This is a genomic window from Elusimicrobium sp. An273 (genome assembly GCF_002159705.1).
GTDB lineage: Bacteria > Elusimicrobiota > Elusimicrobia > Elusimicrobiales > Elusimicrobiaceae > Avelusimicrobium > Avelusimicrobium gallicola.
Genome location: NZ_NFJD01000002.1, coordinates 227,363 through 283,968 on the forward strand (window position 1 = coordinate 227,363; position 56,606 = coordinate 283,968).

Here is a 56,606-nt window from a genome sequence, read left to right on the forward strand (position 1 = left end):
GAGGCCTTTTTGCAAACGCTCAATAATCAGTTTTGTCGTCATGGCAAACACAACGCCCAAGCGTTTTTGTTTGGTTGCGGCCGTTTCAAATTCGTACACGTGGTAAGCGTATTCGGCTTTTTCAAACGGGAAATGAATATATTTGCGCGCTTGAAGCGGAATGGAACTTTTCCACATTTTGCGTTCAATGGCGGCCGGAATCACGAAATGGCGCAGCAAACAAAACGCAGGAGCCAAGCTGACCACAACTTTATTGGTTTTCCATTTCTTTTTGGAAGTTACTTTTCCCAGTGCTTCCAACCAATTGTCCATGGAAAAAAACGCTTCATTCAAATCCAGCGGTTTAAGCAAAGTTTTATCTACAGAATTAATCGGCACGCGCACCAACGATTCCAAAACGGTTCCGCTGTCCTTTTTGGAACTTTGCGCAATATACATTTCATCAATGCCAATATAGATGCCCAGACAATCCGGATGGGCGTTCATGTTCTTGCCGATTAAAGTTTCAGAAAAGCTCATAAGTACCTCGGACTAATTGCCGTATTGTTCATACGGCATATCATAGGGATTATTCACAGGCAGTTCCGCCGGGGCAGAGGAGCCGGTGGCCGTGCTCTGCGGGGCGGCGTAGGGCTGTTGAGAATCCGCCATGGGGGCATACGCCGGGTTGGCGGCGGCAGTGCCCGTGCTGTAAGTTAGCGTGTCGGGAATATCCGAGGAAGCGGGCGCCAGCGTATCCGGCATGGCGTACGGATCCGTTTCCGAAGCGGCAGCTTCCGCGGCCGGGGCCGCTTGCTGCACGGCTTTCATCGTGCGGCCCGGTTTGACCCACAGGCGCGAAGCTTTGTAGTTGCATTTCGGGCACAGCTCATCGGCGGCCGCCGTTTGGCAGGAAGCCGTATTGCAAGTGGTGGACGAAGAAGAAGTTACTTTCTGCTCCGAGCATTTTACAATCACGCGGCGGCGCAAGGTTTGTTTTTGGCCTTTTAAATCCGTGGCGGTTAACACCAACGTATATTTACCGCACGGCAGTTCCGGCCCGATAATGCCTTTTCTGCCGTTCCACAAAATCTGATGATAGACGGGCGTAAAGCCTTCCAGCTGGCGCACGACGTAATACTTTCCGTCCCGCCCATGCTGGACGACCTGCAGCACCCAATTGTCCACCGGGTTGACCGTTTCCAAGACGGAGAAATCAATCGCATACGCTTCCCCTAACGCACGGTCAATGGCATGGCACTGCGGCACAATGGCCATGCTCAAAAGCGGCGCTTTTTGGTTATTTTCATTCTTTTCCAAGCGGGTAGGCAGTTTGGCGGCATAGTCAAACACGATGGCAAGGCCGTTTAAATTGGCAAACCGGGCAGGCGGTTCCTGATCCACCAACCCCATATTATAATGGAGTTTTCCTTGCGAAATACCGCGGTTTACAAAATAGGAATTCAGCGCCATCGCCTGGCGGATGCCGGAAAGCGTCACGTCATCCGTATACGACCCGGGGGGCAGAATCACGTACGCGGCCCCTTGGGTAAGCGCCATTAAATCGTAGATGTTATCCAGCAAGGCCAAGCCTTCGGGGCGGAATTTGTTGCCTTGGAAAATCACGTCCGCCTCCATGTCCAACGCATCGGGCATGCCGTCGCGGAAATAAAGGTTTACGCCTTTGGCGGCGGTAATTTTATCCGCAGCGGCGGCGGACATGCTTTCTATTTTTTGGCGGGTATAGATTTCGCGCGCTTCCAAAGCTTCCGGAGAAGTCAAATCGGCAAAGGTGGAAGAGGCCGTTTCTTCCGCCGGAACAGATTCTGCCGGAGCGGTTTCCGTGACGGGCGCAGGCTGTGTGGTGGTAGAGCTGAGAACTTGTTCCTGACGGGGAGCGGGCTGCTGTACGGGCGCCGGTTCATTTTCTTCGGCGGCGTTCAGCACGGCATCCGTCTGGCTGTCAATTGCTTCCTGGTCGGCCTGATCCGTAGCGGAAAGCCCCAACGAGCCGGCCGTTGCATTGACGGTAGCGGCCTCTAAAGCGGCTTCATTTACGTCGGCCGCTTGGGCCAAAGCTTCTTGGCGGGCCTGGTCGGCACGCTGTTGGGCGGCCATCCGGTTGGCTTCAATGCGTTCGGTCAAGGCTTGCTGTTGGGCATTCACTTCGGCCAGCGCGTTATCTTTGGCGGCTTGCGCCTGTGCGGCGGCTTGGGCTTTGGCGGCTTCGGCTTGGGCCGCGGCTTGCGCGGCGGCGGCCTGCGCCTGCTCTTGGGCGGCGCGCACGGAAGCATCCGTCACGTCTTCCAAGCTTTTTACTTCGCCTTCTTTAAAATTGATGTCCACCTCTACCGGGGTTTGAATGCCCCCCATGCGGTTATGGATCAATTCCACATATTTATTGGCTTCGGCCACTTGGTCTTTGTCGCCGGAGACCATAACGTCAATAAAATAATCCATGGCTTCGCTGTCTTTATTTTGTTCATAAAGATCAATGCCTCTGGCCAGCTGTTTGGCCGCCGAAGCCGCAAAAACATCGCTTCCGCTCGTCAGAGCGAAGCAAAAGAATGCAACAATCAGATAATTCCAGAATTTATTTATTTTTATCATTCGGTCATCCTGTCCCTTGCGAAACATCGTCTATACCCTGCAACACACAGATAATAGAATTATAGCAATTTCGCGCGGTTTGTAAAGACACTTTTTAAGTTTTTTGCAAAACACCCTTTTTGGAATTTATAGCGCAATCAATCCCGCCTGTTCCAGCGCTTTCAGCCGGGCCGTTGCCAGCGCGTTTTGCGGATAATAAAACAGCGCATCCTGCAGGCACTTCTCGGCTTTTTTTACGTCCTCCGCTTTATAATACAAAGTAGACAGCGCCAAATTGGCCCACAAATCATCCGGATATTTTTCCAGCACGCCCTCAAGCACTTCTTCGGCCTTAATGTCGTTGCCCGCCAGCGAAAGCACCCGCGCTAACAGAATGGGGCCGTTGGTATCGTCGGGGTAATCTTTTATGTAGGCCTCAATGTCTTTGCGCAGGCGCTGTTGGTAATAAGGCGACATTTTATTAAATTTGTTTGCCTTGTCCTGATAGCGCTGCAGGCGCTGGGCCTGCGCGATGACGGCCGGCCGATCCGTGGAACGGGCCGGATACAGGGCGCTTAAACGCTGGAGCAGTTCGTGATCCAGGGTATCCACCGTCAACCCGCGTTTATAGGTATTTTTGGCGTATTCGGTATCTCCCAACTTTTGATAGATTTCTCCCGCCAAGCGCCACAAATTGGTTTCGTACGGAAACAGCGTCAGCCCCCGCTCCATTAAGGCCAGGGCGGAAGCGTCCGCATAGATCACGTCCTCGTGCAGCAGCTGCGAAAGCATCAAATAGGCCTGCAAGTTATACGGGTGCAGGCGCAAATTATCCATCAGGTAATGCACCGCTTTTTTGGGCTCGTTGGCGCCCAAAGCCGCCAGCGCCGCATGGAAATACACTTCTTCATAATAAGACGCGGCCGACATCGTTTTTTCAAACGCTTCCAAGGCCTCTTTATATTTGCCTTGCGCCAACAGCACGTTGCCCAGCCGGAAACCGGCTTCCGTATTGGCCGGATAAAGCGCCAGCGCTTCGGAAAGGTTTTTGACGGCGGAATCGTATTTTTTGACGGCTACGTCTTTCTGCCCCAAGAAAGAGTGGTACTCACTCGTCAGCCACAAGCCCTGCCACACCAACACGGCCGCACTGGCCCCCAGCACCGCCAAGGCCACCGTTTTGGTAACCGGGTTTGCCGTAATGGAAATGCGGCGTTCTTCCTTCCCCACGCCGCTTACTTCCGCCCCGACCATCCACCAAAAGATAAACGCCGGCACCACCGCGTGCAGGGAGATGTTAAGCATATTGTCGGCCAGCATTCCCAAAATACCGCAGAACAACGCCTGCAAAAGCTGTTTTTTGTCTCCTTCCTTTTTGTGGGCGGCAAAATCGCGCATTTCCAAAAACAGCACCATAAACATAAACAAAAACAACCCCAGCCCGACGATGCCCCCTTGCCCCAACTGGAAGAAAAGCTCGTTGTGCGGGGCGTGGGTGATGGTTTTCAGTTCGCGCAAATTGGGATAGCGCAGCAGCGTTTTGGGTTGGTTCTGCTCAAACGCCATTTGAAAGTTGCCCAGGCCGCTGCCCAAAACGGGGCGTTCCAGAAAAATTTCTTTGGATACGTCCCACATAAACAAACGCTGGTGCAGGGATTGAAAAATCTTATCCCGGTCTACTTTTAACGTGATGTTGGAAGGGGTTACCTGCGCAAGCTCGGCCGCGCGTTTGGCCACGGGGCTGGGCATATCGGTTCCGTCCACATACACCGATCCCCATCCTACTCCCACCGCCAACAGCGCCAGCAAAAACACCCGTCCTTTGCGTTTCCAAATCAGTGCGCGCAGCGTGCCAAACATCCACATCATTACCAGCGCCACCGCCGCCCCTATCCAGCACGAGCGCGCCAGCCCAAAGCATAAAAACAAAATATACACCAACACCAACAGCCCGTAGACGACAAAATCTTTTTTGCTGTCCGTGCGCATAAAATACACCAGCAGCGCCGGCAGCAGCATAACCACCGCCGAGGACAAGAAGTTCGGATTGCCAAACGTGGAAAACGCTTTGCTGGCAAATTGGTTGATTTCAAACGGCCATAAAAATTCCAGTCCCAATGCCTGCAGCACGCCGTAGCAGCACGCCAAAAATACGGCAATAAACATCAGCACCAGGATATTTTCCTGCGTCAGTTTGCGCAGTACGCGCATGCCCAGCCACACGCCCACGCCCCACAACAGCAGGGCGTACCAGTCAAACAGCTGCGCGAGTATATTTTCCGAAGTCAAATGGGTTTTGAGCATCGGCAGAAAATACCACAGCGCCCCCCACCCCAAAAACAGCAAAATATAGTTGGTTTTGCTTTCAATGGTGCCGGAAAAAACGATATTTTTGCTGATGATATACGCCCCCAGCGATACGATAATAAGCAAACTGCCGTAATTCAGCAAATCGTAAAAAAGCGTCTGGCGCATGGCCTGCTGAGCCGAAGACACCGCCGACAGCCACCCCATCACACACGCGGTTACATACACAAAGAAGGCCAAATCAAAAAAAGTTTTGGTAAAATCTATGTCCTTGGAGCGCAAAAATTTAACGGCCAGCGTGCCGTAGATAAGTGCAATAAGCAAATAGAGCAACGTATTTTGCACAAAAAACGGATTGGCGGTTAAATCCGTAAAAAACACGAGCGGCACGACGAGAAAACACATCGCCAGCAACACCCGAACGATCTTCATATAGACGGTTTCTTTAGCAGATTTGGTTAAATTGAGCATATAGTTTCCACAATATAAATAGTTATTCTATATTGTAGTTTTTTCCTTCGTGTTAGGAAAGCAAAAAATAATTAGCCCGCTGTTGCGTTCGGGATACAGCAAAAGATTTCCGGGAAGGCTTTTGCAGATAGAAACAAAGCTAAAATTTGCTATTATATGTATATGCAAAAAACAATTAAAATCGGCAACTATAAAATTTCAAACAATCTGCCTTTGGTTTTTATGGCGGGCACCTGCGTCATTGAAAGCGAAAAGCATTATTTGGACACCGCCAAAAAACTAAAAGCCATTTTGGCCAAAACCAAACACCCTTTTATTTTAAAAGCTTCCTTTGACAAAGCCAACCGCACCTCGGTAGACGCCTACCGCGGCCCGGGCCTTGCCAAAGGGCTGGAAATTTTAACCAAAGCCAAAGCCCTTACCGGGCTGCCGCTGGTGGTGGACGTGCACGAACCGTGGCAGGCCGAAGAAGTGGCCCAAGTGGCCGACATTTTGCAAATTCCCGCTTTTCTGTGCCGCCAGACCGACCTGGTGCTGGCCTGCGCCGATACCGGACGCGCGGTAAACGTAAAAAAAGGCCAGTTCTTGGCGCCGGGAGCGATGGAACAAGTCATCAAAAAAATAGAATCGCGCGGCAACCATAAAATTTTACTCACGGAACGCGGCGCCAGCTTCGGCTACGGCGACTTGGTGGTGGATATGCGCTCGCTGGAAATTATGAAACAGTTTGGCTATCCCGTTATTTTTGACGCCACCCATTCCGTCCAAAAACCAGGCGCCTTGGGCTGCGCCACCGGCGGCAACCGCCAACTGGCGCCGGTACTGGCCAAAGCGGCCACGGCGTTGGGAATTGCCGGCGTATTTTTTGAAGCGCATCCGGATCCGGATCATGCCCTTTCCGACGGCCCAAACTCGTTGAATTTAGAGATGACCGCCCAAATGGTGCGCCAGTTGTGCGCCATTGACCAAGTAGTCAAAAAATTTAAATAATGACCTCATACCCCGCCTGGAAACCGACGATCGGCTGGCACCTCAAATTATTGGGGGCGCTGTTGTTGGTTTGCACGGCGGCGTATGCCGTGCTGGCCTATGCGGCGGGACGACTGCCCGCTCCCTACCAGCAGCGCCAACCCGCGCCGGAAACGACGCCGTGGCTAGATTCAAACAGGTAACTTATGGCTAAACTAGAGTACTCCCCGGCTGAAATTAAACGCATCGCCCGCCATGTGCTGGACGTGGAACACACGGCTTTGGAATTAAGCCGCAAAAGCATTGACGACAATTTTTTAAAAGCGGTGGACGTGATTGCCCATACCAAAGGACGCGTCGTTGTGCTGGGTATCGGCAAGAGCGGCATTATCGGGCGGAAAATCTCCGCCACGCTGGCTTCTACGGGCACGCCGTCTTTCTTTGTGCACCCGGTGGAAGCCCTGCACGGAGACTTGGGGATGATTACCCCCGGAGACGTTATTTTGGCCATTTCTTTTTCCGGCCAGACCGAAGAAATAAACAAAATTCTCCCCTCGCTGGAACGGCGCAAATTAACCGTCATTTCCATGACGGGGCACGACAAATCCAAGCTGGCGCTCATGTCGGATATTCATATTACCGTCTATATTGAACGCGAAGCCTGCCCCTATAACCTGGCGCCGACGGCTTCCACCACCGCCACCTTGGCGGTAGGTGACGCGCTGGCCATTTGCCTGATGAAAATTAAACACTTTGAAAAACGCGATTTTGCCGTCTTTCACCCCGGCGGCTCGCTGGGAAAACTGCTGACCCAGCAAGTAAAAGATTTAATGCGAAAAGGCAAGAATAACCCCACCGTGCGGGAAAGCGCCACCGTGCAGGATGCCTTGTTTGTAATGACGCAAACCGGCGCCGTGGGCGCCACCAGCGTGGTGGACAAAAAGGGCCGCCTGCTTGGCTACTTTACGGACGGGGATTTGCGCCGCCTGCTGCAAAAAGGCACGGACGTGCTGCATAAGAACATTACCGAAGTGATGACCAAAAACCCCTATCATCTGACGGATACCTTGCCGGCGATAGAAGCCGCCAAAATGATTCACGCCACGCACGTGGACAACCTGCCCGTGCTGGACAAAACGGGCAAAGTGGTGGGAATTATTGACGAAAAAGATTTAATTGAATTTTTGGCGTTACTGGATAAAAAATGAGAAAACTGTTTTTATTGTGCCTTGCACTGACTGCCTTGGCCGCCTGCGACACCAGCCAGGAATTTGCACCCGACGAAAACGCCGGTATGCAGGTCGCCAATAAAGTGTCCATTTTTGAATCGCAGGATAACCAAAAAAAGTGGGTCTTGCAGGCGCAAAGCGTGGACTTTTCCGACATGCAGACGGCTACCTTAAAAAACCCCGAGCTCTTGCTTAAAGAAAACGGGAAAGACAGCGCTTCCGTAACGGGCAAAACGGGCTCGTTTGATTACCTGAAAAAGAAAGTTTCCATTGAGGGAAACGCCAAAATTCAGTCGTTTGCCCAGCAGGTGGTCATTACGGCCGACCGCTTTTTTTACGACGTAAACAAAAACCGCATTTGGTCGGATGACAAAACGGTCATCACCCGCGGCGGCGTAAAAGTAACCGCGCGGGAAGGCGTGGTAACCGATTCCAAATTAAATAACATTGAAATCAAAAAACAAACCACCAAGCTTCCCACAAATACGCAGGAACTGAAAAACACTTCTTTATGAAACATTTTTCCGTCTTATTTGTTCTGCTGGCGGCCGCCGTATTGGCAAGCGGCTGCAAAACCGTGCGTATAGAAGGCCCGGCAGTGTCCGTTCCGGCGGCAAAACCCCGCTTGGAGCAAGCCAAAACCTCTTTAAAAAATAAAAAAGAAGCCGCCATCACCCTTCCCCCCACGCTGGGCGGGCTCATCTCCAGCGACCGCTGGCTGATCCACAACGCCAAACAGCAGGAAGAATTCATCGGCCATGTGTCCTATGCAAACGACGTCTATACCTTCCGCTCCGATTATGCCCTTTCCGATCGGCCCAAAAACCGCATTTTTGTCCGCGGAAACGTATATTTAAAGCAAGCCAAGCCCGGCGAACCCGTGTATGAGGCTTATGCGGATAGAGGCACTTACCTTTACCAGAAAAAAACAGGCGATTTGTTAGCCGATCCCGGCAAAGAAATCCGCCTGATTTACAGCGAAAAAGGCCAAGCTCCCGTTACGGCGCAGGCCCAGCTGGCATATTTTGACTTGGAACAGGGCCGTTTTGTGCTCAACAAAGATGTGCGCGTACAACGCCCCACGCCGCAAGGCATGCAAACGATGTCTGCCCAAAAGGTAACTTACCGCCAGCCGCAAAACTTGCTTACCTTGGAGGGCGGCGCCCAAGTGTCCGACGAGCAGCGCACCTTGGCGGCCCAAACCATTATTTACGACGGCACCAAAAACTATTCCTACGCCTACGGATCCCGCCCGCTGCTTACCGGCTCAAGCGAGCAGGGCACATTTGCTATAATAGCGGATAAGGTACAATCCGACAACGAAGGAAACAAAATTACCATGGACGGCAAAGTACAGGGGTGGCTGGTTTCCCCCGCGATTAACGAGGCGGCCGTCAACGACAAATTTTAGAGGTTTTCAAATATGCAGCTTCGCAGCGAACAAATTGTAAAAGTATATAAAGACAGAATGGTGGTAAAAGGGGTGGACATTCACGTCAAATCCGGCGAAATTGTAGGCCTCTTGGGCCCCAACGGTGCGGGAAAGACCACGTCTTTCTATATGATGGTGGGATTTATCAGCCCCACCAAAGGCCGTGTGTTTATCGACGGGGACGACGTTACCTCGCTGCCCATGTACGAACGCGCCCGCCACGGGCTGGGGTATCTGGCGCAGGAGCCGACCATTTTTAAAGGGCTTACCGTGGAAGAAAATTTGCTGGCCGTGCTGGAGCGCATTTTGGACGACAGACAAGAGCAAAAACGCCGGGTGGATGAATTATTAAACGAATTTGGGCTGACGAAACTGGCCAAACAAAAAGCCTGGACGCTTTCCGGCGGCGAAAAACGCCGTATGGAAATTGCGCGCTGCATGATCAGCAACCCCAAAATTATTTTGCTCGATGAGCCGTTTGTCGGCATTGACCCGATTACCGTGTCCGATTTGCGGCATATGATTTTTAAGCTCAAAGACAAAGGAATCGGCGTGCTGATTACCGACCACAACGTGCGCGAAACCCTGCCGCTTACGGAGCGCGCATATCTTATCTACGACGGAAAAATCTTGGTGGAAGGCGACCAAAACACCCTCTTAAACGACCCCAACGCAAGGCGCCTCTACCTGGGCGAAGACTTTAAAATGTGAGGCCCGCCGTGAGCGACTTATTTTCCAAAACCGCCGAAGAATTAAAACAGACGTTTGACAAAAAATTCTTTCAGCGAGCGAAATTCATTCCTTCCGCCAAAAAGACCATTGCCATTTTTTGCGCGCTTAAGGATTTTATTTATCAGTACCCGCTGGAATCCGGACGGGAAACCCTGCCCGTCGGCTTGGAAAGCCTGGCTTGCCGGCTGGAAGAGCAAATCAAAAATTCCCTCTGCTTTTTGTGCCAGGAAAAGGCCGACTGTGCCCGCTGCGAACAAAACGCCCGCCAAATCACGCAGGATTTTATTCTCGCGCTTCCGCAGATTCAGCGCCTGGTCATCAGCGACGTAAACGCCGCCTACGAAGGCGACCCCGCCGCCATCAGCCCCGTGGAACCTCTTTTGTGCTATCCGGGCGTTACCGCCGTCACCCTGCAGCGCATGGCGCATTTTCTGCATGCGCGCGGCGTACGGCTGATTCCGCGCATCGTTACCGAGTACGCCCACAGCCTGACCGGCATCGACATTCACCCCGGCGCGTCCATCGGCCCGGCCTTTTTTATAGACCACGGCACGGGCGTCGTCATCGGCGAGACCTGCGTCATCGGCGCCAACGTAAAGCTCTATCAGGGGGTAACCTTGGGCGCAAAAAGCTTTCCGCTCGATCCGAACGGCAACCCCGTAAAAGGCATCAAGCGCCACCCCAATATAGAGGACGACGTGATTATCTACGCCGAAACCACCGTCTTGGGAAATATCACCATCGGCCGCGGAAGCGTCATCGGCGCCAACAAGTGGATTACCCAAGACGTTCCCCCCCACACCAAACTGAATTAATTTTTAGGCAAACAAAAACCCGCCCGAAAGTTCGGACGGGTTTTTTATAATATCTTTTCGCCTACTCGGCCAGCCGCTTCCAAAACGGTTTTTTATCCGCAGCGGGCGGCAAGTTTTGCTTGGCCAAAAATCCCAGCAAAATGTTTTTCCCATCGGTTACGGGCAGGATATCCGTTTGCTCCTTTAAAAACGTTTCTCGGGCCGTTTGGGCGTCTTGTTCGGGGTGCAGTGCGGCCACAGGACTCATGACCGAGCCGCACACGCTGGCGGGCGTATAGAAAGCCAGTTCCGCCGTGCGGATGACGCCTTTTAACTCGCCGTCTTTGCCGGTTACAAAACACACCGCCGGCAATTTTTTGCGCGGCAGATTTTTAAGCCGCTCGATCAGCGCCGAAAGTTTGCTCTCCGTGCGCACGGCCACCACGTCGGTCGTCATCAACAGGCCCACGCTTCCGGGCGGATAAGAGGACGCTTTCTTCAAAAGTTCCGCAAAAGCCGGCTCCAGCACCGCGGCCATGCGTTCGCGGTACGGGGCGGAAAATTCGTTCATCAGGCGGGCGGCCTGCGGCACGTCTAAGTGCGCCAACACGTAAGACGCCTGCCGCATGGGCAGCCGGCGCAGCACGGCGGCGGCTTTGGCGGGATTCATCGGGTTGAGGCAGGCCACCAGCGTCTGCGCTTTGAGCGAAGACACCAACAACAACACTTCGTGCGTAGCCAGCGTTTCCAGCGCGCGGGCAGCGGCGGCCGGATCGGCCGCAATAAATTTTTCGGTAATGACGCCCGCCAGCGCGTGCATGGGTGAATTCATAAAATCGTCCTTGAAAGTTTGCCTTTAACCAACCATAATTTTATTATAATAATTTTATCAATTATACCGCCCCCAGGCCAAGACGAGGTAACGCTATGTTTTTTGATAAACCCTTTCACGATCTTACGTTTCACGACGTGGTACAGTTCTGCCGCCGCCAGCTGCCCGAAGGAAAACAGCTGGACTATAAATATATGCTGCCCAAGAACCACGAAAAATTCGCCAAAACCATCGCCTCGTTTGCCAATGCCATGGGCGGCACCATTATCGTGGGCGTGCAGGACGACAAAAACGACAAGCCCCGCCCGCCGTTTTTGGGCATTCCCTACCACGAAAAAATGCGCAATTCCATAGAGGACATCATTCAAGTATACATTGATCCCATTGTATTTGTGGACATCAACATTTGCGTAAACGACCGCGGCGACCGAATGTTTGTGCTCATCAACATTCCGCAAAGCAACCTTACCCCGCACCTGGTGGGCAAATCCAAACGCGCCTATATCCGCACCGGCCAAAGCAGCCGCCCGGAAGCGATCGTCCACCCGGAAAAACTGCCCTGGCTGCTGGATCACCGCCGGAAATCCGAACGCCTGCGCCACATTCTCTACGACAAGGCCGAAAGCCATTTTGACAATTATTTAAAAACCATGAACCTAAGCGCCGACGGGCAAACCGCCTGCACCATGTCCGTCATTCCCCTCTACCCCGAAGAACCGCTGACGGACTACAAACACCTGCCGGATATTATTAAAGCTTCGTCTGCAAAGGCCCCCTATGGCATTATGGCAGACCCCGCTTTTCCGCTCCAGCCCGTGCAAGACGGCGCCGCCGTTATTTCCAACAAGCGCGGCGTGTACAGAATGACGGAATTCAACTCCTACGGCCTGGTGATGCGCAAGCAAATCATTACGCAGGAAGAAATCGTCAACGGGCACGCCGCCAAAACGGTGCGCATCGAACACCTGGGCCAAACGCTGACGCTGTTTTTACTGACGGCACGCAAATTTCTGACGCACCTGTCGTTCGGCGGGCCGCTGTATTTCCGCTTGAAAATGAACAATACCCGCGCCCTGCGGGCGCTATTGGGCCCCAAACAAGCCACCGTGCTGGAAGATTACCTGCGTATGGACAGAAACCTGTCGCTGGCGGAGCTGGACACCAAACTGCCCGCCATCTTGGAAAACATCCTGCACGAAGCGGCGTGGTCGCTTGGCCTGCAGGCGGACGAAGCCCAAATCCGCACCTTATTACGCCAATACTTGAAGGAGGCCGAATAATGAGCGAAATTTTCTTTTCCACCGATCCCCGTTTCTGCTCGCACTGCAAACACATTCCGTGCATTTGCAACCGGCTGGGTGCGCCCAAAAAACAAACCGAACCCGTGCGCGTGCGCTTTGCCAAGAACGCAAAAGGAAGCGGGATGACGCTGGTGGAACGGCTGCCCCTTCATCCGGAAGGAAAGGAAGAACTGTTAAAAAAACTAAAAAAATCGCTGGGGTGCGGCGGCACGGTAAAAGAAGGCCGCTTGGAAATTCAGGGAGAGAAAAAACAGCAAACGGCCGCCCTGCTGGAGAAAGAAGGATATAAGGTGCGCGTTTTATAATTTTTTAATACCTAAGAGGAAAAACATGAAAAAAGGATTTACGTTAATTGAGCTGTTGGTGGTGGTGTTGATTATCGGAATTTTGGCCTCTATTGCCATGCCGTATTATTTTAACGCCGTAGAAAGCGCACGGATGACGGAAGTCGTTATGCTGTGGGGGCGGCAAAAAAACTACGTAACCGGCAAAAACTTAACCCAGGATCAGGCCGACCGGCTGACGGAACGCCTGCAAAAATCCAACCTTAAAAATTATACCGGGTATGCCTACTGCCGCGCCAAAGACGACGCGAACGAACCTTGCTGGGAAGCGGTATTTACGCTTAAAAATCCGGACGCCCATTCCCAGTACAAGCTGACCACCACCCGCAATTTCCTGAGTTTGGCCTGCGTGGGGCTTAACCAGGCCGGGAAAGAATTTTGCGAAAGTCAGGCCGGCCCCGAAGAGCCCATTACCCTAGACGGCGAAGAAGCCTATCTGATTCGTTAAAATATAATTTCTGTCCTAATAAAAAACACCCCCAGCAAGCAGGGGGTGTTGTATTTTACATAATCATTACCAAGGCAAAGAGCACTCTTCAGCTCCACACAACGATTTGCATAGCTTTTTCCCGAAATCGCTTTTTCCCTGGCACATAAAAGCCCGCTCGCTCGTTGCGCTTTTTGGCATAAATCCCATCACATATTCAGCCGTATCTATATCCGTACAAGGCTTAGGCATAATAATTAAGCCAAACATGGAAGGATTGTAACAAAAGTGTTTGCTTGCCGCGTATTTCAGTCCGCTTACCCCTCCTTCTTCCAAGGGAAGTCCTACATCTTCCAGCCAAGCTTCCGCCGCTTCTTCATTAGAGGCAAATTTCGCGTCGCTTAGCTCAATCATCGTCAAGTTTTGTTCAATTTTATGTACCACGGTATAAACTTCCGCCAAACGGCTTTTTTCCACGGAAAGTTGATACTGCGGCAAGGCCACTGCAGACAGTATCCCGATAATCAGCACTACAACCAACAATTCTATGAGCGTAAAACCGGCTTTTGCCGGATGTAATAAAGGATTGATATATTTTTTATTCATATTTAAATTTTATAAAAAACACAAAAAAAGCAAAATTGATTTTTATACCACGCCTTCTCGCCGCACCCGCACCTCTTAACCGCCCCCTCATTAAAAAACGGCGGACACGCTTTTGCCTGTCCGCCGTCTTTGCTAGCCAAAACCTTATTTCAACGCTTCCAACATAGCGGGCACTACGTCGTACAAATCGCCTTGCACCGCATAGTTGGCCACTTTCATAATGGGCGCCTCGGGGTCTTTGTTAATGGCTACAATCACATCCGAGCCGCTCATGCCGGCCATATGCTGAATCTGCCCCGAAATGCCGCAGGCAATATACACTTTCGGCTTGACCGTGCGGCCCGTCAGCCCCACTTGGTAGCGGTAGTCAATCCAGCCGCTGTCCACCGGGGCGCGCGAAGCCGCCACCGCTCCTCCCAGCCGATCAGCCAGTTTGTGAAGCAGTTCAAATCCTTCCGCCTTGCCTACCCCGCGGCCGCCGGCTACGATAATTTCCGCTTCCGACAAGTCCATCCCGTCGCCCTGGCTTTTGATAAACTCCACAAATTTGGCCAGCGTCGTATGTTTTTTCGGGTCAAACGCGAAGCGGACTATTTCCCCCGTGCGCCCCGCTTGGCGCGGCGCTTTTTCGTACGACATCGGCCGCAGCGAACACATTTCCGGGCGCGTATGGGTGCAGGTAATGGTCGCCATCAGGTTGCCGCCAAAGGTAGGGCGCGTGGCGTACAGCTGGCCGTCGGCCTTATTGATAACCACTTCCGTGGCGTCGGCGGTCAGACCGGTGCCCACGAAAATAGCCGTCTTGGCGGAAAGCGAGCGGCCCAAGTTGGTGGCCGGGAGCAAAAATTTATTCGGCTGATACTTTTGAACCATATCGGCCAACACTTTGGCGTAGACGTCGTCCAAATAGTTTTCCAAGGCTTTGTCGTCGCACACGTATACGACGTCCGCCCCGTGTTCAAACAAATCTTGGGCAAATTTTTCCACCTCATAGCCCAGCAGTACGGCGCACAATTTTTCGCCCAAATCGTCGGCTAGTTGGCGCCCCGCCGTTAAAAGTTCCAAGGCCGTGGGGCTTAGTTTGCCGCGCTGCGCCTCGGCGAAAATCCAAACATTTTTGCAATCGTTCATAACACTTTCCTTAAATGTATTTCCCTTCTTTTAAAAGGCTCACCAAACGGGCGGCTTTTTCTTTGCCGTTAGCGCCTTCCACCGCTACGGCGCATACTTCGCGCTTGGGCACAAAGGATTTTACCACGTGCGTCGGGCAGTTTTTCACGCCCAGCATATTTTTGTCCGCGCCGATATCGTCCGCCGTCCACTTGGTTACTTGCGCGCGTTTGGCGGCCATGCGGCCTTTTACGCTGCGCACCCGCGGGCTGTTGATTTCTTTCACGACCGACAACACGCACGGAAACGGCAATTCCAGCACTTCGCTTCCGTCCTCGGTCAGGCGTTCCACGACGATGGATTTTTCCTTCACTTCCACCACTTTTTTCACAAACGCCGCGTTGGGCATTTTAAGCCAGGCGGAAATTTGCGGGCCGATGTGGCCGGTGTCGCTGTCGTTGGTTTGTTTGCCGCAGATGATTAAGTCCACCGGGCGGATGGCGTTGATTTTTTCAATGCCTTTGGAAAGCGCATAGCTCGTAGACCACGTGTCCGACCCGGCAAACGCCACATCGCCCAGCTGGTAGACGCTGTCCGCCCCGCGGGCGATACTGTCGCGCAGCACGGCCTCGGCCTGCGGCGGGCCCATGGTAATGACGGACACCGTTCCGCCCTGCTGTTCTTTTAACGTAACGGCTTCTTCCAAGGCGTATTCGTCAAAAGGGTTCATCGCGCTCGCCGCGCCGGAGCGGATTAAGCATCCGGTGGCGGGGTCTATTTTCACATTGTCCGACTTCGGGGTTTGCTTTACGCAAGCTACAATATGCATACAAATTACTCCTCGTCGCCTTTAGCGGCGTATTCTTTAATGAGAGCCGTGATGATTTCGTTCTTTTGAATGTGCACGGTCCCTTCGTAAATTTGGGTGATTTTGGCGTCGCGCATGTATTTTTCCAGCGGGAAATCGCGCATATAGGCCACGCCGCCGCACAGCGTCACGCATTCGTCGGCCACTTCCATGGCCACGTTGGAGCAGAACAGCTTGGCTTCGGCGCTGTATTTCGTCCAGCGTTGGCCTTTTAATTTTTTGAGTTCGTCGTGCACGCTGGTGCCTTCCGCCAACGCCGCCTTTACCGCCGGCAGATATTCGGTATCCATCCGGTGCGTCAGGCTGTACACCAGCGCCCGGCCGGCTTCAGTCTTGGCGGCCAGTTCGGCAATTTTATGCCCCAGCGCCTGGAAAGTGATAATCGGCTGGCCGAATTGCTTGCGCGTGCGCAGGTACGGGATCGTTTCATCCAGCGCGCCTTGCGCAATGCCCACGGCCTGCGCCGCCACGCCCGGGCGGGAATAATCCAGCGTTTCCTGCAAGTAAAGAAGACCGCGCCCTTCGCTGCCCAGCAGGTTTTCTTTCGGTACGCGCACGTTTTCAAAAATCAGTTCATACGTCGGGTTGGTGCGGATGCCCATCTTTTCCTCTTTTTTGCCGAAGGAAAAGCCCGGCGTGCCCTTTTCAATCACGAGCAGCGAAATGCCGCGTGCCCCGCGGGAAGGATTGGTGTTGACGGCTACGGTGTAAAAATCGGCTTCTTTGCCGGTGGAGATGAAATGTTTCGTGCCGTTTACCACGTAAAAATCGCCGTCTTTAAGGGCGGTGGTTTTAAGGGCGGTGGCGTCGGAGCCGGCTTCGGGCTCGGTCAGCGCAAAGGCCCACAGCTTTTTGCCACTGGCTACGTCCGGGCACCAGCGTTCGCGCTGTTCTTTGGTGGCCGCCAGAAACATCGGAATCGCCCCCAGCGCCGTAGTGCCGGGCGTAAGCGCCAAGCCCGCGCACACGCGGGAAAGCTCTTCAAACGCCATGGCCAGGCAGGTAATCCCCCCGCCCAAGCCGCCGTATTCTTCGGGCAGCCACAGCCCCATCATGCCGGACTTGCGGTATTCTTCCAGCATTTGGTTGGAAAATTGTTCTTTGGCGTCCATTTCCGCACGCAAAGGTTTGAGCTTTTTTTGGGCCAGTTCACGCGTAGCGTTTAGAACTTCCTGCTCCATTTCGTTGATTGCGTAATCCATTATTTCTCTCCAGGGTTAAACTTTTTGAAATGTCTGCGTCTTCTGAAAAAACGTCTTTTCCCGCCGTTTTTCTTGGTGGGCGGCACCAAACTTCTGTACAGGCGTTCCTGCTTTTTGACCATGGTGGAAGCCGTAAATTCCGAAAAATCGCGGTGGTCAATGGCCGCTTCAAAGCGTTCGCGCAACGAAGCGTGACGCAAAAGCACTTTGAGCTTATCGGCAAAGGTGTTGATGTCGTTGGGCGCCACCAAAAAACCGGTTTTGTTGTTGGTAATTACTTCGCCGATGCCGTCCACGTCATAACATACCGCGGGCACCCGCATAGACATCGCCTCCAACAAAGACATTGGCAGCCCTTCCCGCAACGATACGCTGGCGTACACGTCGCAAATGGCCAGCAGTTCCAGCGCGTCGTTGCGCCAGCCGGGGAAAATAACCTGCTTTTCTATGCTTAAATTTTTAGCCAGGTTTACCGCTGTTTCTTTCAGCGGGCCGTCCCCCGTGAAAATAAAATACACGTTTTTCATTTGGCTCAGCACCTTATAGGCCGCCAGCACAAAGTGAATGGGGTTTTTAAGCGGTTTAAAATTGGCCAGCGCCAGCACCACTTTGGCATTGGCGGGAATTTTTAAGGAAGCTTTTTTGGCCACGGGGTCAAATTTAAGCGGCAGGATCGGGTTGAAATTTACGCCCGCGCGGATGAGCTCCGTCCGCACGCCTTTGCCAATGCCCAATTGCTTGGCTTCGGCGGCGTTGCGGCGGGACACAAACACCAACACATCGGTAAATTTGGCGCAGAATTTTTCCACCGCCACAAAAAATTTAAACTGCTTTTCGCCGTGTTCTTTGGCAAAGCCCAGCCCGTGGAACGTATGCACCACTTTGGCCTTGCGCCAAAAAATCCGCGCGGCAATGCGCCCCAGTACGCCGGCTTTGGGGGCGTTGGTGTGCACGATGTCCGGCTTGACGCGGCGCAAAATGCGCCCCATTTGAAAAAGGGCGACCAAGTCGTGAAAAAAGTACTTGGCGCGGATGTCGTGTCGAAGCGCCGTAATAAAAAACACATGCTGCGTATCGTTTTTGAAGCGTCCGTCCAAACGGCCGCCAGGGCCGGTGGCCAGATACGTTTCAAACTGCTGTTTGTTGATGGTTTTTATCGTCGTCAGCACGCTGGCCTGCGCGCCGCCCTGATCCATACGGGTGATGAAGTAGAGTATTTTTGTCTTTTCCATTTATTTAATTGTTCCTGTGGTAGTATCCAAGATGCGGGCCTGCGGGAAATAATACTTGATAATTGCCATATAGTCCGCGCCTTGTTTGGCTAAACCGTCCGCCCCCTGCAGGCAAAGCCCGTATCCAAGCCCCGTGTCATAACCGCGCACCAAGACGCTTTTGATATTTTTGCCCTTATAAAACGGCACTATATCAAACAGGTTGGAGCGCATCGTGCCCGCGCTTAAAATAAACGCGACCTCCTGCGGGGTTTTGGCTTCGTACGAGCCTTTGCTGCCTTCAAACCGCATGGACAAAATGCGCCCCTTTTCCGTAAACGAAGTAGGCGTAAGCGCGCGCAGTTTGCCGATGTTTTGTTTGTAGGCGATGCGGTTTTCTATCTCTTTTCCATCGTACAAATACATCCACTTAATGCCGGCCCATTGGGTCGGATCCTGCGGGCGGGAGTACAAATCCGCCGGCGGGTTGGAAAGCAGGTATTTGCTGACGTTGGCGGGCGAGAAAATATAGCCCGGTTTATCCGCCGTGTTTTCCAAGGAATCCGCGGTCAGAACCCCGCAGTCGGCGTAGGCGCCGGCCTGGGCTTCGGTCAGGCGGATTTTAGCGGATTCTTTGGATGCGTCTAACAAATTTTTAAAAATCAGGTTGATGCCTTTAAATTTAAAATGCAGGTCGTTATCGGTAATGTGATAGGGCTGATCCTGATGATCTTGAACCGCCTGCAGCAGGGCCGAGCGGAACACCACCGCCAGCGCCTTGAGGGCGGAATCGTGGGTAATGTCCTGCACTTGGGTGGCCAGCAAGGCGGGGATTAAATCTTCGGCATACACTTCGTTTACAAGTTTAATGCCCTGCGGCGTGGGAATTACGATCAGGGTGCCTTTTAATTCTTTGTCGCTTAGATCCGCCGCAAAAATGTTTTGGGCGGTGGCTTCGCGCACCAAAAGCGTTTTGTTGGGGTTTTCCACCGTAACGGTGAACGGACGCTTGGCCGAAAATTCCACATGGCCTTTATCGTTGGTAAAGTCCACCCCGCCCGTCTGCGGGTTAAAAACGATCGTTTTTTGAATGTAAGAAGGAGAGCGCAGCACTTCCCCCAGTTTTTCATCTTCCACCCGCATGGTGCCAGAAGGCATCAGCGAAAACGAAAGCAATTCCTGCGGGATTTGTTCGCGGTTGGCGTAAAGCGCCATTTTTACTTTTTCGGAAGGGGTGGAAAGCATCTCGTGCACAATGGGCTGCTCCAGGCGCAGGTAAAACAGATAGTCAATGCTTTTATCGCCCAGCTTTTTGGCGTATTTTTCAATTTTTTTGGCAAGGTCTTTATTATCGGGATCCAAGCTGTAGAGGGTGGCGTAATACTGCCAGGCGCGCAGGTCGTTTTTTTCTTTTTCGGACAGTTGGGCAAACAATTCCACCGCCGCATAATTGCGCGCGTCATGCGTCAGCGATTGCTGCAAAAACACCGGCGCCAGCTTGCGCGAAGATTTCATTTCCGACGCTATCCGCCCCAGCATATACGATACAAAAGAAATGGTGTAGGGATTAGAAGTGTAGAGATACTGCAGCTCGGTGGCGGCTTTTTCTTTGTCGCCGTCCAAGTACCACGCCAGCGCCGTGCCCAGCTTGGCGGAAGAAACGTACTCAAAATCGGCCGTCAGGTACAGCAAGTCCTGAAAAGATTTGCGGGCTTTTTTATATTTGCCCGAAGAAAGCAAAATCCAACCGCGCGTCAGCTCGGCAAAGGGATCGTCGGGGTTAAAAGCGCAGGCTTGGTCTATATATTTAACGGCCTGTTTGACCAGCCCCCGCTGCAGGGAAAGCACCGCCAATTCCAAATTGGCCGCGGCCGCCGTTTTGGCGTCGGACGCGTTTTCAAACGTTTTAAAAGAAAAGTAGCATTCGTCTATTTCGCCCGCCGCGCATTTTTTGGCTACCGCCGCAATGTCCGCTGGCAAATAATAGTCCAGCACGCTTTTATGCAGTACGGTTTCGTTTAACTTGCTGTCCACCCGCGTTGCCGCCAGCGTGGATTTGCTGACCGTTTGCACCGCTTCTTCTTCCGAAGCGGCGTTGTCGGCGGCCGTTTCCGCTGCGCCCCAAGCCAAGCCCGGCAGCCCTGCGGCTACCCCTAAAATAACCGATAAAAGCAAACATTTCTTCATATACAAATTATACCAAATTGGGCCTGCAAAAACCCCACCCTTTCCCCGCCTGACGCAGGGAGCGCGCTTTTTCCCTGGCGGCTCCAAACAGGGCAAATGTTTGCCCCTGTTTTGCCGTGGCCGGGCCGGCCCCCCGCGGCAAGGGGCGGCAATCTTTTGGGCGCTGCGTTTGCCGGGTATCGTTTCCCGCACAAAAAAAAGGAGCGGGTAAAATACCCGCTCCCTGAGGTTAAAACCGTTTGTCCAGGCCATATGCCGTGTTTTCATACGACTTGGAAAACGGCCCGTCCGGGGACGAAACACCCCGCCCGGCATGCGGACGGGGAAGTTCGTTCCGGCAAATTTATTTGTATTTCGCCTGTTCTTTGATGAAATCAAACACTTTGCGTTCGCTGAGCGTAGCCAAAATGTGCGCTTTGCGTTCGTTGAAGAAAGCTTTGATTTTCTTTTCGTCTTCTTTATTTTGAGAATTGGCGGCGATGCTCTTGTCCAATTCGGCTTTCCAGTCGGCCTCGGTGGCTTCCAGGTTTTCCTTTTTGGCAATGGCGTGCACGATGTATCCGATGCGCAAATCCTTCTCTACGCTGGGGCGGATGCGTTCTTCAAACGCTTTTTTCTGGTCGGCCGTCAGCTGTTCGGGTTTGAGCTGGGTCATGCTGCGCACAAAGTTATTTAAAGAAGATTCCGTATATTCTTCCACCAGGCTCTGCGGCAAATCAAACTGGTTCATTTTAACCAAGTGGTTTTCGATTTGGGCCACTTCGTCGCGGCGGGCGTTTTGCTTGGCTTCTTCGTCCAGGCTTTCTTTGACTTTGGCTTTCAGCGCGTCCAGCGTGTCAAAGCCCATGTCCTTGGCGAAAGAATCGTCCAACGCGGGCACGATTTTGTTTTTAATATCGTCCACCGTTACGTGGTAGGAAATCGTATCGTTGCCTTCTTTGGTTTCAATGTCTTTTACGTCGCCTTTTTTGAGGCCTTTAATGCCTTCGGCCAAGCCGGGCATCGTCTGCGGGGCGGACATATCCACCAGTTCGCTGTCGGCGCTTAATTTATAATCGTCCGTACCGTTGCGTTTGCCGCTGTAGTGAATAACGGCGTAGCATTTATCGTCAATCACCGCGCCTTCGGCCGCGCTTTCCAAGCGGGCGTTGGCGTCCAGCACGCGGTTTAAATTTTCGGCCACGTCCTGTTCGGTAGCGGTTTCCGGTTTTTTGGCAATTTCAATGCCTTTGTAATCTTTTACTTCAAATTCCGGCGCCACATCCACCGCAATTTCAAACGGGAAGGCTTTTCCTTCCGCAAAGTTCATAAAATCGGCTTTGGTCAGCGTGGGGACGGCCACGGCGTCCAGCTTGGCGTCCGTGATGGCGGCGTTGATGGCGGCTTTGACCGTTAAGTCCAACGCGCGTTCCTTAATATGTCCGGCAAAATTTTGTTTGACCAAGTCCAACGGTACTTTGCCGGCGCGGAAACCTTGCATTTGCGCACGGGATTGGACTTGCACGGCGGCGTTTTGAAAGCTTTTGGTAACCAGTTCCGGGGAGGCTTCCACCGAAAGCGTTACGCGGCAGCCTTCTTTTTTCACTTGTTGGGTTTTTACTTCCCCGCTCTGGGCAGTTTTGAAGATGGACATACTTAACTCACTCCTATTCGTATCGGACATGCCGAAAATCTGGACGGAGAGGGACTTGAACCCTCACGGATTGCTCCATACGCTCCTAAGGCGTACGCGTCTACCGGTTCCGCCATCCGTCCTAGTTTATGTAAGAAAAACGAAAATTTGGGCCATGTGAGGCTCGAACTCACGACCTTACGCTTAAGAGGCGTCTGCTCTACCAACTGAGCTAATGGCCCGAAAGGGTTTCTGGTTAGATTATAGCAAAATTAGAGAAACGGGTAAACGGCCTATGCGCCGTTTGAAGGAAAATCCGTTCCGAAGATATTTTATTGTAGCAAATTTATTCCTCGCAGCGCAAACCCCTTTTTGGCGGAAAGAAACAATTGACATCCTCCCCCCGCAAGCAATAAAATACAAGTAAGGCCTTGCGGCCGGCGTCATATCTTCTTATTTAGCGATGGAACATAAAATGAACATACTTCCCAAAACCCTCAAACACACGTTTCTTCTGGCAGGAGCCGTTGCTTTTTTTGCGCTTCCGTCTTACGGGCAACTCCCTGAAAAAATTCTCCCGGCGGCCAAAACAGCCCTTCAGCCCGCTTTTAAAGTACCGCTTGCGCAAAAAATTGCCGTTCCCGGCGGTCTGCGTCAAAATTTCGGCCCGGCGGTTTCCGTCTACACAGCGCGCCCGATTCCTACCCCGGAACCTCCTATCATTCCCAAAGTGTTTATTGCCCGCTTTTACCCGCTGACGGACAGCCAAACCACACTGGTGCAGGGCTTGCTGCGCAAAAAACTGGCCAAACCGGCCCCCACTTTTTATGAAATGTTCAAACAAGCCGTCTATCTGCACCAAAAAAATCCGTCCGCTTTTAAAAAAGTCAGCCAAAGATATTATTATGAAATGACGCTGTTTTTAAAACATGCCGCGCACGTGACGCAGCAAGCCGGCTATCCGGCGGTGGCGGCGTATCTGAAGGAACATAAAGGGGATTTTCCCACCCTGCATTCCGGCGGAACGCTCTCCGCAAACGACAGATCCGCCCGTATGCTGACGTTTTATGCGTCCGAAGAAATGAATACACTGATGAACCAAATTTTATCCCGCCCGGCCGAAAAACAAATCATTACCGACGACGAATGGGTGGCCATCAACGTGCTTAGCACCTTCTTCCCGGCCCAAACACGCCCGGCGTTCTATAATTTCTTGCTGGACAAGCAATATAAGGAACTGCAAATTCTTTCCTTGGATCCTTATATGCACAATTCCGATACCCGCCGCCTGGTGCAAGGCACCATTGATCCGCAGTCCGTGCACGCGCCTTCTTTGGCCAAGCGCATTTCCTCGCGGGAAAGATACCTGCAATACTTAACCCAGCGCAAAGCCGCTCTGCCGGGGACGATTTCGCACAAACGGCAGCAATATGCCAAAAACCAAGTGATCTACGATATTTTATCCGCCGAAGGGGAAACCGCCCCCAGCGCCATTCAGGCCAAAAACGCGTTAGACAAGAGCTACCGCGAATATACCCAAGCCTCCCTCCAATTAAAGGAGATTTCGGCAAAAATCGAACAGGTTACGGATGAATTAAACTTTTTACGCACGAAATAAACGGAGACCTTTATGAAAAGAACCCTATTGCCGGCTTTGGCAGGCTGTTTGGCCTGCTTGGCCTTTGCAGTGCCCGCGGCGGCGCAGCCCGCTTTTGATTTTGAAGACATAGATACCCTTTTGGAAGACAATGCGCTAAACGATGCCGCCAACCGCTATGCTTCCGTACTCTTGTCTTTCTTTCCGGAACGTGCCACCCGGCTGGGGTTTTCTTCGGCCAATTCCAAATTGACCGACCGCTCCGCCTCCAACAACGCGTTGGCGTTAAATGCGCTGCGTTCCGTAAAAGAAATGACGGATCAAATTACGCCTTCCCAGCTTTCAAAAGCCAACCAAACCGATTTGCTCCTCTTGCAAAACGCACTGGCTGCGGATATTTGGCAATTGGAACAAAACCGCCCCGAAACGGATCCCTTATATTATACGGAAGCGTTTGACGCCATTTACGATTTGATGCTTAAAAAAACGACGTCTTCCGCCCAGCAACGGGCCGATTTGCTGGCCCGCGTGAATGCCTTGCCCCAAGTAGCCCTTCAAGCTCAATCCAACCTGATTCAGCCGCCTGCTTTTCTTTCGCAGCTGGCCATGGAAAGAGCCTACTACGCGTATTTGTCGTTTGATGAAGTAACCGACTTTCTGCTCCAAGGCGTGGAAGACGAAGTCTCCATCTCCCAAATCAAGCGCGACGGGCAAACCGCCAAACGCGCCATTAAACAAATGTTTGACTGGTTTAAAAGCTTATCCCAAGAACAGAACACGCAAGATTTCCGTTTGGGCACAGAGGCCTATGCCCAAATTCTAAAAGACCGGTACCAAATCACGGAAAAACCGGCCAAATTGGAAAAGAAACTGCAAAAGGAATTCTTGTCCGCGCAGAAAAATTTAGCGCTGGCCTTGGAGCCGTTTACCATGGAAACGGCCGAAGAGGAAGTAACCGTTGTAGACGATTTAAACGCCAAACCTACCGTGCAGCAAACCCCGGCCAAAACAAAGAAAAAAGGCAAATTTGTCCCTCCATCCGCGCAGGATTTTTATAAGGCCGCCCAGCGGGTGGCCGCCGCGCCCGCCGGCGGGGATTTAATTCGCGCGCTCTCCCAAGATGCCGCCTCCTTGGCCCAATTTTTTGAACAAGACGGCACCCTGCCCGCCAGCGCCATTCGCTTTTCCGTCAAACAAATGCCGGCGTTTTACGCCTACACGCAGGCCTATTTGTTTGTACCGCCTTTTGGCAACCAGCTTTCCCCCTCTTCGGATTTGTTCCTGCGGCTGCCTTCCGGCAACAAATTGGCCCGCCAGGAACAACTGAAAAAGGATTTCAACGCGCCGGTTCGCAAATTGCTTTTAAGCGGAGAATTGGTGCCCGGCCGATACTATCAAACCGTGGCCGGGAAAAATTTATCCGCTATCCGCCGCTTGTATCCGTCCCGCAGTTTGGCCAACGGCTGGAGCGCCTACGCCCAGCGCTTGGCGCGGGAACGCGGATATCTGGTAACGGATGAAGACTTGCTGTTTTTGGCGTGGAATGAATACCGCCGCGCCGCCGCGGCGTTGGTGGACGTACGGCTGCAAACCAAAGAATACTCATACGCGGACGCGCTGAACTTTCTGGTAACGGAAAACGGCTTTGAACAGGAAGAAGCGGAAACCCTGCTAAAAGACATTTCGGCGCACCCGGCCGAAAGCCTCAGCTATATCTACGGATTGCAATCCCTTGAAAACGCCCGCCAAAAATACGCCAAGAAAGAAGGAAAAGAATTTAATTTGTCTGCCTTTCATTCCCTGGTACTGCAAGCGGGCAATGTACCGCCCGACCAGTTAGAAAAAGAAATCAAACGCTTGAAAAAATAGAAAGTTAAACCTGTCTTTTCCTTTCTTATACAAAGAGCTCCCCCTTTATTTTACGGGGGAGCTTTTAGTTACTTTCTTTTTAACAATACCCTGCTTATTTTAACGAAATATGTTGGTGAAAGAACCCTATCGAGCATGGGAAAAATGTAAAAGATAACATTTGTTACTCACAAAAACCCCTCCAGTAAAACTGGAGGGGTTGTAAATTTACCAACCGTTTTTACACCGCGTAACTATACTTGTATCTATTTGACATTTCCACATTCCTACCCCGCCATTATACGTTGCACTCACAAGGCCTCCTCCTGTCTTCCACTCACAAGCAATCCATGCATCTCCATCAAACACAATACATGTCTGTCCCGCATCGCTTTCCTCAACGCAAGCAATAGGTAATTGTTCGACACAGTTAGAAAAACCAGTTCCCGTTCCATATATAGCGAAAGTAAAGCCTTTCGTTAAAGCATAGGCCGTGGACTTCCAGCAAGAATATTCACCATAAAGTGCATCCCAGTCACCCGCCTCACCACTACATCTCCTGTGCGACCCATTTTCAGCCTTCCTAGAACAAGATCGTGCTATCCAATCACTTCCCAGAGCAGTTTCCACAGTTCCACCCAGCGGACCCCATGAGACACCATAGCAATCTTTATAACACACCGAGTCGCTAACCGGCATTTGAGGACAACATTCACTCTTATGGTCTTTTCTATAGTCTGCATTTGAGCAATCAACTTGCTGGGGCGTACCGCACACCAAAAAGGTTTCTTCTTTATCTTTTATTTTTAATTTTTGCCACGATACCTGCGGCGCTCCGTCCGCTCCCGTAGCCGCACAGCTCGGGAAGTTATTGACGATTCTATTCGGAAATAATTTAAGCGCATCCACCGTGAGTTGGCTTGTTTCCAGACTATAGCCATCATTTAGGTTTTTAATACGCAGCGAATCGTTAAAATCAATGTTGGCTTCCCCGGCATTTGCGCCTAACGACACGTTATTGCTTCGCACCGCAAGGGCTCTAGTTAAATCCAAGCTTCCGGTTTCTAAATACGCATCCTGCACGTGCAAAGGGCGCAGCCCCGCGTTGCCGCTTTCCGTACAGCCTAAGCTCATATTGCATACATTGGTCAGGCCGATGTCTAAAATCTTATCCACCTGCACCCGGCTGTAAGCAACATATGGCACCGGGAAATACGTTACCATTTCAATCTTGTTCGCCGCATAGCCGGCGGTTGATAAGAAAAATACACTCAATAAAGATATTAATTTTTTCATAATCTATCCTTTCATCCCACCCTATTTTATAAGGATAAGAATTCTTAGAGTAAAATTCAAGAGTTTTTTCTATTTTATTTCAGGTATAGCTCTCCAGATAGGTGTGCAGGCCTTCGGCCCGCGCCTGCGACACGCCGGCTTCGTACAATTCTTCCGCTTCCTGCGTTTGCCCCAGCGCATAAAGCACTTGGGCCAAGGAAAGCTTGGTAAGAATCTGGCCGCGGGTTTCGTCGGAATTGTCAAACAGTTCGCGCGCCTGCTGCAAGTCCTGCAGGGCGGCTTCCATTTTGTTTTTGCGTTTTAAGATATCGGCCCGGCCCCATTTTACAAACCCCAAGTCCACCGTGTCGTGAATGGAAGAATAGAGCTTATCCGCCACATTGTAGTGGCGCAGGGCTTCGTCGTATTTTCCCTGCTGGCGCAGGCCGTTGGCCATGCCGCAGTTGGTGTAGGCTTTGCCGAAAAGGTCTTCGCTCTTGCGGAAGATTTTTTCCGCCAGCTTATAATTTTTCACGCAATCGTCAATTTTTCCGCAAATGCGGCTGATGCCCGCCAGGCCGCAGTAGCCGTAGGCCAGGCTGATGCCGTCGCCCGCTTTTTTGGCTAAGGAAATAGCCTGTTTAAACTGGGCGATTCCTTCCTGAAAATGCCCCTGCAGACGGAAAATGCCGCCTTTGGCCCAGTGAATAAAACTCATCCCCGCATAATCTTGCAGCTGCGTATAGGCGGCCAGCACGGCATCCAACAAATCCAACGCTTCTTCCAGCCGCCCCCAGGCGCGAAGAGCCATTCCCATTTCCTGCATGGCGCGCACGACGAATTCGTCGTATTCCAATTCCTGTGCCATTTGAAAAGCTTCCTGCGCCAGTTCATACGCCGCGGCCGAATGCCCCAGCGTGCGGTAGCAGGCCGCCATGGCCAGCAGTACGTCCATACGGGTTTCGGCTTCGTCGGCCAACTGCAGCGCCTTGGCATAGCTGGCCAGCGCCGGTTCAAAAGCGCCCAACTGGCGCTGGGCCTCACCGGTCAAAAACCAGGCGGCCGCATCCTTGGTGCGGACGGCAAGCAATTTTTCCAACGCTTCGGAAGGCCGGTTGTTCTCCAGCAATTCTTCCAATTCGGTTACATTCAACTGGGCTTTTCGTTTGGCAGGTTGTTTTTTGGTTACGGGCATGGTAGTTCTCCCTGTTCAATAAACCCCGCGCGGGGCGGGGCTTTGATTAAATTTTAAGAATTTTTTTAATTTCAGCCAAAGTGGAGGCTAAATCATACGGTTTCGGAATAAAATAATCCGCACCGGCGTCGGTAGCGCGGTCGCGCGACTGCGGGTCGGACAGGGTGGACATAATGACCACCGGAATCCGCCACGTGCCGTCGTCCGTCTTCAGCAGTTTGCACACGTCAAAACCGCTTAATTTGGGCAGCATTAAATCCAGCAGCACCAAATCCGGCTTGAGCTGTTTGGCCAGCTGCACGCCGGACACACCGTTTTCGGCCCAGTGGGCCTCTATTCCTTCCACCTTCAGCGCCCCAATCAGTGCGTGGGCCAATACTTTGGAATCTTCTATCAACACGACTTTTTTCATTTTTACATCTCTTCGCAGTGGTCTTTGTAGAGCAAAATTGCTTCCGCATATTCGCGGGCGTTGCGCATCACGGCGTTTACTTCATCTTCTTCCAGTTTGCGCACAATTTTAGCCGGCACGCCCATCACAAGCGACCCCGCCGGAATGTTCTTTCCGGCCGGCACCACGGCTCCCGCCCCGATAATGCAGTTGGGGCCGATTTCGCTTTCCATCACCACGGCGTTCATACCGATCAGGCAGTTGTCGCCGATTTTGCTTCCGTGCACCACCGCGCCGTGCCCGACGCTTACCCCGCGCCCCAAAATGCACGGAGCGCCATAGTTGACGTGCAGGCAGGCGTTTTCCTGAATGTTGGAATTATCCCCCACCGTAATGGGGGCGATGTCGCCGCGCAAAACGGCGCACGGCCAGACGGACACGTTTTCCCCCAGGGTTACATCGCCGATCAAAACCGATGTTTTATGCAAATAACAGCTGGCGCGCACGCTGGGCACTTGCTCGTTAATACGTTCTCTCATGAGAAAACTCCTTGGGTAATTTTTTCTTGCGGGGAGACGAAGGCGAAGAAAGCTGCAGCCCCCAATAAATGAAAATGCTGATAATGCCCGGGATAACATAATACACCACGCGGTAAATAAGCGCCGCCATCAGGGCGGAATCCCAGTCTATCCCCATTTGGGAGTAGACGGCCGTCATCGCCAGTTCCATGGCGCCCAGCCCGCCCGGCAGAATGGGAATTAGCGTAGTAACCATCCCCACCGCAAACCCGGCCACCAACACCCCCGCCGTAATGTGCACCCCTACGGCGCGGAAGGCGAAATACAGCACCAAAATCGTAAACAGCCAGTCCGCGCAGACGTAGACGATGGTCATCGTCAGTTTCTTTTTCTTTTTATGGATTAAGTCTATGCCTTCGTCCAGCTGGTCCATAAACGAGTCGTACTTGTTTTTGGCAATCAGCGCGCGGAACACGTGATAGAGCACTTTGTTAATCATCCGGAAAATTTTGCGCAGCCAGCGCGAACGCCACTCGTTGTTAAATAAAAACGCCGTAATTACCGCGCAAACGGCGCACATGACCACAATCAGCGAGAAATTTTTGAGGATTTGCATGGTGGTAGCGGAAGAATTAAACAACATCAGCACCGACCCCTGCAAAATAATCACCGCCAACACAAAATACAGCAGCACCGTAATCACAATGCTGGCCGTAACGCACATGCCAAAAGGCACGCGGCGGCGGTTCAAAAGATGCGCCCGCAGGGCAAACCCGCTTACCCCCAGCGAAGACACCACATAATTGACCGTGGTGGACACCAAGGCAATGCCGATGGCGGCCCCTTTGCTCACGCGCCGGCCCATAATGCGCAGCACTTCGTAGAGGCTAAGGCCCATGGAAATGTAAATCAGGACGGAAGAAAGGAGCGAAAGGAACAGGTAGCGCGTGCTGACGCCCTGCCAGATTTTGACGAAACTGTCGCGCGTCTGATACACCATAAGAGCAATGATGCCGACGGATAAAAAGGCGCCCAGAATGTAGCAAAGGATTTTAAGCGGTTTTTTCACGCGTTCGCTCCGGGATAAAGAGATGTATAAATTATATAATTTATTTAGGGAAAAAACACCCGTTTCGCGGTTTTTGCACCGCCTAATTTCGGATTTATTTTGCAGGAAGGATTTTTTACGTATGAAAAGCATCAAAGTCATCGGCGCAAAAGGCCACAATTTAAAAAATGTTACGGTAGAACTGCCCAAAGATAAAATGGTGGTGGTTACAGGCTTGTCCGGCTCGGGCAAGAGCTCCTTGGCGTTTGACACCATTTACGCCGAAGGCCAACGCCGCTACGTAGAAAGCATGTCCGCCTATGCCCGGCAGTTTTTGGAACTGATGGAAAAACCGGATGTAGAGCATATTGAAGGCCTTTCGCCGGCCATTTCCATTGAGCAGCGCAACCCTTCCAAAAACCCGCGTTCCACCGTGGCCACGGTAACCGAAATTTATGACTATTTGCGCTTGCTGTTTGCCCGCGTGGGGCACCGCTTTTGCCCGCAGTGCGGGCGGGAAGTGCAGTCCTGGAGCGTGCAGGGCATCGCGCAGGATATTTTAAAGAAATTTAACGAAAAAACGGTCTATATTCTCTCCCCCGTCGTGCGCGGGAGGGCCGGCACGTACGAAGAGTTGTTTGCCAAATTTAAAAAAGACGGCTACGTCAAAGCGCGCGTAAACGGAACGGTGGTTTCACTGGAGCATACCCCCTCTTTGGAACGCTACAAAAAGCACACCATTGAACTGGTGGTGGACGAAATTTTCGTGGAAGAATTTGACCGCGAACGCTTGGTGGAAAGTTTGGAAGCCGCTTTAAAATACGCCAAAGGGCTGGTGCACGTGCTGGAAACGGAGGGCGACAAACCGCGCGAATTTACCTACAGCGAAGAAAACGCCTGCGCCCATTGCGGGATTGGGTTTTCGGAGCTGGAGCCGAGGCTTTTTTCGTTCAACTCGCCCTACGGCGCCTGCCCGGACTGCAACGGCCTGGGCCTTAAAATAGAAGTAGCCGAAGATTTGGTCGTCCCCGACCCGACGCTCTCCATCAACGAGGGCGCCATCGCCGCGTGGGATAATCCCGTTACCACCCGCACCCACCGCTGGAAAAATTCTTGGAGCGGGTATTATTACGACATTTTAAAACAAGTCTGCCGCCAAAACCGCATTAATATGAACACGCCTTGGAACAAGCTTTCCAAAGCCCAGCGCGATTTGCTGCTGTACGGCACGGGCGGGGCGAGCTATACGTCGCTTATCTCCGGCGGGGAACAGGATTTTGAGGGCGTGATTACCAACTTAAAACGCCGCTACCAGGAAAGCGAAAGCGATTTTGTGAAAGAAGAAGTCTACACCCGCTTTATGCGCGAAATTACCTGCCCCACCTGCCACGGCAAACGCCTCAAGCCCGAAGCTTTGGCCGTGCGCGTAGACGGCAAAAACATTCACGAAATCGTGGCCATGCAGGTTTCCGCCGCCAAAGCGTTTTTTGACCAAATCCACCTTTCCGACAAGGAAAAAATCATCGCCAAAGACGTTTTAAAAGAAATCCGCGCGCGGCTGGAATTTTTAAACAGCGTGGGCCTTTCGTACCTGACGCTGGAACGCAAAAGCCAAACGCTCTCGGGCGGCGAAGCCCAGCGCATTCACCTGGCCACGCAAATCGGCTCGGGCCTGACGGGCGTGCTGTACGTGCTGGACGAGCCCACCATCGGGCTGCACTCCCGCGACAACGACCGCCTGATTGAAACGCTTAAAAACCTGCGCGACTTGGACAATACGCTTATTATCGTAGAGCACGACAAAGACACCATTTTGGCCTCCGACTACGTGGTGGAGCTCGGCCCCGCCGCGGGCGAAAACGGCGGCCAAATTGTGGCGGCGGAACCGACGGCCGATTTCCTGCGGGACGAAAAATCCCTCACGGCCTCGTACTTAAACGGGCGGCGGATGATTCTGCCGCGCGAAGAACTGCGCAAAGGAAACGGCAAATTTTTGGAAATTGTGGGCGCCAAACAATTTAACTTAAAAAACATTGACGTAAAATTTCCGTTAGGCAAATTCATCTGCGTAACGGGCGTATCGGGCTCGGGCAAGAGTACGCTTATCCACCAAATTTTGTACAAAGCCCTCGCCCAAAAATTCTACGGCGCCAAAGACGCCCCCGGCAAACACAAGGAAATCAAAGGGCTTGAAAATATAGACAAGGTCATCATCGTAGACCAAAGCCCCATCGGCAAAACGCCGCGCTCCAACCCCGCCACCTACACGGGCGTTTTCTCGCACATCCGCGATTTGTTTGCCGAAATGCCCGAAGCCAAACGCCGCGGCTACAAGCCGGGCAGATTCTCCTTTAACGTAAAAGGAGGCCGGTGTGAAAAATGCCAGGGCGACGGCATCTTGAAAATTCAAATGCAGTTCCTGCCCGACATTTACGTAAAATGCGAAGAATGCGACGGCAAACGCTTTAACGAAGATACCCTTCAAGTAAAATTCAAAGGCAAAAATATTGCCGAAGTGTTGGATATGAGCGTCTCGCAGGCGTTGGAATTTTTTGACAGCATCCCCAAAATCAAACGCTACTTAAAAACGCTAAACGACGTGGGCCTGGGCTACATCAAGCTCGGGCAGGCGGCCACCACGTTATCGGGCGGCGAAGCCCAGCGCGTAAAACTGGCGGATGAACTCTCCCGCAAGGGGACGGGCAAAACGCTCTATATTCTGGACGAGCCCACCACCGGGCTTCACTTTGCAGACATTGATAAACTCCTGCAAGTGCTCCACGGCCTGGCTGACAAAGGCAACACCGTGCTGATTATCGAGCACAACCTGGACGTAATTAAAACGGCGGACTGGATTATAGACCTCGGCCCCGAAGGCGGCGACAAAGGCGGCCAGATCGTCGTGGCCGGCACGCCGCGCCAAGTGGCCGCATGCCCCAAATCCTACACGGGCAAATACTTAAAGCCGGAACTGGACGCCGTGGATAAATTTCTGGCCCAACACCCGGAACAAAAATTGCACGCGCCAAAAAATGCGGCCGCAAAAAAAGCGTCCTCCCCGGTCAAAAAATCCAAAAAGAAATAAAAAAGCCCCGGCAAAACGCCGGGGCTTTAAATTTGCTTAACTATTTAATGACACACGCCGCTGCGTTAATAATAGTAAGAGCATTGACGCTGTAAGTGGAATCTTGGCAATCGGATGAAGAAAAATATTTTCTGCACTTTCCGGAACAATACCATTTTCCTTTTCCATCTTCAAAATAGGCCACAATCGTAATATCACGATCTCCCCAAGTGGGACTCAGCAAAACAAAGGACTCTGCCCCCTGATTTCCCGTCATAGAGCCAATTTGAAAATATTTCATTGGATAGGAATCCCGTATATCAAAATATATGTCGTTAGGAATATAATTATTGGCCAGATAAGCCATCGTTTGCTCTTTCTCTATGTAAGACAAAACCGTCATTGCCTCGGTCGTTTTGGCTCTATTTACCGATTTTTCATATTGCGGCACAGCCACCGCCGCCAAAATGCCAATAATCAACACTACAACCAGCAATTCAATTAACGTAAAACCCGTATGTGTTTTATGCATGGGGCAAACTCCTTTCCGTGTTACGAATCATTTATAAAATTCTATAATATTCATAAAGGATTTTCCAGCCATGAAAAACAAAATTCACAAAACCAACGCCGCCCGCCGATTAGACGAACTGGGAATTTCCTACGAACTTATCCCGTACGAAGTGGATGAAGAAAACCTAAGCGCGGTGCACGTGGCCCAAACGCTGGGGCAAAATATAGACCAAGTCTATAAAACCCTTGTCCTGCGTGGCGATAAAACGGGTTTTTTTGTATGCGTCATTCCCGGCGGGGCGGAGCTGGATATGAAAGCCGCCGCCCGCGCCAGCGGAAATAAATCCTGCGAAATGCTGCACGTAAAGGAACTCGTGCCCGTAACGGGTTATATGCGCGGCGGCTGCAGCCCGTTGGGGATGAAAAAACACTTCCCCACCTACCTTCACGAAGATTGCATTTTGTGGGACTTCATCTACGTCAGCGCCGGCCTGCGCGGCCTGCAAATTAAACTCAACCCCAACGACTTGCTCCGCGCCGCCCAAGCCTCCGCGGTTCAATTGTGCTAAGGCCCACAAGCCCTTGCGCAAAACGCCCAAACGTGTATACTATAAGAGTAGTTACACGGGAGGTGCGCTATGTACGCAAGCGTTTGGAAACGGTTTTTTGCTTTTTTAATTGACGCGGTTGTGTTTGCGGTTCTGTTTTGGGTGCTGGCCCAGATGATGGATAACGCATCGGTTTCGCTGGTGCTGTTGGTGATTATCTGGCTGTATTATGCTTTGTTGGAAAGCTCCCCTCTGCAGGCCAGCGTGGGCAAAATCATTATGGGCATCAAGGTGGTAGACCGCCGCGGCCGCCGCCTTAGCTTTTGGCAGGCCACGGAGCGCATTTTCTCCAAACTGGTTACCAACGTAACGTTCTACTTCGGTTTTTTTATCGCCGCCTTTGACAAGAAAAAACGCACCCTGCACGACCGCATCAGCCACAGCGCCGTCATTTCCAAAAACGCCGATTTTGACCCCGACGCCTACGCCGAGCCCGAGGAAGAAGCCTCTTTTACCTTTATAACGGTGGTGTCGGTTTTGCTGGCGCTGGTCTTTGTGGCGCTGATGTTGGTGGCGGTGGCGCTGCCGCAATACCAAAAGACAGAACGCCATGTGCAGCTCTCGCGCGTGCTGAGCGCCTTGGATTATGCCGCCCGCAAGCAACTGAAAGACGCCCAAGCCCCGGGGGCCGATCCGCGCGTGTGGCTGGGCGAGTATAAAAAATGCCAGCGGATCAGCCCGGAAAAATTATCCTGCGACGGGTTTGAACTTCTACTAGAGCCCGGAGGCGTAAAAGCCAGCGCGCGCAACCACGCAATGGATATTTTGTACACCCTCTATTATCCGTTTGACGGCGGCCCGGTGCAATGCACGGCGCTGACGCCGCAGGGCGAAGAAATCTGCTCCACCCTAAACAGCTGAAATTTCCCCCGCCCGCCGGCGGGGGTTTTTGTATCCGCCCCAAAACGCGGGTGGCGGGTTTTGCCGCAAAATTGTTAAGATGTATTTATGGCTTCCAAAAAAACGCTTTCCCGCACTAAAAAATCCGCCCGCGCCGCGCAGGCTTCTGTAGCAGCCGGCGGACGGGAAATTCCTTTTTTGCATAAAGCGCTGGTGCACGTAACCGGCTGGCTGTGCTTGCTGGTGAGCATTTCCTTTTTTACCGCCACGTACGATACGGCACAGGTAAAGCTGACCCTCTTGCATTGCGGGGCGGTTGTGTTATTTGCCTTGTGGAGCGCGCTGCAGCTGGCGGAGCGGAAAAATCCGTTCACCCGCCAAAATTTACCGTTTTTACTGCCGGTCTTTGCCTACTTGGCGTGGAATATCGTTTCCTTTATCGGGGCTCCGTATAAAATGGAAGCCGCCGAAGAATTTATCCGCTTGCTGATGTACGGCGCCATCACGCTGCTGATTGCCTGCCAATTCCGCCGGCAAGACGTAAAAACCGTAACCCGCTACATCCTGGCGGCCGCGTGGATTTCGTTTGGTTATGCACTGCTGCAGATTATAGACGGATTTTTCCCGGGGGCGGATTTTATGCCCTGGAGAGGATTTTTTACGCGGCGGGTTTTTTCCACCCACGCCAACCCGAACTTTTTTGGCGCGTTTGCGGTATTTGCCTCGTGCCTGGCGGCCGCCCAATACCTGCTGACCCGCCAAAAGAAACTGCTGGCCCTGCTGGCGGCGGGCCTGTTGGGCGTATTTTTTACCGAAAGCAAAGGCGCGTGGCTGGCGTATGCGGCCGCGGCCGCGTGTTTTGCGGGGCTGTATACCAATTTTTTCTTGTCGGGAGCCGCCAAAAAATACGTTAAAAAAATTAATCTGGCCGCGTTGTGCCTGCTGTTATTAGCCTTGGCAGGCGCCGGCTTTTATACCGCCAAACGTTTTCAATCCGTCAGCTTCCGCACGTTTACCTGGCTTTCCGCTTGGGAAATGGTGCAGGATTCACCCGTTATGGGCACCGGGCCGGGCAGTTTTAAAATCATCTATCCCGCCTACCGCCGCCCGCAAATTTTTTATATAGAAAACTCCCACAACACCGAAACCCAACACGCCGAAAACGAATACCTGGAACAATGGGCCACTACGGGAACGGTCGGGCTGGCGGTGTTTTTATGGCTAATCGGGTTTATCTTTTACTGCGCCGTACGCAACCTGAAACAACCCCTTCCCGCCCCGTCGGATGAACCCCTGCGCGAGCGCAATTTGTACCTGCTGGGCTACGCCAGCGCGTTCTTTGGGCTGATGGTGCACGCGGGGGTGGACATCAGCATCCGCTTTGCGTCCAGCGGCCTCTTTTTTGCGGTGTTTTGCGGCGTGATTTTGGCATTATGCCAGCCGGAGGAATCGGCAGCCCCCGCGGGCGAAAAGGCATCCGCTCCCGCTTGGCCGTGGGCGGCGCGGCTGCTACTGTGCACGGCGCTGGTCTATGGCGGGTGGCACACGGCCGCCCAATTTGCCCAAGTAACCCGCGTACTGCAGGCCGGCTCGTTTGGCGAAGGGCTTTTGATTGCCGTGGCGTGGGCGGTGTTTCTTTTTTGTCTGGCGGGCACGGCCTACGTGTATTTGCGCGCGGCGTTTTTGGGCAAACGGGCACTGCCCTGCTTTGTGCTGGCAGCCTCGGTTCCGTTTCTGATTTTCTTCTATGGTTTCTTTCAGGCCAACCACTACTACAGTTTGGGCGTCAGCCTGGTATCCAAAGGCAATGCGGAAGGGGCGCTGGGATATTTTACCAAAGCCGTTCGTCTAAACCCGCTCTTGACGGAATACCGCCAATTCCGCGCCAATACGTTTGCCACTACGCTTCAGTTAACCGATTCTTTCTCCCCCGACCGGGGCGACCGTACGGCCCCGTCTAACGATTATGAACGGGCCTTGGCGGATTTTGCCGTCGTGCTAAAACGGGCGCCCAACCACTCGATGGTGCATCAAAACATCGGGCAGCTGTATTACGCCATGGCGGTGCGGCAAGCCCAAAGCGCGGGCCAAGCCGTCAATGCGGCGGAATATGCCCGCCTGAGCCAATATGCCCGGCAAAATATGGAACAAGCCAAACGCGCATTTGAACGCTCGATTAAAATAGACCCGGTCAACCCGGCCACATACGCCTTTTTGACCAGCATTGCCCTGATGGAGCGCAACCCGGAGCACGCCCAACAATGGATAGACGCTTACCGCCGCGGCCCGGCAGGCGTAACGGAACCCGAATTTTTAGACAAACACCGCAAAAACCCGCAGTTTGACGCACTGCAACAACAGGTGGATTTGATGCGCGCCTCCGTCGGAAAAAGCGCCCATAAAAAATAAGGAAATGCAAAACGCGTCATTTTTTTGTAGAATATATACAACAAAAGAAGATTTGATTGCCAAGATAGCTCAGCTGGTAGAGCAACCGCTTCGTAAGCGGTAGGTCGGGGGTTCGATCCCCCCTCTTGGCTCTTTTTTATGCCCTCCGTCGGAGGGCTTTTTTACACCACAAAAAACTCTTTTTAAGGCATTTTGCCGACGATACCCCCGCGGCATGCGCGAAAAAGCGAACACGCGCAAGACGCATGTCTGTCTGCAAAATGTCAGCAGGGAGAAGCCACCGATTGGCTGTTTTTCTCTAAAATGTTTCCCGTTGCCTTATTTCCTGCCCGCTTGCTTACGCCGTTTGGTCTGGTCATTACTTTTCAGTTTTTCTTTTTTCTTATTTTTGTTTTTTGCTATACTATGAATGGAGAAATCCGCTTGTATCAAAAAAGGGAGATGCGTATGAATAAAGGTTTTACGTTAATTGAATTGTTGGTGGTGGTGCTGATTATCGGCATTTTGTCCGCTGTGGCCCTGCCCCAATACACCACCGCGGTAGAAAAAGCCCGCGCCACCGAAGCACTGACGTTGATGAGCGCCATTCGCCAATCGGCCGAAAGATACCAGCTGCAAAAAGACGTCTGGCCCACCAGCAACAATTTTTCGGTGTTGGATATTGAAGTACCCAAAGTGCCCGGAAGCACCACTCAATATGGCGGCAAAAACTTCACCATCACCATGGCCCCTACGGGCGGAAATAAGTATTTCGTCATCAACGCCCTTCGCAACATTACCAAAGGCAAATATGCCCTTAAAACGGTCTTAACCGTAGAAACCGACGGCACCATTTCCGCCAAACGTTTTTGCGGAACCAATACCGGATTAGGAATCGGATATTCCGCCCCGACGGGCGATGCCGAAAAATTCTGCAGTGCCATTACCAGCGGCCATAACGACAATTTTTAACTCTTTGGCCCTAAAAAACCCGGAGCACACCGCTCCGGGTTTTTTTATGGTTTGACGGCAAGCCGCCCGCAGGCCGTTTCCAAAACAAGTACCGCGCGTTGATTCTCCGCGCGCAGCGCCTGCAGGGCGGGGTCTGCCAAGTCAAACCGAATGCGGCAAAAAACCGCCTTATTTTTTATCTGCCTCGGCGCGCAGGAACTTAGGCAAATCAGCATCATTAATCCGGCCCACGCGCCGCATAATTTCATCCATTTGTTCATCTTCTTTGCGCTCCTGCTGCACGTGGCGCAAGCGCTCCTGCTGGCGGGCCAGGGCGCCCGATAACCGGCACAAACCATACACGGCGCCCACCCCGGCCAGACAGAGCATCAAGGCCGTCCACATCATTTGGCCTTGCCGATTAAAGAGCCGTCCGGGTTGCACAGCGAAAGCGCCGAAAGAACCTTTAGCACTTGCGCCCAAACGGTATCGTCTTTATCGGTGGCGGTTAACTTGACGACGACGGTTACAATCAAAATCACCGCGCCTACCAGGCTCAGCACATCATTCCAGTTGTTTTGTATCCATTCCATTTTATTTCTCCTTTATTTCAATGTGCGGAAAGTCTTTTAAGGTATCCCACTCTCCGCCCCATTCAAATTCACTCGTTATTTCTTCGCGCCCGCGCATCAGTTGGGCAAGCGCGTCAAAACGGTGCCACATTTCGCGAAAGCGCGCCAGGTTATTCCAGTCTATCGGGTACGGGGCCAAATCCACCGCGTGGCTGGGTGTTTTATTATGGGAGCTTTGCGGGTATTGTAAACGGCTGGCACCGCACGAAAACGCTTTATTTTGCTCCTCGCGGGTGCGGTGGCCGCACAAAACGGAAAAATCATATTGCTTGATGAGTTCCCGGCAGACGGCCACAATATCCGGATGGCAAGTGGCAAGACGCGTTTGACTGACGGAGGAAAGCACCGGCATTAATTAGTCCTCCCGTGAAAATTTAAAATATGCGTTTTAATGGTTTTCACGTCGTCTAAAATAATGTCTATTTTGACCGTGCTTTCCGCGAGTTTGCGGTCGTGCTCGCGCACGCGCTCCTCCAGCTTATCCACCCGCGGCGGAAGCCCGTACATCGTAAAACACCAAAACAATACGGCACAAGCCACCCCGATCAGATAAATCCAATGATGGATTTTTTCCGTATTCATAACAGGTTCACTCCCGCAGGGGCGCGGCCATCGCTTCTATTTCCTGCGCCTGCTTGCGGACGTATTCGCTCGCACCCGAGTTCTCCGCCAGCACCAGTTCCCGCACCGCCCGCGTAAGGCCCATTTGCGCTTCCTTGGCTTGCACCAGTTCTTCGGCCGTAGGCGCGGCGGGGGCGGGCGTTTTGACTACTACAAAATAATCCCCCTCCAACTTCATTTCCGCCTGATGCTCATTGCACCATTTCGCCGCCTGTTGGTATGCTTCCGACAACATTTCTTCTTTTTTGATTTTTGTTCCTAACATATCCTTAACTCCTTGCCAAATAATCTACCACGTCCACCCGCTTGATATAGATATCTCTCCCAAGCGATGTGAATGCCGTAATATAGCCGCCTGCACAGGTTACGTTCATCACGCAGTCGTAATCACGGTCGGTCTGGTCGCCGCCCCAGTTCAGGCTACCCACCACAATCCCAAGCGGTGCAAATACGCTTGGAATTACAGAGGTATAACTCTTTCCTTTTGCAGTATAAACCACTTCCAAATATCGCGCGTCTTTCGCTTTTATAGGGGTTGGAAACGTAATCGTTGCGTTGGAGCCGTCCGAAGAATAAACAGTAGTTCGTTTATACACGTCGCCATAATCCACGGCCCGAAAAACGTTTTGCGGCATTAACGATACGATGTTCCCCCCTTCTGTGCGGATGGCCCGTCCTACCAGCGCATAAGAGGCGGTCGTTCCGTTAGAGGTGTATATGTTTTTGTTTTGGGTTTCGTCGTAATCAATAGCCGCTTCCCCCACGTCCGAAAAGTCGTTGCTTTTTAAATACACTTCTTTCTGCCCGGCAGAAGAAGAAGTATATGTCATCACGGCATTTACGATAACAGAAACATTATTTAAAGAGCCATCCGCATTTCTTCCGTTCGGATATAACCCTTCCACTCCGGGCAAAACAAAAATCGTTTTTCCAATAAACCCAAACCCGTTAAACACTTGGTCTACAGAAGTAATCTGCCCGGAAGCAGTACATACCCCCAGCGGCAAAGATACTTCCGTAGGCGTATTGGCGGAAGCATAATACGAAACCGTTTTTGTGGAAGTGTTGTAGTAGACGGTGTTTTCCGTTTGCGGGTCGGAAGTGCCGGAAGAACAATTCGCCAAAGGACACAGCACAAGCGCACTGGCATCCGCCTTTGCAAACACTAAAAAAGAGCCTGCGCCGGAAGAAGATGCCGTTAAATTTTGCGTGATGTTAATTACGCTGCCACTTCCGCTGTATGCTTTGGAGCCGGAGCCGAGCGTGAGCGTGCCGGAAGATACAGACAGCTTGATATCCTGCGGAATTTTGGTCAGGCAGTTGGATATTTTATTAATCATCGCCGCCGTAGAAGCCGCCTGCGCCGCCTCTTGGGCGTATTTTTTGGCGGAGAACTCTTCCCCTTCCACCGGCCCGTCGGTCTTCAGCGCCCAGTTTTTAGCCGTTTGCGCCTGTTGGGCGGCTTGGGCTACATACCCTTCTGCCGCTTGATAAATGGATTGCTCCTTGTTTTGTAAATTTTCGCTGAAAGTTTCTGTTTCCTGCGTAAAATTTTGCTGGGCCTGCGTAATGGTTTGCTGGGCGTCGGAAGCCGTTTGCTGAGCCGCTTGGGCCGAGTGGGCGGCCTCCTGCGAGGCAAGCACGGCCGCCTCTTTTGCCGATAAGATATTGGCCAAAAAATTATCCGTTTCCAAATCATTTTCCTGCGAGGAAACCGGATACTTGATGCTGCGGTCTACCTTCTCCTCCAATTCCTGCACCAGCAGGGTCAATTTATCGTATCCTTCTTCCAGCACTTCTGCGTCCAATTCGCCCTGGCGCAGCAAGTCAATTTCCTGCGTAAGCGGCGTGGCCCGCACGGCGGTCAGTTTCCAGCCGTCCGCCAGCGCGGCTTTGCCGCTTTCGTCGGTGGGATACGTCAAGGTATGGGTTAACAAATCCACGCTGAAATCGGACGAAATTTCTTCCTCCGCCCCTTGCGGGGAAGTAACGTAAATCCGCAAATCGGCCGCCGATAAGAGCGGAAAATCCACATCCCACTTGCGCGTGATTCCGTTGCCTTGATAAATACGTTTGGTAATTTGCATTGAAACAGTCATATACTCTCCTAATTCTCCAACAGCGCTTTCATGCGCTGCCAAGCGGCCCGTTGGTTTTCTATTCCCCCATCCGCCGACAAGACCTTGTACTTTATTTCCGCCGTTTCCTGCACAGACAGCTCGTTTTTCTTCCCCCAGTTTTCAATGCCGCGCGCTAAAAAACGGCTTTCCGAGGATTCCGCTCCGGCGGCGCGCTCGTGCAAAACCGCTTGCAGCAAGCAATAATCGCGCGCCGAGAGCTGGTTTTTTTCAAAGGCGCGGTCAATTTCTTTTTCCGTACCGGAAAAATACAAGGTGTTGAATGTGTCCGCTCGGGTGGGAACCGACACGCCGCCGTCTGCTTGTTGGGCGGCGCGGTACGCCAAAGAAAGCCGGGCGGAAGCCAGCCCTTCCCGAGTGTTCAACACGGCCCGTGCCGAACCGGCCTGCGCCGAAGCGACCGCGCGGTACACCTGCGCCAGCGCCTGGTGTTGGCGCTGTTGGGCCGACGCCGCAAGCAGATCTAAACTTTTTTGCACGTCCGTTTTTAAGTCCGCCTGCTTTTCTTCCGTCAGTTGCTGCCGGGCCCATGCGTTGCATTGCTCGGGCGTTCCGTCCGTTTCCGCTTGCGCCCGATTCCACAGCCGGTTGGCATATCCTTCCGCCGCCGACAGACGGATTTTTTCGCGGCATTCTTCCCGCTGGCGCGGCGGCATCTCTTTTTCATACCGGGAAAACACTTCCTGCGCCGCGCTGTAATTTCCCGCCGCCACGGAACGGCGCACATTTTCCAAAGCGGTCTGCGCGCGCACGCCAGCCAATTGCCGCGCCAAGTTTTTTGGGTCGCTTCCGTTTTCCTGCAGGCGTTTTTCCAAAGCCGGCAGCTGGGCCTCCAAATAGGCGTCCAGCGCCGCGGCGGAGGAAGCCGTCGCGCCTACCGTTCTTACCAAATTTTCTTCCTGCCGGGCCGCGCGGATATTTTGCCCGCGGGTCTGCAAGGCTTGCTCCTCTTGGGCGGCGCGGCGCAGCATCAGGTAATCCCGCGCGGCAGGGGTATCGGCCTGTTGGGGCGTTAGGCGTTGGGCGGCAAATTCGTCCAAATCCGAAGGATCTACGGCGCGCCCCTCGGAAACGCGCTCTCGCACGGAGCTCGCCAAATCCAAGCGCAACTGCAAGTCTTCATCGGCCTGAACAGAAGATTTTTCCGCTTGGCCGCCGGTATTTTCTGCCTTTTCAAACGACAGGGAAGATAACCTGTTTTCCACCCCTGAAGCAGCAGCGGAAGAGCGCCCCTTTTTTTCTTCTTTTTCCGGTTGTCGCTGCAGGTATGCCAACGCCTGGCTGGAAAAAGAGCCGAATTCCTGCAGGGTATTTTCGTAGGCTCTTCCCAAGCGTTGGGGTGCCGGGGCACCGGTTTGCACGCCGGGCGCTTGGTAACGCTCCTGGCGGCGGTACGTAGGAATAATGGGCATAGGCACTCCTAACTAAATAAACTTAAAATGTTGCTTCCGAGTTTCCACCAGGATCCCCGGTTTTGCGCCGCACGGCGGTATTGGGCAGCCGTTTCGTTTAAGCTGTAAATATGTTCCGCGGCGGAGACATTATTTTCGTACAAGGCGTCCTGCAGCGATTCCTGTAAAGCCTGCTGATCCAAAAGGGCATTAAAGCGGCTGTTTTTAAGAATCGTTTGCACCGTGGCCGAGCTGGACGTCAGCCCCGAAGCGGCCAGCGCCGTTTTTTGCGAGCCGGCCGTCTGCCGGTAGTTTTCATATAGCTCCCGCCCTTTCTCGGCGGCGGACTTGAACAAATACGTTGCCTGCCGCTCGGACGCGGCGGCCGTATAGCGGGCCTGCCGGTCTGCATCGCGGGCCAAGGCATCGTAATAATCTATTTCGGATTTGCGGTCTCCCAGCAACGAAGCGGCACTGGAAATGACTTGCCCGCCCGCTTTCCAAATTCCTCCCATATTATTTCCTCCTGAAAGTGAATCGTAAAAATGGGGCGCAACCGGTTTGACAAACCGTCCCGTCAAACGTTCCGCCCAGCCGCCGGATAAAACGCAGCGCCGCTGCATATCGTCCGTCGGCAAAATTGTACAGTTCTTCATACCGCCGCAAGGCGCCCGCCAGCAGGGCCCGCGCCACCCGCACAAAAGTTTTGGCAATCCGGCGCACGCGGCGGCCCGTCAGCAGCCACACGCAGGCCCGCCGCCCCATCCACACGTCCGGCGCCACGCCAAACAACGCGGCCGGTTCACCTTCGTATTCCAGCACAAAGCACGCACTGGAGCGTTTAAAAAAATGGACGAGCAACTCCTGCGGCTCTTGTGCAGGATGAGAGGCCGCCAGCTCGGCGCGGTCTTCTGGGCGCAAAACGGCCGCCAAACGCAGGCAGTCCTCCCGTCGGGCGCGGCGCAGCAGTATCTGATTTTTCTGGTATAAGAAGTCCATAAAAACTATAATAGAGAGAATTATTTTAGAATAAGGAGTGTGTATGACCCTATTGGTTATCTTGGCATTGCTTGCCGTTGTTGCCGTGTATGCGGTGTTTTTCCTGGTGTTTAAACTGATTTGGATTCTGCTTAAAAAGAACTCCAACAAATGGCCTTTGATTTGGGCCGGCGTTTGCACCGTGGTGTTTGGGGTGTTGTTTGTCGGGTTTACGGCGTGGGGCGTGTATAAGGTGGTTTCTCCCTTTAAAGGAATGATTACCCGCCTGCAAAACAATCCGCAGCCCGTCTACGGGGAACGCGTCTATACCGACCCGGTATACCGCTTTGATTTGGATGTATTTAACGGAATGGATTTTTCCAACTGGATGGAGTTTGACGACCTTGACGCCAAAGTGGGCGTGGATATGAACGCCTTCCGCAACTATCCGTCCGACGAAGAGGAAGACGCCAACGAGCGTCAGTTTATGGCAGTACTGCTGCTTCGGCAGGATGATGTGGATGAAGGGCATCCTTTGCAGGCGCTTCGCGAAGCGTTGGCCTCCACCGACCACCGGCAAGATCTTGAAATCCTGTCGCAAGAAGATTTCACGCTGGACGGTTATCCGGCCATGTTTGCCACCGGCCGCGCCTACGCCCGCAACGGCAAACGGATGTTTCTGGCCGTAACGGCCGTGGCGGATGCCTACCGACAGGTTTTCTACGTCATTGCCTTTTCGCCGGATTATCCCGAAGCGGTAGAAAACGCCACCCAAACGGCCCGGAGCCTGCGTTTGGAAAACGGCTCTTCCCTGCCGGGTGAAACCGCCCCGGCCCTGCCGCAGGAAGAAGCGGCGGCCCCGGCGGCTGAAACGACCAAATAAACAGGAAAACGGTTTTTACAGGGGGCTTCCTTGAAAGGGAAGCCCCCTTTTTTCCGTTTTTATACGATGCGGCTGATAAACGCCAGCAACGTAACCGGCAGGGGATCGGTCTGTTTGAACAAGACCGAAGGCACCAACGAATGCGTGCCGGAAAGCGCCAGCACATAATCCTTGGTTTGCAGGGCGATAGGGGTATTAAAATTTTCCGTACCGCGCTGAATAATGTCATTTAAAGGCCCGTTTTCCGTGCCTACTTGGCCGCCGCGGCTGTCCAGCATTTTAACCGTAACGGAGACAAGCCGCCGCAGCCGGTCTTGCGCGGTGCCGTCGGAGCGGTCAAAGGCGGCAGGCAGGGTTTGCAGTTCGGCCTCATACGAAAGCCCCGCATGCACGCAATTCATCGGGCGCGGCAGGATAATTTTTCCGCTCCGTACCACCAGCCCCGCCAACGGGCTGCCGTCCGCCAGCACGCCCACTTCTTTTCCTTCCAAATGTTCCAGCCCGTCCAGCTCCGAGAAAGCCGTCTCGCTCTTGCGGGAAACGGCCGCATCCAAAAACAGCTGGTCTTCCGGCGCCTTGCTGGCCAAACGCTGTACCAAGCGTTCAATAAAATACTGCCCGTCCCGTTCCACCGCAAACCAAATTTCGTCGTAGCCGCGGTTGGGAATGGTGCAGATGCTTCGGTATTTGCCCTGCGTATCGTGGCGGCTCCACGCGCAGACATTTTGCTCCGCCAAATAGGTCAGCACGGCCAGGGTGCCGTCGTCCAGCACGCACCAAATCAGGTTATCGGGTTCCTGTTGGTAGCAAATCTCGCGGATTTCGCGGTTAAAAAAGATATGCTTGGCATACAGCGTCAAATCGTTGCTGGTGTAGGAGGCGGAATTGTAGTCGTAATAAAAATCCCGCAGCACGCCGCCGCGCGCCTGCACATACAGGGCTTTGTTGCCCACCATCACCGGGGCGGTGCGGCTGGCGCCGCGTTCGCTTTGCTGCTGCACTTGGATGTTGTAAGGCGTCAGCGCGCCGGAACTGCTGATCGTCCACTCGCTGCCGGCGGTAAACACCAGCAGTTTATTGGACACCGCCACCGAATGAATGGCGTTTAATTTTTTGCCTGAAAGATTGACGCTGATCGAGTCGGAATCCTCCAGGGTATTGCGGGCGTGGCCAAAGTCGGAATAGGCTCCGGTTTTGGAAAACCAAATGGTCTGCGCCTCGGCCTGCGTGCCGGCCAAGCCCAGGCGGTCTTGGTAAAAAAACACGCAAGACGGATATCCCGCCGCCGGGCTAAAAGAGCCTTCGGCCCATTCGTCCGTCCACTCGTCCGAGCCAAACGGCCGTTCCACTTCCACCACCACTTTTTGCCCGTTTACGAAATCTTTCACGACAAAAATCCCCTCTTGCCGGAAGGAATCCGCCTGCAGTTCAAACCCCGCCTCCCCGCTGATTTGGCGGGCCGTCAGGCGCAGGTAATACAAACTGTTTTGGTCATCCAGCTGGCCAAAGGTGTTGAGGTTTTCGTCCCCGGTTTCGCGCGAGAAAAATTTGATGGTTTCCCACGTTTTTCCCATATCGCCAGACATTTCCAACTCCAGTTTTCCCGTCCACTCGCCGGTGGTGCGCAGTTTCCAGTCGCCCCCGCTTTTGACAGACGCGGAGCTGTCTTCATACCCCAGCGTTCCGGTAAGCATTTGGCTGGGCACTTTGTGCGTCAAGGCGAAACGTCCGCCCACGTGGCCCGGTTTAAAGCACTCAAAATCGCTTTCCAGCTGGTATTGGTTTTCGCCTTGGGAAATCAGCTGGCCTTTATTGGAGCCGCCGCTTAACGTTTGGGTAAACGAAATTACGGGCGGGCGCAGCAGGCCGTCGTGAAAGTTGATGACCAGCTGTTTGCCGTTGCAGTCGCCCCCCGTATCTTTGGGCGATTCTATTTTCACCAATCCCCCCAAGTTGTAGGCTTTGTAGCCGGCGGCTTCAAACGAACGGTTAAAATACGTTACCATCAGCCCTACGTCCAACCCGAAATCCGGCCCCACGAAGAAACGTACCCCGTCAAAATACACAAACGCCACCATATTGGGGTAAGAAATCGGCAAGAACGAAAGCGTCGCGCTTACGCCTACGGATTCCTCGGTTTCTTGGTGCAGAACGGCGCGCATTTTTTTTGTTTTGTCGCTGTTTGCCAGCATAAACGGCCCGTATTTAATCGGCACGTCCGTAAACTCAAACAACCCGCTTTCTACCCGGCGCAGCTGCTTGGGCGGATATTGCGGGTGGGTTAAAAAGAGGGTCTGGTCGTACTGGGTGTAATTCAGGTAGCGCACGTCATACGCTTCGTAAGGGGTTTCTATTTCATACGGCTGTCCGTCCGCCGACGAAATCCGCCCGCCGGAAGCATATACCCGCAAGTAATGTTCCCCCAGCTCCAGTACGTAGGCTTCCTCTTCCCCCAATACAAAAGGAATGATGCGGCAGTCCTTTTGCTCGTATTTGGCCTGCCCCATAAACAGGGTGCCGGGGCGGTTGGAGGCTCCGCCTTGGGGATGAATGTAAAAATTGCGGACGGTTTTTAACCAAGAAGCATAGGCCGCGCTGTCGGCCCGGCCGTGCAAAGCGGGGCTGATTTCCCCCCCGGAAAAAGACGGTTGCAAGTAATGAATCGGCATCAGCGCACCTCGGTAAACGCGTCGGAAGCGTCGGCGCGGGTAAAGTTTTCCGTCATGTTGCTGCGCCGGGCTTCATCTAAGCTAAGGGTATATTTTTGCAGCAGTTGGCTAGCCAGGGCGGAATCCCCCGTCAGGGCAATGGCCAAATCACACGCCAGTGCCAGCGAAAAAGACTTTACAAACGCCGGATCAAACAAATTTTCATCCAAAATCCGCCGGGTATATTCGGCATAGGCGCGCTCGGCCGGCACTTCCAGCACGCGGCAGTGCAAATCGGTGCGGAACACCTCCCGGAATTTGAGCGCCTTCACAGCCTGTTCCGGCACAAATACGCGCCGCACAAATAACGCCTCCGCCGGGTACTTATAAATACAGCGCCCCGGCGCTTCCTGCGGTTTTTCAATCAATACCAGCGGCTCCTCTGCCCCGGCAAATGCCCAATTATGGGTACGGAGCACCTCATCGCGCACCGGTTCATAAAACAAATTAAGCCGCCGAGCCTTTTCGTCATCTTGTTCCAATGAAGATATAGGAGCTTGGCCTAACTGTGCCAAAGCCAAATTACAGATGGTTATTTTGGATATCATTTTTATCTCCTATTTTATTTTTATATAAATTTTAAGTATTTTTTATTTTATACATCAACGTTTAATACCTGTTTTTTAAAGTTATTTTTATACTATTATTTTATTTATTCTTATTTTTTAATAATTTTTATTTTTAATATATATTTTACAGTGAACTGAAATTTAAATATTTTGCACTGATTTATAAAGTTTATTTTGTTATTATTTTTAATGTTATTTTTAAAAATACTTATTATTTAAGTATTTTTATTTTTACATCTACTTTTAACAATCAAAAATCAAAACCATATTTCGTTTTTTAAAAAACAAAAACAGTTGTTAGATGTTTCCTTTGTTAGGCCAAATAAAAAGCCCTATACGCATGCAGGTTGACCCGTTCGTTTGGGATTCTGGCTACGCGGATGGGTAAAAAAGAGGCCGTTATCCTAAAAATCTCCCTTTTCAGCCCAATTTAAGCGGAACAGCGACAGCAAAATGGCTTTTTTAGCCCTCTTTTGAGCAAAAACCCCTCTTATTTCGGCTTTTGGGAAGGGGGCGGCGTCTTTACTTGCGAAAAAGCAGAAAAAACAGCCTGAAAAACGCTGGCGGCCAGGTTGGAATCGTAAAAAAAGAGGAAGCAGCGGTTGGGGCAACCGGCCGGGCGGGGGATGAGTGCCGCCCGGCCGTTTTTGGCAAGGAATCCTTTCCCTGCCCCCCAGACTACCAGACTAGTGCATATCTACGCCATCGGTCAGAAAGCAGGAAAGCTTGCCTGCCGTACCCGAACCGCTGACGGTATAATACGCCCGTAAAAAGCGCTTGGCGCCGTTGGGCAGAACGACGGCAAACAGATTTTTGACGCTTTGCAGATCGGCCAAGGCAAACGTAACGGCCATCAGCTCCTGCGCGGCGGAAAAATCGGCCGTATCATCCGTTTGCAGCGACACCTTTACCTGGGTTACCCCGCTAAACGCTTCATCGGTGCGGCAGACCGCAAACAAAGCACCCGGCACGGCGTTTGAGGCGGCGCCCAAATCAAGGATATTTTCGGACGCGGCCGTAGCGGCAACCGCCTGCTTGTCGGACATCATGGCATTTTGATCAAGTAACATAGTTCCTCCTATTTCACCACATCTTCGGTGTCGGTAATCGCATCGCAGATGTGCACCGGGATTTCGTTAAACGTCATCAGCGGGCGGGACGTAATCTGATCCGGCGTGTACTGCACGTTGGTGCGGTTGCTGGTCAGCTTTCTAAGGGCTGCCTTGACGGTGCGGTTCATATACCACACGGGTTTGCCCATAGACAGGCTTTGAATGCGTTCTTCCAATTCGCACATTTGGTCAATCAAGTCCGCGGGCACATTCGTCACGTCAATGTTGCAAATGCGGCCGGCGTATCTCCAGTCCTGCACCGCCAGCCCCAGCTTCCATTCAAAGTATTCTTTATAAGCCGGGTATTCGTTGCCGTCGGCGTCCACATGGTTTACCAGGCCGTAGTCCACGCGTTGGATGCCGGCTTTGGAACCTTTGGGGAAGAACGTGAACACTTTGTCGGTATCCCAGACCACGAGGTAAATCGAGGAGTTTTGCCCTTCGGTTTCTCCGCCGGCGTCAATGACGTTGCGGGAGCTTTCGGCCCCGTCCAGTTCGCAGTAGCGCGCGGCCAAGCCCGTAAAGCGTTCCGGGTGCTGCCCGGCATTGCCGTAGATCAGGTTGGACGCCATGGTGTTGGACATACCGGCGATAATCGCGCGGGACTGCCCGGTGCGCACGGCTTCCACATGGCCGCCTTTTTCGGCCACCAGTTTATCCACTACGGAATAGGCCGACAAGGTGCCATACGATTCCACCACCACTTTGGTCGTGGCTTTGGCGGGTTCAATGCCCTGATAGGCGCGGCGCCACGTGCCTTCGGGAATGCCGGTGCGTACGGCGTATTCGTGGCCGCTGTCCAACGAGCTTTCGGTTACCAGGGCATCGGCGATGATGTCGTTGGACTGGCTTAATACCTCGGCAATGGCCAGCTCTTGGCCGGAGGGATCAAATTGTTTGGCGTAATCCACCAAACTGTAATGTTTGTCAGCAATAATTGCCATTTAATTCTCCTTAATTGTTTTTTCCGTACAACGCCTCGGCGAATGTTTTATCCTGCGGGGCGGCGGGTTTGCCGCCGGGCAAAACGTCTTCGCTGATACTTTTCCCGATCTCGTAAAAGGTACGGACAATGACGGGATGGTTCCCCAGCCCCGTGGCTTCCAACAGCCCGCGCAGTTCCGGGCCACCAAACGCGTCCGCCGCGCGCACCGCCAGCGAAATGACTTCGCCGCATTGGGCGCCGTAGAGCGCTTGGGTTTGTTCGGCCCACCGTTCCAGCAGTTGGCGTTTTTCTTCCGCGCCGTGCTGGGCGCCAGAGCGGACGAAGCGGGCTTCCAAATCAAGCAGTTTTTGCACCTGATCTTCGGAAAGGCCCATTTCCTGCGAAAGCGTTTTAAAATCTTCCAACGCCGCTTCCGGGAAGGAAACGTCCTCGGGCAGTTGTAAGTTGGGATAAGCCGCCGGGTCTGGGGCGGCGTCCGTCCGCGAGGTGTTCTGGTCAGGAGGGGTCTCCTCCCTGCCCGGAACCGGGTCGGCCTGGGGCCGCGCGGACGGGGCGTTTAAATCGGATGGTTCTTGGGGGGCGGCTTGCGGGGCCGCCGTTTCGGCTGGGTTCATGCGTTTAGTTCCTCCTGTTGGCGGTTAATTTCATTCTGCTCCGACTGCACCTGCGACAGGTATTCCCCCCGCATTTGCAGGTAGGCGGCAGGGGCGGCGTCCGTAATTTGCGCCAGCAGAAAAAGCCCTATGCTCTGCTGCCCGCAGTGAAATGCGGTGGCGTACGGATCGCCGGGGACGAAACCGTGCTGGCCGATTTGAGCCGCTTGCAAAATCCGCCACAGCAAACGGCGGCCCTGCACGGTTTTTAAGACGGCCTGCAAATCGCAGGCGTTGCGTTTTTTAAGTTGTTTTTCGTTCATAGGAAGGGTTGGAAAGAAAGACGGTTTCCGGAGCCGTCTTTCTTTCCCGTCCGCGCAGCGCTCGCTTATGTAGGCGCCTGCGGCGGAACCTTTAAATCGGGCGGAAAGGGCGCCGCGCCGGGCGGCGCCTTTCCGTTCTGTGCCGGGCCGTACCGCTTATGAAGACGCGCCCGCAAGCACAGAGCCTCTTTTATTTTTCCGGAGAAGGGGCCGCCCCGGCTGCGGCGGGCGCCTGCGCCGCAGCCGCCAATTGCTGGGCCGCCTGCATGCGTTCGGCGCGGATTTGGCGGGTTTCCTGCTCGCTACGTAACAGAGCAGGCGCCACTCCCAGCGTGGTAAGACCTTCTTCCAAGGCGCGGTCGTAATCTACGCGGTCTAACACTTCCGGCCGCGAGGCCGCCAAGGAAGCCGCATAATTAAGGCCCTTCACCAGGGCCGATAGTCCGGCCGCTTTTTGCGCTTGTGCAATCATAGACACGTATTCCACCTCCATCTCAAGTCCTTCAATGCTCTGGGGCGGCGGCGGCAATAAGCCTTGGCGGAACAACAGGTTAAACGCGCGGTCTATCAGCGGGTCTAAGAGTTCGTTTTTCAGCCGTTCCAGCACCGGCCCCAATACAAGCAGCTTTTCCTGATGGCGTTCGGCCACTTCGGCGGCGGTCATATTGGAATAATTTTGCGTGGAAAGCATTAAAAACACGTCTGCAAAAAACTGGGCGCGGATGGTGTCGCGCACGCTTTGGATGGAAGCTTCCAGCGATTTTAAATCCGGCTGCACTTCATAGGCCGGCTTCACGGCGGCGTCCGTGGTGCCGTTGTAGCGGGTAATGCCGCCCGGCAGCAGGTTCACTTCCCCCTGCACGTTGGAAGAAACCATCATCGGCGGGTTGGTGCTTTTGTCCAAGGCGACGAGTTTTGTTTTCTGCATTTTTTGCAGCATTTTCACGTCGCCCAAGCACTTCCACCCCGGGCCGCGGCCGTAAACGTCGGAAGCGTTTTTCACTTCCCAGCGCGCCGCGATGACCGGAAATTCCCGGTAACCGCTTTGGCGCAGCAAATGGCCGTTGTCCGTTAAATACACGGACAGATAAGGCATATGCGCGCTGTCTTGGCGGGCGGGGTTTTGCGCCGGGTTGGGCAAAATCAAATGAATAATTTTATGCCAGCGGAAGGTGCGGTTTTCGTCGCACTCGCGGGCAACGGCCGGCGGCAGGTGCTCCGGGCCGAACGTATCTTTCATTTGCTCGGCCGTCATAAAAAATTCCCGCCCAAAACGGTTTACCCGGCCGGCGGCGTCGGTTCCCAAGGCGTATTCCCCAATGGTAAACGGACGGCAGCGGATGCCTTTTTGCGGGTCTTCTTCCACCAAAAACGCGGCCGTGCCGAATACGGAAATTTCCTGATAAAACCCGTGCAGCACGCTGTAGACGTTGCTCTTGGCAAACACGTCTTCCAAACGTTTTTTAATTTCAAACATCCACTCCCGCGCGCCGGGCAGGTTCATCAGTTCTTCGGGGGCAAGCGTGAGGTCAAACCAGCTGCGCGAGGGGCTGGTCAGCCCGCTCATCATGCCGGCGCACAGCACTTCCACCGCCAGGCACGGGTCGGAATCCAGCAGGGTTTTGTGGTCAATGCGGCGGCCTTGATTGGGGGTTTGCCCGTCAAAAAAGCCGCGGGTGGGCGCCAAATAAGCGCTGAGTTCTTTCCAAGCGGGCGTCCAGGAGGCGCGCTCGCTTTTCAGCTCGTCATAGAGGCGCAAATAATCGGTTGTTTGTTGTGTATTATGTTTCATAGGGAGTCCGAGAAACCAAAAGAGGCGTGCGAAGAAAAAAGAAATTTACTAAGATAAAAGAAAGAAGGAGGGCTTTTTTATGATGGGTATTATTACGATTTTGATTTTTGTAGTGTTGTTGGCGGTGCCGGGGTTTTACATCATTACCCGGAAAGTATTTCCGAAAGGAAGCAAAAAATCAGCGATGTGGATTTCTATTCTGCTGACGATTTTGTTGGTAGGAATTCTGGCGGCCGTAACGGCAACTACACCGGTATAACTGCAACGGCTTTTTAAAACATCCCCACCCCAAGCGGGTGGGTTTTTTTATGCAAAAAACAGCAGCGGATATATAAAATACAGCCGTCAAACCAAGAAACGAATCAAAATAAAGGAATTTACTGCGGTAGGATTACTTCTATTTCTTAATTATAGCATAAAAATATGGGAGTTGTCAAGTAAAATTTCAAAACGAAGCCCAAAATTTATTTTCTCTTCTAAAATCAGCTAACAAGACAAGAAGCCAACGGGCAGGCAACCACCCGCGAGGGCAGGGCCCCTTAAAAAGCGGCATGAAAAGCATATTGTGGAAAGAAAGGATTCCCGTTTACAGGCGGTCAGACATCCGCAAGCCGCGGCCTTTTTATTCTTCCGACTGAAGAATTACCGTCATATCCGAGCCAAGAATTTTCTTATACGGCGAGGGTTTTACCCAGCTTTCCACCAACCGGGCCCGCGGCGAAGAATGAAATTGGGCCCGCACGGCAGCTTCTTCCCGGAAATAAATAAACAAAGGGTTATTCAGCGTGAGATATTCCGGCACCGTAAACAGTACCACAAAAGAATCTCCCCCCAGCATAGAAGGGAGGTTAAAGTCCTGATTATACCCTACGTGGCCAAAGCCCGCATAGACGACAATCAGCGCATCCGGCTCCTGCTGGCGCAGCGCCCGCAGGTATTGCGCCCACATTTTGTTGCGCAGGCGCACGCCTTCAAACGAGCAAGAAAAATCTTCATACATTTGATCGGTCGGTTTTTGGCGGGTCGTCCGCACGATGAAATTTTGCAGTTCATTCTCCCGCTCTAATCCAATCACCGGTATCCCCGCTTTTACCGCGGCGTACAACACCCGTACCGATACCCGCCGCGTATCCGGCAGCAGCTGCGCGATTTCTTCCGGGCGCGTAACGGTCCGGTCTGCCCCCAGCGGCAATTGTTCATAAGCCGGCAAGAACTCCGTGGCCAAATAAATTTTCCGCCCGGGATACAGCTTCGGCAACGCTTGGATGAGGCGGGTTACTTCCTCCGCCAAGGGCACTATGCCATGCACTTCCCCCAAGTAGAGCGTTTTTAAATCTTTGGGAAGGTAGGCCGCGTAAGGGATGTCGCCGGTATACACACAGCTCTGGATGCGCCCGACAATGGAAGCGGAATGCGCATGAAATTTTTCATAATTTTGGGTAAACCGCTGGAGAGATTTAAAAATATAGGCATTATTTTTCTTGGAAACAGCCCCGTAAAGCGCAGGATCCAACTGGGCAGAAATATGCGTATTCCATAAGTCCGCCCCATGGGCAGACATAACCGCCGGCGGCAAATACATATACATATTGCCCAATTCAAACGAAAGGCATTTTCCACCGGCCGCCTGTACGCCGGATTTGGAAAGTGCCGGCAGCAGCGGGCGCAGCGCTTTGGCCGCTTGGGCAAATGCGCTTTGCGGGAACACCAGAACAACCAGAAGTAAAAAACAGACGATTTTTTTCATATTCCCTCTTTATTTTTGGGGCACCGCCCACGCATAATCAAACCCTACCTGCCGGCCTAATAAACGGGCGTTTTCTCCCGTCCAATAATACAAGCTGGAAGTAATATGATTGCGCACAAAGAACGGGTCTTCTTTTCCCCACACGTGATAGAGCAGGGAGTGGCGAGAAGGCACTTCGGAAGTAACGTCCAACACTACGGGGTGTTCGCCGGCAAAAAATTTAGGAAGCGCAAAAGGCATTAACCACGAAGTATGCCCGACACCGGCATAGACCAAGAACAACGCGTCCGGATCCTGCTTGCGGATTTCCGTCATTTTTTCTTCTATGACGCGCGCCCAAATTTTATTGCGTTCCGACAACGCAAAGAGCGACAAAAATTCTGCTTTCGTCATATTTTGATGAAACATTTTAAACTGGGTCGGATCTTCCAGCGGGTACACCTCCACATTTCTCATCAAGGCCACAAAGAAGAACGACAGGGCGTACCCGATTTGGTCGCTGTGTTTAAGAGTAATCGGCTCCAGCGGCGTTTCTGGCACGCGGCGGTAATAGGTGGCAATGGTATTGCGGGAACCCGCCTGGGCCGGCGGCAAATCTATAAATTCCGTGAACAGGACAATCCGGCGGTTCGGATTCTGTTGCCGAATCTCATTTAACAAAGAGGCCAAGTTGTATTGAATTTCATCATGATGATGCGTTTCTCCAAAGAAAACGAGTTTTTCTTTGGACAGTCGGGATGCCAAATAGCTGATTTCATCTTCCCCTTGATAGCGGACTAACTCGTTTTTCCCCTGCCCGGGGTATTTGCGCAGCCAGTCGGATTTATCGGCAAATCCGCGGCTGAAAAACAGGCTCAGTTTATTGGTTTTCAAAGCCGTTTCGCTAGGGGTAAGCTGCGGCATAAAAATGGCTCTTAATACAGGAATATCTTCTTCGGGCGCGAAGCGGGCCTTCCAAAGATCCATAACGGCTTTATAACTTTCGTATACTTCCCGCTGCAGGCCTTCGGCCTTGCCCGCCGTCACTTCTTCCGGCAAGGCAGTCAAATCCGCAATGACACTCGATTTCTTTTTAGGCTTTGCAAACAGGCGGATTTTTTTTAAAGACGCATCCAAAAGCTGTTTCCAATTTTTTGAATCAGACGTTGTTTTTTTGTTAAAAAAGATTCCCTGTACGGCCGCCGGGTCGCTCCAAGAAGCCACTTCAGCGCTTCCCAAGCCGGACTGCAGCGCCTGCACCTTTGCGACGGAAGGAGAAACGACCTTTCCCGCCGCACCGGGCAAACGGCCCGCCTGTGGGGCAACGGCCTTGGGCCCCGCCGTCAGCGCGCGTACGGCTGGCACCGCTTTTTTCTGTGCCCATACCGGCACGCCCGCCCCCACCACACAACAGGCCAACAACAAAATACGAAAAAACTTACCCATATTAAACTCCTATTTAAGGCATTGCCGGCGTTTCAAACGGAAGCAGTACCTGAGCGTCAAAGCCCAAAACAGATGAATAATTTGAATCTTTTTTCCAAGTCATTAAATACGGTTTATCCACTTCAGCCATGCGGTAAGGAGTTTTCCCTTGCAGCAACCCCAAAAAACCGCTTTGAAAACCGTTTCTAAGTTCGATGCAAAAAGGCTTTTTGTCTTGCAGCATGCGGGCCAGCGACTCCGCAATGCTCTTACTAATATGCTTGTTCCCGGCATATACAAAAAACACGGCATCGGGCGTCTGGCGAAGCGT

55 protein-coding genes and 3 tRNA genes (2 of these 58 running past the window's edge) are annotated in these 56,606 nt (G+C 52.7%); 20 read left to right on the forward strand and 38 right to left on the reverse strand.

The genetic code is table 11. The features are described from left to right. The 3 genes from B5F75_RS03805 to B5F75_RS03815 form a co-directional block, all read right to left on the reverse strand. Positions 1 to 519, reverse strand: the start of a protein-coding gene (locus tag B5F75_RS03805) for a type IV pilus biogenesis protein PilM (RefSeq protein ID WP_087288111.1). It extends 1,086 nt beyond the left edge of the window; 519 of the gene's 1,605 nt are visible here — the first part of the coding sequence; it begins with the start codon at positions 517 to 519; the stop codon falls past the left edge of the window. A 12-nt stretch (positions 520 to 531) separates the two neighbouring features. Then, complete coding sequence (locus B5F75_RS03810; RefSeq protein WP_087288113.1) at positions 532 to 2,589, reverse strand: RodZ family helix-turn-helix domain-containing protein; 2,058 nt, start codon at positions 2,587 to 2,589, stop codon at positions 532 to 534. 126 nt (positions 2,590 to 2,715) lie between these two features. After that, positions 2,716 to 5,346 (reverse strand): tetratricopeptide repeat protein, encoded by a 2,631-nt coding sequence (locus tag B5F75_RS03815; RefSeq protein WP_087288115.1) that lies wholly within the window; start codon positions 5,344 to 5,346, stop codon positions 2,716 to 2,718. A gap of 162 nt (positions 5,347 to 5,508) precedes the next feature. On the opposite strand from B5F75_RS03815, the gene kdsA reads away from it, so the two are divergent. Genes kdsA through epsC form a run of 7 tightly spaced genes read left to right on the forward strand, consistent with a single transcriptional unit; the run spans position 5,509 to position 10,523 of the window. Beyond that, the gene (gene kdsA / locus B5F75_RS03820; RefSeq protein ID WP_204201202.1) at positions 5,509 to 6,336 is read left to right on the forward strand and encodes a 3-deoxy-8-phosphooctulonate synthase; all 828 of its coding nucleotides are present in this window, start codon (positions 5,509 to 5,511) and stop codon (positions 6,334 to 6,336) included. After that, entirely contained in the window at positions 6,336 to 6,518 is a 183-nt protein-coding gene (locus B5F75_RS07295; RefSeq protein WP_143351240.1) for a hypothetical protein, read from the forward strand. The genes kdsA and B5F75_RS07295 overlap by 1 nt, the downstream gene beginning before the upstream one ends. A gap of 3 nt (positions 6,519 to 6,521) precedes the next feature. Continuing rightward, positions 6,522 to 7,523 (forward strand): KpsF/GutQ family sugar-phosphate isomerase, encoded by a 1,002-nt coding sequence (locus B5F75_RS03825; RefSeq protein ID WP_204201203.1) that lies wholly within the window; start codon positions 6,522 to 6,524, stop codon positions 7,521 to 7,523. Next, entirely contained in the window at positions 7,520 to 8,059 is a 540-nt protein-coding gene (lptC, locus tag B5F75_RS03830) for an LPS export ABC transporter periplasmic protein LptC (protein ID WP_087288119.1), read from the forward strand. Before B5F75_RS03825 ends, lptC begins: the two co-directional genes overlap by 4 nt. Beyond that, a complete protein-coding gene (locus B5F75_RS03835) occupies positions 8,056 to 8,955 on the forward strand; it encodes an LptA/OstA family protein (protein WP_087288121.1) in 900 nt (299 codons plus the stop codon). Before lptC ends, B5F75_RS03835 begins: the two co-directional genes overlap by 4 nt. Before the next feature lie 12 nt (positions 8,956 to 8,967). Further along, positions 8,968 to 9,687 carry an LPS export ABC transporter ATP-binding protein gene (lptB, locus tag B5F75_RS03840; RefSeq protein ID WP_087288123.1) on the forward strand — a complete coding sequence of 240 codons (720 nt, stop codon included), beginning with the start codon at positions 8,968 to 8,970 and terminating at the stop codon, positions 9,685 to 9,687. Between the two features lie 8 nt (positions 9,688 to 9,695). Continuing rightward, positions 9,696 to 10,523: a serine O-acetyltransferase EpsC gene (gene epsC / locus B5F75_RS03845; RefSeq protein WP_204201204.1), complete on the forward strand. Its 828-nt coding sequence runs from the start codon at positions 9,696 to 9,698 to the stop codon at positions 10,521 to 10,523. 61 nt (positions 10,524 to 10,584) lie between these two features. Here the strand turns inward: epsC and B5F75_RS03850 are convergent, their stop codons facing one another. Next, complete coding sequence (locus tag B5F75_RS03850) at positions 10,585 to 11,334, reverse strand: magnesium transporter MgtE N-terminal domain-containing protein (RefSeq protein ID WP_087288127.1); 750 nt, start codon at positions 11,332 to 11,334, stop codon at positions 10,585 to 10,587. Positions 11,335 to 11,429: 95 nt separating this feature from the next. Between B5F75_RS03850 and B5F75_RS03855 the strand changes: the two genes are divergently transcribed. From B5F75_RS03855 to B5F75_RS07690, 3 genes are read left to right on the forward strand one after another with little or no spacing between them, the layout of a single operon-like run. Then, on the forward strand, positions 11,430 to 12,614 hold the full coding sequence (locus tag B5F75_RS03855; protein WP_087288129.1) for an AlbA family DNA-binding domain-containing protein: 1,185 nt from the start codon (positions 11,430 to 11,432) through the stop codon (positions 12,612 to 12,614). Next, entirely contained in the window at positions 12,614 to 12,940 is a 327-nt protein-coding gene (locus B5F75_RS03860) for a translation initiation factor (RefSeq protein WP_087288131.1), read from the forward strand. The genes B5F75_RS03855 and B5F75_RS03860 overlap by 1 nt, the downstream gene beginning before the upstream one ends. Before the next feature lie 25 nt (positions 12,941 to 12,965). Further along, positions 12,966 to 13,427: a prepilin-type N-terminal cleavage/methylation domain-containing protein gene (locus tag B5F75_RS07690; RefSeq protein WP_087288133.1), complete on the forward strand. Its 462-nt coding sequence runs from the start codon at positions 12,966 to 12,968 to the stop codon at positions 13,425 to 13,427. 66 nt (positions 13,428 to 13,493) lie between these two features. Here the strand turns inward: B5F75_RS07690 and B5F75_RS07695 are convergent, their stop codons facing one another. From B5F75_RS07695 to B5F75_RS03910, 9 genes are all read right to left on the reverse strand, one after another. Further along, entirely contained in the window at positions 13,494 to 14,012 is a 519-nt protein-coding gene (locus tag B5F75_RS07695) for a pilin (protein WP_087288136.1), read from the reverse strand. A 144-nt stretch (positions 14,013 to 14,156) separates the two neighbouring features. Further along, complete coding sequence (locus B5F75_RS03875; RefSeq protein WP_087288137.1) at positions 14,157 to 15,143, reverse strand: electron transfer flavoprotein subunit alpha/FixB family protein; 987 nt, start codon at positions 15,141 to 15,143, stop codon at positions 14,157 to 14,159. A gap of 10 nt (positions 15,144 to 15,153) precedes the next feature. After that, entirely contained in the window at positions 15,154 to 15,951 is a 798-nt protein-coding gene (locus tag B5F75_RS03880; RefSeq protein WP_087288139.1) for an electron transfer flavoprotein subunit beta/FixA family protein, read from the reverse strand. A 5-nt stretch (positions 15,952 to 15,956) separates the two neighbouring features. Further along, entirely contained in the window at positions 15,957 to 17,192 is a 1,236-nt protein-coding gene (locus tag B5F75_RS03885) for an acyl-CoA dehydrogenase family protein (protein ID WP_087288141.1), read from the reverse strand. Then, positions 17,192 to 18,424, reverse strand: coding sequence for a glycosyltransferase family 4 protein (locus tag B5F75_RS03890; protein ID WP_087288143.1), 1,233 nt, complete (start codon positions 18,422 to 18,424; stop codon positions 17,192 to 17,194). The genes B5F75_RS03885 and B5F75_RS03890 overlap by 1 nt, the downstream gene beginning before the upstream one ends. Continuing rightward, positions 18,425 to 20,590, reverse strand: coding sequence for a SpoIID/LytB domain-containing protein (locus tag B5F75_RS03895; protein ID WP_158093768.1), 2,166 nt, complete (start codon positions 20,588 to 20,590; stop codon positions 18,425 to 18,427). Positions 20,591 to 20,933: 343 nt separating this feature from the next. After that, entirely contained in the window at positions 20,934 to 22,223 is a 1,290-nt protein-coding gene (gene tig, locus B5F75_RS03900; protein WP_158093769.1) for a trigger factor, read from the reverse strand. A gap of 40 nt (positions 22,224 to 22,263) precedes the next feature. Continuing rightward, positions 22,264 to 22,345, reverse strand: a tRNA-Leu gene (locus B5F75_RS03905). A gap of 26 nt (positions 22,346 to 22,371) precedes the next feature. Next, positions 22,372 to 22,444 (reverse strand) — tRNA-Lys (locus tag B5F75_RS03910). A gap of 233 nt (positions 22,445 to 22,677) precedes the next feature. Here B5F75_RS03910 and B5F75_RS03920 point away from each other — a divergent pair. Together B5F75_RS03920 and B5F75_RS03925 are read left to right on the forward strand one after the other, a co-directional pair. Continuing rightward, the gene (locus B5F75_RS03920) at positions 22,678 to 23,820 is read left to right on the forward strand and encodes a hypothetical protein (RefSeq protein ID WP_143351242.1); all 1,143 of its coding nucleotides are present in this window, start codon (positions 22,678 to 22,680) and stop codon (positions 23,818 to 23,820) included. Between the two features lie 12 nt (positions 23,821 to 23,832). Next, positions 23,833 to 25,668, forward strand: a complete 1,836-nt coding sequence (locus tag B5F75_RS03925; RefSeq protein ID WP_087288154.1) for a DUF885 family protein — start codon at positions 23,833 to 23,835, stop codon at positions 25,666 to 25,668. 207 nt (positions 25,669 to 25,875) lie between these two features. Here the strand turns inward: B5F75_RS03925 and B5F75_RS03930 are convergent, their stop codons facing one another. The 5 genes from B5F75_RS03930 to B5F75_RS03950 all read right to left on the reverse strand — a co-directional run bounded on the left by B5F75_RS03930 (position 25,876) and on the right by B5F75_RS03950 (position 30,095). Beyond that, positions 25,876 to 26,943, reverse strand: a complete 1,068-nt coding sequence (locus B5F75_RS03930; protein WP_087288156.1) for a hypothetical protein — start codon at positions 26,941 to 26,943, stop codon at positions 25,876 to 25,878. A gap of 79 nt (positions 26,944 to 27,022) precedes the next feature. Beyond that, the gene (locus B5F75_RS03935) at positions 27,023 to 28,117 is read right to left on the reverse strand and encodes a tetratricopeptide repeat protein (RefSeq protein ID WP_087288158.1); all 1,095 of its coding nucleotides are present in this window, start codon (positions 28,115 to 28,117) and stop codon (positions 27,023 to 27,025) included. 46 nt (positions 28,118 to 28,163) lie between these two features. After that, entirely contained in the window at positions 28,164 to 28,529 is a 366-nt protein-coding gene (locus B5F75_RS03940) for a response regulator transcription factor (protein ID WP_087288160.1), read from the reverse strand. 2 nt (positions 28,530 to 28,531) lie between these two features. Beyond that, complete coding sequence (locus B5F75_RS03945; protein ID WP_087288162.1) at positions 28,532 to 29,047, reverse strand: gamma carbonic anhydrase family protein; 516 nt, start codon at positions 29,045 to 29,047, stop codon at positions 28,532 to 28,534. Then, positions 29,031 to 30,095 (reverse strand): lysylphosphatidylglycerol synthase transmembrane domain-containing protein, encoded by a 1,065-nt coding sequence (locus B5F75_RS03950; RefSeq protein WP_158093770.1) that lies wholly within the window; start codon positions 30,093 to 30,095, stop codon positions 29,031 to 29,033. The genes B5F75_RS03945 and B5F75_RS03950 overlap by 17 nt, the downstream gene beginning before the upstream one ends. Before the next feature lie 121 nt (positions 30,096 to 30,216). On the opposite strand from B5F75_RS03950, the gene uvrA reads away from it, so the two are divergent. Beyond that, the gene (uvrA, locus tag B5F75_RS03955; protein ID WP_087288297.1) at positions 30,217 to 33,159 is read left to right on the forward strand and encodes an excinuclease ABC subunit UvrA; all 2,943 of its coding nucleotides are present in this window, start codon (positions 30,217 to 30,219) and stop codon (positions 33,157 to 33,159) included. Positions 33,160 to 33,199: 40 nt separating this feature from the next. Here the strand turns inward: uvrA and B5F75_RS03960 are convergent, their stop codons facing one another. Further along, positions 33,200 to 33,670: a pilin gene (locus B5F75_RS03960; protein WP_087288166.1), complete on the reverse strand. Its 471-nt coding sequence runs from the start codon at positions 33,668 to 33,670 to the stop codon at positions 33,200 to 33,202. A 70-nt stretch (positions 33,671 to 33,740) separates the two neighbouring features. On the opposite strand from B5F75_RS03960, the gene ybaK reads away from it, so the two are divergent. From ybaK to B5F75_RS07700, 5 genes are all read left to right on the forward strand, one after another. Further along, positions 33,741 to 34,220, forward strand: a complete 480-nt coding sequence (gene ybaK, locus B5F75_RS03965) for a Cys-tRNA(Pro) deacylase (protein ID WP_087288168.1) — start codon at positions 33,741 to 33,743, stop codon at positions 34,218 to 34,220. 69 nt (positions 34,221 to 34,289) lie between these two features. Further along, the gene (locus B5F75_RS03970) at positions 34,290 to 35,120 is read left to right on the forward strand and encodes an RDD family protein (protein WP_087288170.1); all 831 of its coding nucleotides are present in this window, start codon (positions 34,290 to 34,292) and stop codon (positions 35,118 to 35,120) included. An 87-nt stretch (positions 35,121 to 35,207) separates the two neighbouring features. Continuing rightward, positions 35,208 to 37,508 (forward strand): O-antigen ligase family protein, encoded by a 2,301-nt coding sequence (locus B5F75_RS03975; RefSeq protein WP_087288172.1) that lies wholly within the window; start codon positions 35,208 to 35,210, stop codon positions 37,506 to 37,508. 58 nt (positions 37,509 to 37,566) lie between these two features. Beyond that, positions 37,567 to 37,639 (forward strand) — tRNA-Thr (locus tag B5F75_RS03980). Positions 37,640 to 37,955: 316 nt separating this feature from the next. Continuing rightward, positions 37,956 to 38,459, forward strand: coding sequence for a type IV pilin protein (locus B5F75_RS07700; RefSeq protein WP_087288300.1), 504 nt, complete (start codon positions 37,956 to 37,958; stop codon positions 38,457 to 38,459). 168 nt (positions 38,460 to 38,627) lie between these two features. On the opposite strand, the gene B5F75_RS03990 is transcribed toward B5F75_RS07700, so the two are convergent. From B5F75_RS03990 to B5F75_RS04030, 9 genes are read right to left on the reverse strand one after another with little or no spacing between them, the layout of a single operon-like run. Then, a complete protein-coding gene (locus B5F75_RS03990) occupies positions 38,628 to 38,846 on the reverse strand; it encodes a hypothetical protein (RefSeq protein WP_143351244.1) in 219 nt (72 codons plus the stop codon). Further along, complete coding sequence (locus tag B5F75_RS03995) at positions 38,843 to 39,031, reverse strand: hypothetical protein (RefSeq protein WP_087288176.1); 189 nt, start codon at positions 39,029 to 39,031, stop codon at positions 38,843 to 38,845. The genes B5F75_RS03990 and B5F75_RS03995 overlap by 4 nt, the downstream gene beginning before the upstream one ends. Before the next feature lies 1 nt (position 39,032). Further along, complete coding sequence (locus tag B5F75_RS04000; RefSeq protein ID WP_087288178.1) at positions 39,033 to 39,422, reverse strand: M15 family metallopeptidase; 390 nt, start codon at positions 39,420 to 39,422, stop codon at positions 39,033 to 39,035. Then, a complete protein-coding gene (locus B5F75_RS04005; protein WP_087288180.1) occupies positions 39,422 to 39,652 on the reverse strand; it encodes a hypothetical protein in 231 nt (76 codons plus the stop codon). Before B5F75_RS04005 ends, B5F75_RS04000 begins: the two co-directional genes overlap by 1 nt. Before the next feature lie 7 nt (positions 39,653 to 39,659). After that, positions 39,660 to 39,956 (reverse strand): hypothetical protein, encoded by a 297-nt coding sequence (locus B5F75_RS04010; RefSeq protein WP_087288182.1) that lies wholly within the window; start codon positions 39,954 to 39,956, stop codon positions 39,660 to 39,662. Between the two features lie 4 nt (positions 39,957 to 39,960). Beyond that, on the reverse strand, positions 39,961 to 41,790 hold the full coding sequence (locus B5F75_RS04015) for a hypothetical protein (protein WP_143351245.1): 1,830 nt from the start codon (positions 41,788 to 41,790) through the stop codon (positions 39,961 to 39,963). A gap of 8 nt (positions 41,791 to 41,798) precedes the next feature. Beyond that, complete coding sequence (locus B5F75_RS04020) at positions 41,799 to 43,241, reverse strand: hypothetical protein (protein ID WP_087288186.1); 1,443 nt, start codon at positions 43,239 to 43,241, stop codon at positions 41,799 to 41,801. Positions 43,242 to 43,249: 8 nt separating this feature from the next. Then, on the reverse strand, positions 43,250 to 43,735 hold the full coding sequence (locus B5F75_RS04025; protein ID WP_087288188.1) for a hypothetical protein: 486 nt from the start codon (positions 43,733 to 43,735) through the stop codon (positions 43,250 to 43,252). Position 43,736: 1 nt separating this feature from the next. Then, on the reverse strand, positions 43,737 to 44,219 hold the full coding sequence (locus tag B5F75_RS04030; RefSeq protein ID WP_143351246.1) for a hypothetical protein: 483 nt from the start codon (positions 44,217 to 44,219) through the stop codon (positions 43,737 to 43,739). A 43-nt stretch (positions 44,220 to 44,262) separates the two neighbouring features. On the opposite strand from B5F75_RS04030, the gene B5F75_RS04035 reads away from it, so the two are divergent. Then, on the forward strand, positions 44,263 to 45,081 hold the full coding sequence (locus tag B5F75_RS04035; RefSeq protein ID WP_087288192.1) for a hypothetical protein: 819 nt from the start codon (positions 44,263 to 44,265) through the stop codon (positions 45,079 to 45,081). A 59-nt stretch (positions 45,082 to 45,140) separates the two neighbouring features. Here B5F75_RS04035 and B5F75_RS04040 read toward each other — a convergent pair whose 3' ends face one another. The 7 genes from B5F75_RS04040 to B5F75_RS04070 all read right to left on the reverse strand — a co-directional run bounded on the left by B5F75_RS04040 (position 45,141) and on the right by B5F75_RS04070 (position 53,124). Beyond that, positions 45,141 to 47,750 (reverse strand): phage nozzle protein, encoded by a 2,610-nt coding sequence (locus tag B5F75_RS04040; RefSeq protein WP_087288193.1) that lies wholly within the window; start codon positions 47,748 to 47,750, stop codon positions 45,141 to 45,143. After that, a complete protein-coding gene (locus B5F75_RS04045) occupies positions 47,750 to 48,337 on the reverse strand; it encodes a phage connector family protein (RefSeq protein WP_087288195.1) in 588 nt (195 codons plus the stop codon). Before B5F75_RS04045 ends, B5F75_RS04040 begins: the two co-directional genes overlap by 1 nt. A 707-nt stretch (positions 48,338 to 49,044) precedes the next feature. Continuing rightward, positions 49,045 to 49,428 carry a Bbp16 family capsid cement protein gene (locus B5F75_RS04050; protein WP_087288197.1) on the reverse strand — a complete coding sequence of 128 codons (384 nt, stop codon included), beginning with the start codon at positions 49,426 to 49,428 and terminating at the stop codon, positions 49,045 to 49,047. 8 nt (positions 49,429 to 49,436) lie between these two features. Beyond that, positions 49,437 to 50,414 (reverse strand): major capsid protein, encoded by a 978-nt coding sequence (locus B5F75_RS04055; protein WP_087288198.1) that lies wholly within the window; start codon positions 50,412 to 50,414, stop codon positions 49,437 to 49,439. Between the two features lie 10 nt (positions 50,415 to 50,424). Next, positions 50,425 to 51,030, reverse strand: a complete 606-nt coding sequence (locus B5F75_RS04060; protein ID WP_087288200.1) for a hypothetical protein — start codon at positions 51,028 to 51,030, stop codon at positions 50,425 to 50,427. Next, positions 51,027 to 51,332, reverse strand: coding sequence for a Bbp19 family protein (locus B5F75_RS04065; RefSeq protein ID WP_087288202.1), 306 nt, complete (start codon positions 51,330 to 51,332; stop codon positions 51,027 to 51,029). Before B5F75_RS04065 ends, B5F75_RS04060 begins: the two co-directional genes overlap by 4 nt. Before the next feature lie 190 nt (positions 51,333 to 51,522). Next, on the reverse strand, positions 51,523 to 53,124 hold the full coding sequence (locus tag B5F75_RS04070) for a portal protein (protein ID WP_087288204.1): 1,602 nt from the start codon (positions 53,122 to 53,124) through the stop codon (positions 51,523 to 51,525). A gap of 79 nt (positions 53,125 to 53,203) precedes the next feature. On the opposite strand from B5F75_RS04070, the gene B5F75_RS04075 reads away from it, so the two are divergent. Continuing rightward, on the forward strand, positions 53,204 to 53,383 hold the full coding sequence (locus B5F75_RS04075) for a hypothetical protein (protein ID WP_087288206.1): 180 nt from the start codon (positions 53,204 to 53,206) through the stop codon (positions 53,381 to 53,383). A 363-nt stretch (positions 53,384 to 53,746) separates the two neighbouring features. On the opposite strand, the gene B5F75_RS04080 is transcribed toward B5F75_RS04075, so the two are convergent. The 3 genes in view from B5F75_RS04080 to B5F75_RS04090 are tightly spaced (at most 13 nt apart) and all read right to left on the reverse strand, a layout consistent with a single transcriptional unit that may run on beyond the window. Continuing rightward, positions 53,747 to 54,871: a hypothetical protein gene (locus B5F75_RS04080; RefSeq protein WP_087288208.1), complete on the reverse strand. Its 1,125-nt coding sequence runs from the start codon at positions 54,869 to 54,871 to the stop codon at positions 53,747 to 53,749. Positions 54,872 to 54,880: 9 nt separating this feature from the next. After that, positions 54,881 to 56,296, reverse strand: coding sequence for a hypothetical protein (locus B5F75_RS04085; RefSeq protein ID WP_087288209.1), 1,416 nt, complete (start codon positions 56,294 to 56,296; stop codon positions 54,881 to 54,883). Positions 56,297 to 56,309: 13 nt separating this feature from the next. Next, positions 56,310 to 56,606, reverse strand: the end of a protein-coding gene (locus B5F75_RS04090) for a hypothetical protein (protein WP_087288212.1). The gene runs 981 nt beyond the window's last position; only the last 297 of its 1,278 coding nucleotides appear in the window; its start codon lies beyond the right edge, outside the window; its stop codon occupies positions 56,310 to 56,312.

Coding starts and splice junctions, on each gene's coding strand:
- B5F75_RS04060 (WP_087288200.1), bottom strand. CDS start 51,030: ATGAACCCAGCCGAAACGGCGGCCCCGCAAGCCGCCCCCCAAGAACCA.
- tig (WP_158093769.1), bottom strand. CDS start 22,223: ATGTCCATCTTCAAAACTGCCCAGAGCGGGGAAGTAAAAACCCAACAA.
- B5F75_RS03815 (WP_087288115.1), bottom strand. CDS start 5,346: ATGCTCAATTTAACCAAATCTGCTAAAGAAACCGTCTATATGAAGATC.
- B5F75_RS04065 (WP_087288202.1), bottom strand. CDS start 51,332: ATGAACGAAAAACAACTTAAAAAACGCAACGCCTGCGATTTGCAGGCC.
- ybaK (WP_087288168.1), top strand. CDS start 33,741: ATGAAAAACAAAATTCACAAAACCAACGCCGCCCGCCGATTAGACGAA.
- B5F75_RS03940 (WP_087288160.1), bottom strand. CDS start 28,529: ATGAAAAAAGTCGTGTTGATAGAAGATTCCAAAGTATTGGCCCACGCA.
- B5F75_RS03945 (WP_087288162.1), bottom strand. CDS start 29,047: ATGAGAGAACGTATTAACGAGCAAGTGCCCAGCGTGCGCGCCAGCTGT.
- lptB (WP_087288123.1), top strand. CDS start 8,968: ATGCAGCTTCGCAGCGAACAAATTGTAAAAGTATATAAAGACAGAATG.
- B5F75_RS03990 (WP_143351244.1), bottom strand. CDS start 38,846: ATGATGTGGACGGCCTTGATGCTCTGTCTGGCCGGGGTGGGCGCCGTG.
- B5F75_RS03935 (WP_087288158.1), bottom strand. CDS start 28,117: ATGCCCGTAACCAAAAAACAACCTGCCAAACGAAAAGCCCAGTTGAAT.
- B5F75_RS03810 (WP_087288113.1), bottom strand. CDS start 2,589: ATGATAAAAATAAATAAATTCTGGAATTATCTGATTGTTGCATTCTTT.
- B5F75_RS04035 (WP_087288192.1), top strand. CDS start 44,263: ATGACCCTATTGGTTATCTTGGCATTGCTTGCCGTTGTTGCCGTGTAT.
- B5F75_RS03930 (WP_087288156.1), bottom strand. CDS start 26,943: ATGAAAAAATTAATATCTTTATTGAGTGTATTTTTCTTATCAACCGCC.
- B5F75_RS04010 (WP_087288182.1), bottom strand. CDS start 39,956: ATGTTAGGAACAAAAATCAAAAAAGAAGAAATGTTGTCGGAAGCATAC.
- B5F75_RS07695 (WP_087288136.1), bottom strand. CDS start 14,012: ATGAATAAAAAATATATCAATCCTTTATTACATCCGGCAAAAGCCGGT.
- B5F75_RS04055 (WP_087288198.1), bottom strand. CDS start 50,414: ATGGCAATTATTGCTGACAAACATTACAGTTTGGTGGATTACGCCAAA.
- B5F75_RS04045 (WP_087288195.1), bottom strand. CDS start 48,337: ATGATATCCAAAATAACCATCTGTAATTTGGCTTTGGCACAGTTAGGC.
- B5F75_RS03895 (WP_158093768.1), bottom strand. CDS start 20,590: ATGAAGAAATGTTTGCTTTTATCGGTTATTTTAGGGGTAGCCGCAGGG.
- B5F75_RS04015 (WP_143351245.1), bottom strand. CDS start 41,790: ATGACTGTTTCAATGCAAATTACCAAACGTATTTATCAAGGCAACGGA.
- B5F75_RS03850 (WP_087288127.1), bottom strand. CDS start 11,334: ATGAATTCACCCATGCACGCGCTGGCGGGCGTCATTACCGAAAAATTT.
- B5F75_RS07295 (WP_143351240.1), top strand. CDS start 6,336: ATGACCTCATACCCCGCCTGGAAACCGACGATCGGCTGGCACCTCAAA.
- B5F75_RS04070 (WP_087288204.1), bottom strand. CDS start 53,124: ATGAAACATAATACACAACAAACAACCGATTATTTGCGCCTCTATGAC.
- B5F75_RS04080 (WP_087288208.1), bottom strand. CDS start 54,871: ATGAAAAAAATCGTCTGTTTTTTACTTCTGGTTGTTCTGGTGTTCCCG.
- B5F75_RS07700 (WP_087288300.1), top strand. CDS start 37,956: ATGAATAAAGGTTTTACGTTAATTGAATTGTTGGTGGTGGTGCTGATT.
- B5F75_RS04025 (WP_087288188.1), bottom strand. CDS start 43,735: ATGGGAGGAATTTGGAAAGCGGGCGGGCAAGTCATTTCCAGTGCCGCT.
- B5F75_RS03925 (WP_087288154.1), top strand. CDS start 23,833: ATGAAAAGAACCCTATTGCCGGCTTTGGCAGGCTGTTTGGCCTGCTTG.
- B5F75_RS04085 (WP_087288209.1), bottom strand. CDS start 56,296: ATGGGTAAGTTTTTTCGTATTTTGTTGTTGGCCTGTTGTGTGGTGGGG.
- B5F75_RS04050 (WP_087288197.1), bottom strand. CDS start 49,428: ATGTTACTTGATCAAAATGCCATGATGTCCGACAAGCAGGCGGTTGCC.
- B5F75_RS03890 (WP_087288143.1), bottom strand. CDS start 18,424: ATGGAAAAGACAAAAATACTCTACTTCATCACCCGTATGGATCAGGGC.
- B5F75_RS04020 (WP_087288186.1), bottom strand. CDS start 43,241: ATGCCCATTATTCCTACGTACCGCCGCCAGGAGCGTTACCAAGCGCCC.
- B5F75_RS04030 (WP_143351246.1), bottom strand. CDS start 44,219: ATGGACTTCTTATACCAGAAAAATCAGATACTGCTGCGCCGCGCCCGA.
- kdsA (WP_204201202.1), top strand. CDS start 5,509: ATGCAAAAAACAATTAAAATCGGCAACTATAAAATTTCAAACAATCTG.
- B5F75_RS03885 (WP_087288141.1), bottom strand. CDS start 17,192: ATGGATTACGCAATCAACGAAATGGAGCAGGAAGTTCTAAACGCTACG.
- B5F75_RS04040 (WP_087288193.1), bottom strand. CDS start 47,750: ATGCCGATTCATTACTTGCAACCGTCTTTTTCCGGGGGGGAAATCAGC.
- uvrA (WP_087288297.1), top strand. CDS start 30,217: ATGAAAAGCATCAAAGTCATCGGCGCAAAAGGCCACAATTTAAAAAAT.
- B5F75_RS03995 (WP_087288176.1), bottom strand. CDS start 39,031: ATGGAATGGATACAAAACAACTGGAATGATGTGCTGAGCCTGGTAGGC.
- B5F75_RS03860 (WP_087288131.1), top strand. CDS start 12,614: ATGAGCGAAATTTTCTTTTCCACCGATCCCCGTTTCTGCTCGCACTGC.
- B5F75_RS03960 (WP_087288166.1), bottom strand. CDS start 33,670: ATGCATAAAACACATACGGGTTTTACGTTAATTGAATTGCTGGTTGTA.
- B5F75_RS03880 (WP_087288139.1), bottom strand. CDS start 15,951: ATGCATATTGTAGCTTGCGTAAAGCAAACCCCGAAGTCGGACAATGTG.
- lptC (WP_087288119.1), top strand. CDS start 7,520: ATGAGAAAACTGTTTTTATTGTGCCTTGCACTGACTGCCTTGGCCGCC.
- B5F75_RS04005 (WP_087288180.1), bottom strand. CDS start 39,652: ATGAATACGGAAAAAATCCATCATTGGATTTATCTGATCGGGGTGGCT.
- B5F75_RS07690 (WP_087288133.1), top strand. CDS start 12,966: ATGAAAAAAGGATTTACGTTAATTGAGCTGTTGGTGGTGGTGTTGATT.
- B5F75_RS03855 (WP_087288129.1), top strand. CDS start 11,430: ATGTTTTTTGATAAACCCTTTCACGATCTTACGTTTCACGACGTGGTA.
- B5F75_RS03875 (WP_087288137.1), bottom strand. CDS start 15,143: ATGAACGATTGCAAAAATGTTTGGATTTTCGCCGAGGCGCAGCGCGGC.
- B5F75_RS03975 (WP_087288172.1), top strand. CDS start 35,208: ATGGCTTCCAAAAAAACGCTTTCCCGCACTAAAAAATCCGCCCGCGCC.
- B5F75_RS03970 (WP_087288170.1), top strand. CDS start 34,290: ATGTACGCAAGCGTTTGGAAACGGTTTTTTGCTTTTTTAATTGACGCG.
- B5F75_RS03920 (WP_143351242.1), top strand. CDS start 22,678: ATGAACATACTTCCCAAAACCCTCAAACACACGTTTCTTCTGGCAGGA.
- B5F75_RS03835 (WP_087288121.1), top strand. CDS start 8,056: ATGAAACATTTTTCCGTCTTATTTGTTCTGCTGGCGGCCGCCGTATTG.
- B5F75_RS04075 (WP_087288206.1), top strand. CDS start 53,204: ATGATGGGTATTATTACGATTTTGATTTTTGTAGTGTTGTTGGCGGTG.
- B5F75_RS03825 (WP_204201203.1), top strand. CDS start 6,522: ATGGCTAAACTAGAGTACTCCCCGGCTGAAATTAAACGCATCGCCCGC.
- B5F75_RS04000 (WP_087288178.1), bottom strand. CDS start 39,422: ATGCCGGTGCTTTCCTCCGTCAGTCAAACGCGTCTTGCCACTTGCCAT.